Here is a 57,671-nt window from a genome sequence, read left to right as displayed (position 1 = left end):
CAAATCCCAGGATGCCCTGGCGGTACGCTTGAGTGCAGTGGGTGACGGCTGGCAAGTGACACAGAGCCAGAGCCTCAGCGTAGCCAGCGGCGACACCCCGCTGAGCCTGCCGGCGGACGCCAGCGATATTCGCCTGCGCCTCGACGACAGCCCGCAAGCGCTGTTCCGCGCCAACCTCGATGATCTGCTCAGCTACCCCTACGGCGGTGTTGAACAGACTGCCAGCCAACTGCTGCCGTTGAGCATCGCCTACCCGGCGCTGTCGGCCAACGCCCAGGTGCGCGACCGTCTGCGTCTGATCATGCAGAACAGCCGCCTGCGTCTGGTTTCGATGGCCGGGCCGGATGCCTGGTTTACCTGGTGGGGTGAAGATGTCACCCCGGACGCCTTCCTCACCGGTTACGCCTATTACGCCGACTGGCATGCCAGCAAGGCGCTGGGTATCAGCTTGCCGCCGGACCACTGGCAGCGGGTGCTGGATGTCTACGGCAAACAGGCCGCCGTCACGCCATTGCTGCAACGGGCGCTGGTGCTGTCGTTCGCCAAGGATATGCAGCTGCCGGTGAACACGCTGTTGACTGGGCTGATGAACGAACTGGCGAAAGCCGGCGAGGGCGCCGACGCCAACCTGATGGACGACGGCCAGGACAGCGTGATCATGAGCGCACCGGATTCGGCCTTGGGCCTGGCCAGTGCGCGGGTACTGACCGCCGCCCTGGCCCGTCAGAGCAAAGTTGCCTTGCCGGATGCCTTCAGCAAACAACTGCCCGCGGCCGAACAGCGCCTAGGGGCCAGTTCGCAGCCGTTCGCCAGCGCCTTGAACCTATCGATCAAACCGTTCAACGCCGACCTGGCCCAGGACCTGTTGCAACGTCTGTTGCCGCAGCAATCGACCCTGGAACGTGCGCTGGCCCTGACCTGGCTGCAACGCAGTGTCGAGCAGGCCCCGAAAACGGTCACCCTGACCCCGGGCGAAGGCTGGCAAGCGCGGCAGGGCGGGACGGGTGAAAACTACTGGCAATGGCAGGGCCCGGGTGTGCCGAGCGTGCTGACCGTGAGCGGTGCACAGGAACGTCCATTGCGGGCCAAACTGAGCTACCTCAGCCAGCAGAAAGTCCCGGACGACCTGCCGGTGCAGATCAAGCGTCGCCTGCTGGAACTGGTGCCGGGTGATGACGCCTACACCTTCAGCCTCAAGGCCGTGGGTGACAAACCGTTGTCCAGCGACAGCCTCTACCTGGACGAAGTGATCCTCAGCACCAAGAGCCCCAAACCGTTGCGCTACGGCATGCTCGAAGTGCCGTTGCCGCCGGGTGCGGACGTTGAGCGCACCACCTGGGGCGTCAACCTTGCCGGGTTGGCCGGTGCCGAAGCCACGCCGCTGGAGAAGGCGCACTTCGAACCTGGGCAGATGGCTTACGGTGTACCGGTCAACAGCCTCAACGGTGAGGTGCGCTTGCGCCATCTGATCCGCTTCTCGCAGAAGGGCCAGTTCAAGTTGCCGCCGGCGCGTTTCAGCCAGATCTATGCGCCAGAGCATCAGGCTCAGGAGCAGAAACCTGCGCTTGGGCAGATTACGGTCGAATAACATGACCCGCCGACTGGCCTGGCTACTGTTGTGCCTCATTCCTCTGCTGGCGACGGCAGAGGAAGCGCCCTTGCGCCTGGCTTGGAAAACCTCCGACGGTTATGAGCTGGTGCAGTTGAACACCACCCAGGTGCTCAACCGCGAGCCGTTGCCGGCGGATCTGCAAACGCCGTTGGGCAGCCTGTGGAAACTCTTCGTCTATGCCTGGTTGGTGGACACCGACCAGAAAGAGCCTGCCTACGATTGTCATGGGCAGGATCACGAGGAAGTCTATTGCTGCACCCCGGGCGGCAGTATTGCCCGGGATGCTGCCTTGGTCCGTTCCTGTGGTTTGTACTTTGATCCCAAGCGTTTGAAGATCGATGACGGTCAATGGCGCGCTTACTGGCAGGCACGGCAGGCGCCCGCTTGGCTACTGAGTTTCAACCAACTGCAACCGCAAACCCGTGTCCCGGTGGTGCAATTGTTGGAAGCGCTGCGCACGCTGCCCGCTCAGGACACGGCGCGTAAACTGCTGCTGGACGTGGTACTCAATGCCGCCGATGGTCAGGCGGTGGGGCTGCTCGGCGGGCGCGTGCGGGTCAAGACCTGGAGCTGGCTCGGCGACCGGGACGCGAAGTCACGGCAGGGTGGTTTTGCCGGTTGGCTGGAGGACGGCACACCACTTTGGGTGGGGGGACGCGGTACCAGCCAGATGGTGCTGCGGCACTACTCGGATGTGCTGGGTAGCTTCTTGCCGTCGCCGTCATCCGAGGATGCCGGGCGCTGCGTGCAGGTCGATCTGTTTTCCCGTTATCCGCTGAAAGGTGTTACCCGTGCTGATGGCCAAGCCGCTCCCAACGGTGCCTTGCAAGGCCACTATCGGGTCGACTTCGCCAATGGCAACCAATTGGATATCGAAAGTGCGGGCGAACTCTTTCTGTTGCAGAACGCCGGTCAGCCACAACTGGTGGCGCGGCTGGACCGCGAGGAATATGTCGCCCGTGTTCTGCAACGCGAAGCCAAGACTGAACCGGTCGAAGCCGCCAAGGCCCTGGCCGTGGCGATCCGCACCTACCTGTTGCAGAACGCTGGCCGTAGCGGCGACTGCCTGAGTATCGATGACAGCAGCGGCCGTCAGCGCGTTGCTCCACGTCCGGCCACTGCCGAAGCTCGGGGTATCGCGGCCTGGACCAGCGACCTGGTGTTGGCGGGCAGTCCGGTGACCTACCACTCGGATCAAGCCGGCCCGGACAAGCTGTCCTGGCAACAGGCGGTGGAACAGGCCAGTGGTGGCGAGCGTTACGACCAGATCCTCCAGCACGCCTATCCGCGTGCGAGCCTGAGCCGCTGGGACAACCCGGTGGCTTCGTGTGAGCCGTTGCCGGCAGCGCAGGAATGGCTGCTGAAACAGCGTCGCGTGTGGCGTCAGCGTCTGGACCAGGAAGTCGGCTATAACGAATTGAGCCAGTTTGCTGTTTGTCGGGTGTCTTACGGTCGGCCTTACGTCGACCGCGAGCGCCAACGCATCTATGTGCGCGGCGTGCTGACCCAGCAGGACCGCCTCGACCTGACCCATGAATACCTGCACCTGGCGTTCGAGGCCCATCCGAATGGCCAGGACGAAGATTACGTCGAAGGGCTTGCCCGTCACCTGTTACTGGAATAGGCCATGAAATTGCGCATCTCCACCGTTGTCCTGTTCCTCGGCGCCCTGGTTGTGCTGAACGCGGCCCATGCCGACAGCGGCATCCAGCTGGACACGCCCAAGGGCGGCTGGCATGCCGGCTCGCCGGACGGCGAACACTTCCGCCAGACCGTCAACTACCCGGCCTCGTCGGTTAACACCCCGGCGGGCCAGGCGGATACGGCGCGGATCTGGGGCATGATCAAGGGCGCACCGAAGAGCGCCAGGATGCCGGGGAATCTGATCGTCAATGGCGTGAGCATGCCGTTGAAGATCGATGAGTCGGGGAATTTTGATCGACCGTTTTCGTTTCCCACTGGCAGTAATAGCGTTGAAGTGCGCAGCCCGGATGGGCAGCAGCGCAAGCGGGTGCAGTTTCTCAATGTGGGCGGCGGGGCGACCCCGGCCAAGTTGCGGATTCTGTTGTCGTGGGATACGGACGGCACTGACCTGGATTTGCATGTGGTGACGCCGGATGGTGCGCATATCTGGTACGGCGACCGGGTCGCTCCGAATGGTGCGGCGTTGGATGTGGATGTGACCACCGGCTACGGTCCGGAGATTTTCTCCATGCCCGCACCGATCAAGGGCCAGTACCTGATCTATGTGAACTACTTCGGTGGCGGTTATCGCAGTGACGATGACGAGAGCGGCGGGCAGGAGAATGCCGTGCAGCCTCTGACCACGGCGAAGGTCACGGTGATCACGGAAGAGGGGACGGTGAACGAGAAGATGGAGTCGTTCATTGTGCCGATGCGGGCACCGGGGGAGCTGACGTTGGCTAGGCGGTTTAGTTACCCATAGGTGTGAGGGAATTTTTATACGTCCTGACGAGCGTACGAGGAGTTCTACCCACTCTGGTTTATACTGAAAGCCGGTGATCACTGTCTGTTTGATAAATATTATATTAAACAAATAGTTAGCTTGTTTTTATGGCTAGGTGATACCTCGGGAGTAAGCCATGCTTATCGAAGACCGTCTGAAAAGATCCATCGCCCTGCGAAAGGACGAGGTTTTTTTGCGCTCCGAGTTTTCCGACTTCGGTAGCCCAGCGCAGTTGTCTCGTGCCTTGCGTCATCTGATCTCCAATGGCGTATTGGTCAAACTGGGTGTGGGCGTCTTTGCAAAGGCAAAGCCCAGTGTTCTGACGGGTAAGCCGATCCCGATTCGTCCGCTTGAGGTGCTGGCACCACTGGTTTTACAGAAGCTCGGTGTGAAGACCCAAGCCGGGCGTGCGGTACGTGAATACAACGCGGGCGATACCTTGCAACTGCCAGCAGGCATCGTATTGGACACGGGTTCTCGTCGTATCAACCGCAAGCTTGGTTTTGGTGGGCGTTACGTGACTTATGAAAACCATTGCGCCTGAGCAGGCCGAGCTGATTGATGCGGTGCTGGCCGAGGTTGATGTTGGCTTGCTCACAGCCAGCATCCTTGAAAAAGACATCCATGTGACTGACGCTTTGCAAGCCTTGATGGGCTTGAAGTTTCCTGGCGTTCGGCTGGTGTTTTGCGGTGGCACGAGTCTGTCGAAGGCTTATCGACTGATCGAACGTATGTCCGAAGACGTTGATTTGAAGATGGTCCTGGATGAGCCCAATACCTGGGGCACGTCAGCGCAGAGGCGACATCTTGGTCAACTGAGGGATGAGGTTTCAGCGTCTCTCACTGGAGTTGGCTTCGTCGAAATTGCGGAGGGGCGCACCGCTCGAAACGAGAACAAGTATCTAGCCAGCCGTTGGCAATACTCACCGCAGTATCCACATGATGCCAGTTTGCGCCCCTACTTGAGTCTTGAGTTGACGGCACGCGCCCCGCAATTTGAATTGGCTCAGCAACCGTTGGAATATCTGGTAAATCGTCTTGCCGGGCGGTCCGAGCCGCTGGGTGATATTCCTTGTGTAGCCGTGGAGGAGACACTGGCGGAGAAGGTCATTTCTTTTCTGCGCCGTTATTCCCAGCATCGTGCAGGCGCAATGCTTCAGGCCTGGGATGAAACGTTGGTCAGGCATCTTTACGATGTGTATTGCATTGGTCTTGCAGATCCTGCCGTTGGCGAGCGGGCGGCTGCTGGCTTCAAGAGTCTGGTGCAGTTTGATGGGATTGAGTTCGGTCGGCAGTATCCTGCGTTTGCAGACGATCCGAAGGGCGTCATGCAACGTGCACTCAACCAGATTGCGTCGGACGATATAGTTCGTGGTCAATACGACTCAAGGTTGATTCCGCTGATATTTGGGTCGGTGCGTCCAGGCTTTGATGAGGTTTACGCTGCGTTCCGCCGTTATGCTGAACATTTGATTTGCACGCTCTGAGTTTTTCTTTTGTGATTTTTATTTGGTCAGCAACCAGCTGACCAAATGCTCAGCTCTCGGAAGCTGGCATGGTGACGGGCTCCGCTGGTATGTCGCTGGCGACGACATGAAAGAAGAACGTGTCGCTGGAATCGAATTTCAGCGACACGTAGGAGATTTCTTTCTTGATCCAAAATGCTGACGCTCAGCGAGGGCGTCGGGCGACAGACGGTCTCGGTGTGATAGTTAACGATCTTGCCCAAGGCTGGAGGTGTTCAGTCGACCTCGTTGGATCAGCCCTTTCCTGTAACAGATGACGTTTCGGTCAATGCCGCTATCCTGCACTCTAAAGGTAAAACACCACCCTGCCTGCGAGACTCGGACCTGTAGGAGCAGGCTTTACGATGAGCTTAAAAGAGTACGAGCGGAGTAATGATCATGGAATACGACGATAAACTGATTGAAGAAGCAGTGCTTGCCCTATTGGCAACCTTCAGTGCTGATAACGGCAATGCTTGGAAAGGATTCGATTTCGAGACCATGAACCGATTACATGAACGCGGTTTCATCAGCAATCCGGTGAGCAAGAGCAAATCGATTTGGTTGACGGCTGAAGGGCTGGAGCGAGGCCGGCAGATAGCCGATCGGTTATTTGGGATAAGAACTCAAGTGGAGCAATCCGACTCGGATACCTGACTTCATACCACGGCCATACGGTGGGTGGGGTTTATGGATCGCATACAAAGTCTTGGCCGATTTGCCCGTGATTCGGGACTGTCCGTGGAGCATCTGCTCGTTCATTCTGCGACAGAGGCGATCCTGATTTGAGCACCGTGCTGGCGGTGATGAAGGTACTGGACATACTCCTGACCACCCGAGTGAAGGACGAGCGGGAGGACGACTGATTTTTTGATACGTGCCTGCGTCAGTCACCACTAAAGTGGCTAGGTGGTTTGCCGCCCCAAGGCGTCCAGGTACAGCGTGTCAGCCCCGATCTGAATATCCAGTTCTGTCCATTCAACGGTCCAGCCATCGTCGCCAATGGCAGCGCCAGCGAATGCCTTGGAATCGTGCAATGACTTCAAGCCCGGGTAGTGCTTGATATCGTCGTTCAGATCCAGGTCGAAAACTTGCCCGTTCACAAAGGTCAGCTTCAGCGTGAAATCCGGGTGTGCCTGCACAGCCTGCAGGCGAGGGCGTTTCATGGATGTCATTTTTCCACTCAGCTAACAGCTCTGTCCGGTTATGCACTCACCGCTATCATTCATTTGTGGATAAGGTCGCCTGACAGAGGCCTTGGATTCAGTGCAGGTTACTGGCGGCCAATCGTTTCAACGCAATTTCAAGCGATTGATCGTCGAACAGCTTGTCTTTACGAGCGGCCGCATTTGCTCCACCTTCCCAATCTTGTAAAGCCTTGCGCACCGCAGGAATAGTCGGCTCCACGTTTTCGCGATACAACAACCAGTCCACCGTGGCCAACAGTTCCATACCAAATGGCGATTCGAAACCATCAATCAGCTGTGTGGTGCTTTCCAAGACGTTTGTGAACTCTTTGGCTTCAGTCTTCAGGTAGGCCTGCAAAAAGGACTTTCGTTCCTGATCGAACCAGATCACATCGTTGATGCCCGCATCACTGATGCGTTTATCGCAGTGCAGGTAGCTACCGTCGAGGTTGTCGAGCAGGTGATCCAGGCGGTTGGCATAAGGTCCATATTTGTGGGCGACGAACTGCAGATTTAAAGGATTCTCCGTGCCTGGGAGTTTTTCGATGGCGCGCTCGAGAAACCAAGCCAGCTTTTGGATTTCAAGCAGGCTACATTCCATCCCTAGAACCCAGTAGCGACGAACCAGCTCGGCGATGAGGGCTCGTGCCGGTGTCAATTTTTTCATTGCATCGGTGCCGCACATGATGCCAAGACGTCCTTTGATCAGTAGGTGATGGTGGGTTAGCGTTTCGGCTTGATAGCGCCCCATTTTGCATGAGTACTCATCGTCGTCATCAACTGCGGTCGCCCATCAGGCCCCGAGTAGTCGGGGCCTGATGGGCGACCGCGGAAGTCACCGCGGAAGTCGTCCACCACTCAGGGCGTTCACCCCGGTGATCTTCGAATGTGCTGATGCTGTGCCGCAATCAAGTGGTGCTGCAACCGTCTTAAAAATCCCGCCTCGAAAGCATTGCGCCGATCCCCTTCCGGATGGTTGATACGCGCCTGCGTCAGTTGCCACCACAACGGCTGGGTGTTTTGTCGCTCCAGCCAGCGCTCCGCGCAACGGGTTCCACTGGCGATTTCCTGAGCAAACTGATCATCCCAGGGTGTAAGTGGCACAGAAGGGGAATCGGTTGAGGCATTGACGCGAACCATGGCCGGTGAATCGGATAACGGCGGAGGATGCCGCCGCTGCAAGGCCAGATCGTAAAGCGCGAGGGCATCCTCGATCAGTTTGTCAGCTAAATCCTTTTGTTGTTGATCCTCAAAGGCGAGCGAGCGGGCACCGTCCAGGCAGAGCCGGGCGGCATGACGTAGCCGATCAACCGCTTCGTCGTGGCTCAGGGCGGCGAGTTTGATCAGAGCGGGGATGGGCAAACGGGAGAGTAATGAGCGATCAATCATGGAGGTGTTCTCCGTGATCGAGCCATGTCGACGCCAGACGGAGTGGGCGGTGCCCGTGCGTAAAAGGAGGGTAGGTCATTTTCCTTATGGTCCCTGGTTGGATTAAGGAACCGCCATCCGCCGTTCTGACACGGTTAGGGTGGCGGACCGCACGAGGGTCAGAAACCGGCAACCAAGGAAACCGGCCAGGCCGAAGCCTGCCTCGCGCGGTCCACCATAGATGCAGCAGCCAGACGCCCCAAAGCGCTGACTACGGGTAGCTATGGCGCGTGCCGCGCCCTGGTTGTTCGAGTTCTGACACTCGGTCACGGGAACGCCCGTGACTCAACCAGACTAATCGAAGGGGGTAGAGCTGTTTAAGTTCCAGTGGGACTTAAATTTCGTGCGAAGTATCCGATAGAGGCGGGGAAATGTCTTGCTGTTCGTGTCGCGGTCGGTTGGTCGGGTAGTGGCTTCTGGCCGCGAAAAATCTAGACTCCACAGGCACTTGCGCCTATATTTTCACCAGTGCTAACACTGTTGTCATTTCCGCTGTCCGCCACGATTCCGAGGGTAGGAAGCTCACTCAATCGTCAGGTACATTTTTATGCCAAGGCCAATTGCTCTGGATTTGTTCTGTGGGTCCGGCGCCGTTTCCCTGGGGCTTCAAAAAGCGGGGTTTCGGGTCGTCGGAGCCGTTGACTTTGATATTGGTGCTTGCCGCACCTATCGCGAGAATCACCCAGATGTCCGTCTCATAGAGAAGGATATTAGAGCTGTAAAACCTGACGAGTTCTCTGACCTGATCCCTGGACAGTTGGATCTCTTGGTGGTATGTGCCCCCTGCCAGCCCTTCAGTAGTCAGAATCGTCACAAGAGCAACAACGACTCCCGCAGGGATTTGGTTGGTCAGTCTAAGAAGTTCATCACTCGTTTCGAGCCTTCGTTGGTGTTTCTTGAGAACGTTCCAGGGCTCGCGTCTACGACCATTTTTGGTGGCTTCAGAAAGTGGTTGAAAAAAGCAGGATACTCCGTGGCTGAGCCGAAGCGGGTCGATGCCGCCGATCTCGGAGTGCCGCAGCGTCGTACTCGAATGATCTTGGTCGCTGCTAAGGGGGTTCCTTTATCGGTGGCCACTCGGCTCGTTCAGCGACGTAGGAGAACTGTTCAAGGCGCGATCCAGGGTTTACCCGTCCCAGGTATCGGGAAACCTCAACCTGGGGAAGACCCGCTGCACTATGCTCGCAAGCATACGGATCTCAATATACGTCGTTTACAGTACATACCCCACGATGGCGGTGGTCGAGAGTCTTTGCCTTTAGAACTGCAGCTCGATTGCCATAAGAGGGCAGAGAGGGCTTCGTCATTCTCAGACACCTACGGTCGTATGAGATGGAATGACGTTGCGCCAACGCTCACCACTGGCTGCACCGACATAACTCGGGGGCGCTATGCTCACCCTGAACAAAATAGGGCTATTACCCTACGTGAGGCTGCGCGTCTTCAGTCCTTTCCAGACAACTACATTTTTCACGGCAATGCCGGGCAGGTGGCCACACAAATTGGCAATGCTGTCCCTCCGGCGATGATGCGCACTATTGCCCGTAGCCTGCTCGCAGCTATCCGAGCTTGACCCTTCAATGAGTAGCGGCTCTTCCTCTCGGCCGATGCCATCCTCTGAGTTGGCGTCGGCCGTGATGAAGCGCGTGCGCTCCAAAGATACGGCACCTGAGATGGCCCTGCGGAAACTGCTCTTTGCCGCAGGCCTGCGTTACCGTATCCACTACAAGCCGAAAACGGTTTCCTTGGGGCGCTCGAATATCGACATTGCCTTCCCTGGAAAAAAGCTAGCTGTTTTCGTTGATGGATGTTTTTGGCACGGATGTCCGGTTCACGGTACGATCCCCAAAGCTAACAGAGATTGGTGGGCTGAAAAGCTCCAAAGCAATCGTACCCGGGATGATCGGGTCACCGCATTACTGACGGCTGCAAGATGGGATGTGCTGCGTTTTTGGACTCACCAATCTCCTGAATCTATGATAGCAATCGTCATCGATAGACTAAAAAACATGCAAAATCAATAACTCCTTAAAGACCTAGGAGTCTTTATGACACAGCTCAAGGTTAGAGCTAGAGCCGTCGACATGCTTGGTCGACAGCAAATCGCAGGTATCCCAACTGCGGTTCACGAGCTTTTCAAAAATGCACATGACGCTTACGCAGAGCGTGTCGAAGTAGACTTCTTTCGACGTTCCCGGGTTCTCGTTTTACGAGACGATGGCTACGGTATGACCCGCAATGATTTAGAAAATAGGTGGCTTACCCTCGGTACGGAATCCAGGGTTAATGCTAATGAAATAGAAAGATCGGGGATGTCAGAGGAGTCAGAGGAAAAACGGAAATGGCGGAATTGGAGAGGGCCAAAAGAACTTCCAAAACGAATAATTATGGGGGAAAAAGGAATAGGCCGTCTCGCTATTGCTGTTATTGCTCCGATAACGATTTTAATGACTCGTGCAAGTCGGCCCGATGGGCTACATAATCTCGTCGTCGCTTTAGTCCATTGGGGGGTGTTTGAACAGCCAGGGATAGATATCGGTGCTATAGATATTCCTATTGAAGAGTTTGCAGGAGGGACGCTTCCGAAAAATAGTGATATAGGAAGATTGGTCGAGAAGGTTTCAGAGAATTTAAAGTCTCTGAAACCTAGTATTGATCCCAAGGCTTATTTGCAACTGCAGAAGGATCTTGAGCTGGCAAGAAATATAAGTCCAGATAAGCTTGATGCAACCCTTAATCAAAATCGGGAAGAACCTCTGACACTGTCTGGTGACGGTTACGGCACACAGTTCATCGTTTTGCCCGTTGCTCCAGAGCTGGATGATGATATTGATGGGGGGGCTGATAAAGAGGCTTCAAAGCTACAGAGAAATTTACTCGGCTTCTCAAATTTTATGAGTGGTGTTAATCCTGTTATTAAGACGGAGTTCCGAGATCATCACCTTTCTGATGTTGAGGAGCTAATTGGGCCGTCGTCTTTTTTGACACAGGATGATTTTGTAAAAACCGATCATTTGTTTGATGGGGAATTTGATGACAGTGGCCAGTTTATCGGTACGGTCTTAATATACGGAAAGCCTCGAAAATTTGTCTGTAATTGGGCGGATGGAAGAGGGCGTCAGCCTCGGTGCGGTAAGTTTTCAATTAGATATGGTTATGTGCAAGGTAATGCAAAAGACTCAAGTTTGAACTCTCAAGATTGGACTGAAATGAGCGGTAAGCTTGATCGGCTTGGTGGCGTATATATCTACCGGGATGGTATTAGGGTATTGCCATATGGTAATACGGATTACGACTTTCTGGAAATAGAGAAGAGAAGAACGAAATCTGCTGGTGATTGGTTTTTTTCATATCGTCGGGGATTTGGTTATATATCTATTGGCCATGAACACAACTCGTCTTTGACGGAAAAGGCGGGGCGGGAAGGTTTTAGAGAAAACCAAGCTTATCGTGATTTTAGATCGGTGTTGATCAATTTTTTTCAACAGTTGGCGCTTGAGTTTTTTAGAGAAAGCTCTCCGCAAGGAGATTATTGGGAGGTAAAGAGGTCTATAAACGCTCAGGCGGAGATCCTAAAAAAACAGAAAAAGAAAGCAGACGCCAGAAGATCCGTTTTTGAGGAGGAGTTAGATACTTTTTCTAAGGATTATGAGCGTAATTTCTACGAGATAGAATCAGGTCGAATTTCTAGAGATTTAGACGAGCGCTTGAGCCTGCTGTTGGATGAGCAAGATAAAGGACAGCTTGCCTCAAAGTTAAGGCTGCTAGAAATTGATGTACGGAATCAGTTTAGAACATTGAATAATAGGCCTGTAGTAATGCGCCCTCGAGGGCTGGCCTTGTCTAAAAAGCTAGAAAGGGACTGGGCAGCTTATGAACGTATGTATTCAAATATTAAAGTCTCAGTCTTAGACCTGCTTCGATTAGATATTGATGAAAAACTTAGAAATGCAACAAGTGGACATATTGCGAATGCTCAACTGCGAGAAAATGCTATTCAAAGCATCGAGAGAGAGCGGGACTTTACAGTCAAAGAACTTGTAGGGTTACGTCGCGAGGCGTTTCAAGCCTCTGATGTAATGCAAAAAACATTGAAACAGGTTTTACAGACCGAGTTTTCGGTGCTTCGAGCGAATGTTGAGTTGCTTGTCGATGAATTTACTAAGCGCTCGGCAGAAAAACCCGAAGAAATTGATAATGTGCGTCATGAAATCGAAAAGAAAATCGAAGACCTCAGAAAGCAAGAAGGGGAACTTTTCGACTCATTCAAGAGGCAGATGATAGAGCTCTCTGAGGGGATTAATGAACGAGAAACTTTAGATGATCGTTTTGCAGCTCTTGAAAGTCGTAATCTGTTATTGGAAGAGCAGTTAGATTTTTATTCAGATTTTGCTCAGATGGGGATGTCGGTAGGTATTCTTCAGCATGAATTCGAACGTGCGGCTAGGGGGATTAGAGTTGCTATGGCGGAGTTCAAGCCATGGGCAGATCGTAATCCTCCGTTGTCCGTGATTTATAAAAATCTTCGAGAGCATATAGAGCATCTTGATGGATATCTGAAGGTTCTGGATCCTTTAGGTCGAAGAATGAACCGATCAACAGTTGAGGTTTCGGGAGAGGAAATACTCAGCGTTCTTCGCAGGGTCTTCGATGAGTCTCTGGAAAATGACAATGTTGAGTTAATAGCTACAGATGTTTTTCGAGAAAGTAGAGTTAAGTGCAAGTCTTCGGCGCTATTGGGTGCGTTTATCAATATTGTTGATAATGCTATATTTTGGGTTGCAGCTCGTGCAGAGAATCAGCGGAAAATAACTTTAGATGCGGACTCGAATGGTTTTTTGATTACCAATACTGGGCCGGGAATTGAAGAAAGATTACGTAACCAGATTTTTGAATTCGGTATGAGTAAGAAGCCTGGTGGGCGAGGCATGGGGCTTGCCATCAGTAGAGAGACCCTTCTTCGAGAAGGTTTTACGATTGAGCTTGAAGAGGCAGGCTTAGATATTGATCCGGCTTTCCGGATTAAGTCGATTAATGAACAGGGAGATGAGTGATGCAGGCCGAAGTCTTTGAAGGGGAAGCTTCAGAAGTTAACTCGCATGATAGTTGGCTTGAGCACTGTTTAACTGCCGCAAAGAAATTTTTAAAAAATGCAGTTGTAATCGATAATGAACCGTTTGTGGAAGGGCCGAGAAAGGTCTCAGATGTGTCCAGCGTGATTGCGCCATTTGATGATGGAATGGGTACCTTAGAAATTGTAGGGAGTGAGTCTGCATCGATAGTTGAACCTGGTGACTCATTCCTTGAGAGCGTTGCTGAGCATCAGTTAGATATCAGAAAGGTCTCAGATGCGTTTGCGGAAAAAGGCTTGAACTGCGCATTTGTTTTGCCTGATGATAGTAATTTTGACGAAGAGTTAGTGGTTCGGCGGGTACTGAACTCTGCTCTGATTTCGGATATTGTGGTTATCGATTGGTATCTTTACAAGAACTCCTCCGCTCTAACTAGAAGGATTTTGAAAGAAATAGCATTAAGTGACGTTGCAGAGAATGGTCGACTTCGATTTATTTGTGTCTACACTGGGCAAACTATTGCTGAACAGGTATATGAAGATATCAAGGAGTCTCTTAAAGGAGGGGGCGTTCATGTCGATTCTGTTGATGAGGGGGTTTTTTCTCAAAAGAACAAAGCTACCTTGTGACCGTATTGAATAAAGCTTCTGTTCTTCCGGCGGATTTGCCGGGTCACTTGGTTTTCGAGTTTTCTAGATTTGCAGATGGTCTGATGCCGTCTTTTGCACTAGCAGCAGTGGGTGCCATTAGGAAGAATATCCATCATATGGTAACCCGTTTCGATAAAAAGCTCGACTCTGCATATGTGGCTAATCGCTTAATTACGAATCCGCCGGAGGATGTCGCCGAACTTGTGCGGGAACTTCTGGTTTCAGAGTGCGATAATGCCATAGGGCTTGAATCTGTGGCGGATCAGTATCTTGATAAGGTTGCGGTTGGTAAGTGGCTAAGTAAAAGTACGGATGTGATTAAACCTCAGGCATATGGTAAAAAAATCGTTGATATGCCGTTGCTTTTTCTATTGCTAAAAAATGGCATTAATGACAGAGGTGTTCGCACAGATGCAGGAGAGCTAATTGGCTTTCCAGGAGAGCAGAGAAATAAAGTCTCGATAGCACTTGCTGGCGATGAGGGGAAGTCCAAAGAAGCGGAGCTTGGATTTTCTCGGCTTGTAGTTTTCAAACGAGAGGCTTTCGGGGATACAAAGCTTTTAGGGGCCGAAGGTTGGCTGCCATCACTTACGACGGGCACGTTGCTTCGTTTGAGGGAGGGAGAGGCTAATAGGTATTTTATATGTTTGACTCCCGCGTGCGATACGTTGCGCCTTCTAAAGGAAACGCCGTTTGTTTTTTTGGAGGCCGTAATCGACGATAATTGCTATAGCCTCATTCTAAAAGAAGAGGATGGTAATAGTCGAGGGTTGTATTTCAGAGAAAAGCATCCAACTTTGATGACCTACTCCTTCTTACCGTCTGACAATCATCAGCGGGTTAGAGGTGAACGACAAAGTCCAGAAGGAGGAAGACCATTCTTTACGTTTTTGACAACGAATAGTAATCAGAGATTTACTTGGTTAGGTGAGGTTAGATACGCAAGAGCTGCGAGCGAAATGGCAAAGCTAGCAGGAAACTGGATGCGAATAGGGATTAATGACTCCGAATATTTGAGGCTTATGGAGAACGGGAAGTTTAAGGTTTAGGGCTGTAATATTACTTTGAATTTATGGGCGTTTGAGTAGGATGTGAAAGCATTTGATTTGTGGGGAAGGGGGGCTCTTTCCCTTCAGTTACTTTAAGACTGTCAGCTTATTACCGCTGTCAGGCCCTCATCTAATACTGAAACTGAAGACTAACCATCAAAATTGACAAGCACAAGCGATCAGGATTTTCTGGGGAGCTTCAGTCAAGGGGAAGTGAGCTGTCTTGCTGGCACTGCGAGATCATTGGAAAAGTGTAGATGATTTACACGGGTTAAAAAGGTGCTGGGCGCTGAGTTCGGTAAGGGTTTGACGTCACAAGTTTTTGCCCTATGCGTGTTTTTCCTGGCTTTTCCAAAATACGACGCACTGCGTCGCGAATTGAGCTGGACGCATCTGGACTGAGAATATTTAGCCAGCGAAAAGGGGAGCAAGCTCCCCTTTATGCCGAGCTACTTTTTATCAGCTTGTTGCCCCAGCAGGCTGCTCCTCAATCACTGAATCCACCTGCCGTTGAGCCAGCTCGATCAGATGCACGACACCCATCGCGACCTTGCGGTTCGCACCCGTGAGGTTGTCGGCATTTTCGTAGGCGGTGGCGGCAGCGGAGTCCAGTATTGAACTGGCGTTGACGAGGGCTTCTTCGCGGCTTTGCGGGACAGGGGGCTTGCCTTGTGTTCCTGCGATACCAGGGCGTTTTGGACCGCCGCCCTGAGGCAGTATGTAGTACGCCAAGGCGCGATCAGCGGCTTGCGGGTCAATGCTTTCGATACCGGAGGTTCCCGGTGGGTTGGGTGTGACTTTGTACATGGCAAATCTCCAATCTCACGGATGGAGCCGTCACCAGTATCGCTACCAAACGATTTGAGGGTGGCGGCTGTACACAGGTTGGTAGACCGGAAGATTGGAGAAACCGGCGCGCCCGAAGGTGCCCTGCGCACAGCCACCATAAAATGCAGGCAATAAAAAACGCCTGATTCCAAGGGGGCGCTGTGCGCCAATCTATACCGGGCTACCAAACCCGATCACTGATATGCAGTGACGGACTGAAGACTAGCCAGCGAAATTGGCAGGCACAAGCGCTCAGGATTTTCTAGGAAACTTCACTCAAAGGAAAGCGAGTTGTCTTGCTGGCACTGCAAGGTCACTGAAAAAGCGCCGCTGATTTAACGGTGTTAAAAAGCTGAAAGGGCTGTTGGCCGGGAGCGCGAATTCTCCTGCGGGGTCCTCGATTTTCCAGTTGCTTAGGACTGATACGACTCAGTGGGAATGTGGATTTCCACTACCTGTCAAATACCGGGCCCAGTCACGTGGGCCGGCAATCTGGCCAAGCGATCCCATCCTTCTGCGCTGATCCCCGAGCTGTTCGGCAACCACAATTTTTGTAGTGGCAACTGCTCCAACACGGACACCACGGCTGAAGTGAGCTGCGATTCCCCCGGACCCGCCGCGAGTGTCAGATCTCGCAGTGGCAAATGCGCCAGGTGGGCGACTCCGGTGTCAGTGAGCCAAGGACTTTCATACAACCCGAGGCGCCGCAGCGGCAGATCGCGCAGGCAGGCCAAGTCGGCATCGCGTAGATCCAGACCGCTTATCTCAAGTTGCTCCAACGGCAATCCCAATTCGACGAGCATTCGCAAAGCCTTGCCGTCAATGCCGTGACAAAAACTGAGATTAAGCCGCTTCAGCGGCAGACCGGCCAGTTGTTTCAGTTCCTTCCCGGTGATGTCGTTCAATGAAAGGTCCAGCGATTCCAGCTCCAGACCACGCAGATCGGACAATGTATGCGCGTCGATGCCTTGCACATCGGAGAGCCCCAGGCGCTTCAGTGGAAACGCGTGCAGCACATCGAGCCGCTCGATCATTTGCTGTGAAGACTTGAGATCCAGATCGGCGAGTGGCATGCCCTCCAGTTCGGCAATGTCGTCCTCGCCGATATATGAAGATTGCAGCGAAAGCCGTTCAATCGGCAGGCCCTGGATGGCGTGGAGCATGGCGTCGGTTGCGTAACAGTAATCGAGGCTCAGCGAGCGCAATGCGGTCAGGCTGTGGAGCCAGGAAGGCTCCTTCAGGATTGCGCCATTCCAGCCGAGCGATAGCTGTTCGAGTGGATGATGCCCCAAGTGCTGCATTCCATGTGAGGTGAGTTCCCCTGCGCGTTCGAATGTGAGTGAGCGCAACTTGAGTCGTGACAGTCCGAGCAGGCCGTCGTCGGTGACCTCATCACAACGGTTCAACGACAGCTCCTGCAGCGCGCCACTGCCGAGTTGCTGGAGGAAACGGTCGTCGAAGTCCTCGCCGTAGGTTTCCAACTTCAGCCGGCGCAACCGTTCGAGTGACGGGAGGCTGCTGGCGTTGTCATCGCGCGAAAAGCCACTGATTTTCAATGTCTCGAGGGCAACGGCTGGCAAACGTTGCCATACAGTCTGATCGAAGCTGAATTTCGGGCTGTTGAGTACCAGCGTACGCAGTGGCAGCCCAGCCAGGGCATCAAGCCAGTCAGGCTCGGCATTCTCCAACTCGACATGGTCTACGGGCAGTCCACGAAGCTGCGACAACAATGCCTTGGGGCGATTGGTATGCGCGGTGGCGCTCAACTGCGCAACTGCGGCGATAGCGGCCGGATCGCACAGGCCGGCGGCTACTCGTAGGCCATCCAGGGAAGCCTCTCCGCTGTTGAGCAAATCGCGATAGAGCGAAGCGCGCGCTGCAATGTCATCGGGTGTGGCAGAGAGTTGGGCCATCAGGGCGTTGCGGTTCAGCACTATTGACGAGTCCGAAGTGAGTGAGCCGAAAGGATTGAAGGAAGTATTAGCCAGTGAAGTCAGCCAAGTGTCCAGAGGCCTGCGTGAAAAAGGGGGAGCAACAGCTTCCCTTCATGTCATGCCTTTTCGTCAGCTTGCTGCCCCTGTGGGCAGCTCCTCAATCGCCGAAGATTTCAGTCTCCGGAGAGTGATGCTCATGGGCTACATTTTCAAGGGTTTATGCTTTTTTTGAGTCCCCTGGGCTACAGTTTGCCGCTCAGTCTTGATGTCCAATTAAAACGGCCAGAGCCACTATGAGCATTGCGAGTTTGTGCCTCCAGGGCTACAGTAATTGAATATTACGTACTTCTTGATGCTTGAGGGCTACAAATGAGCACCTTGTTCGATGTGGCGCATATGCTGAAGGAAGCTCGTCGTGAGGCTCATCTGAGCCAGGAGGCGATTGCGAACCGTGCAGGCGTGGCGCGTTCGACCGTCGCTCGCATGGAAACCTTGGCTAAAGGCGATATGAGTGTTTCGGCTTTGGTGCGCTTGCTGGAGGCGGCAGGTTATGACTTGAAGCTGGTGAAGGCCGGCCATCAGCGCACGGTCGAAGATATTCTCGCTGAGCAGAAACAGGGAGTGTTTGAACGATGATCCTGGATGTCCATGTCAGTGGGAGAGCGGTAGCCAAGCTGTACCGTGAGCGGGACGAATACGTGTTGAAGTATTTTCCCGGTACAGACGCGGCAGACTTTGTCAGTTTGGCCCTGCCTGTGCGCGAAGAGGCTTGGCATTGGCCGCGTGACCTCTTTCCGTTCTTCCGGCAAAACTTGCCTGAGGGCTATTTGCTGGGTGTTATCCGCGAAGAGTTCGGGCCGCTGCTCGACGGTACCGATTTGTCTCTGCTGGCGGTCATCGGTGGTGCGGGTATCGGTCGGGTTGCGGTGACACCTGAAGGGGTAAAGCCAGGGCTGGAGACGGATCCGCTGGATATCGGCCACCTTTTGACGGCTGAAAATACCTCCGAGCACTTCGCCAAACTGGTCCGACGCTATGCCCGGGCGGCGATCTCGGGAGTGGTGCCAAAGTTCATCGCACAACAGGCCGAGGCAAGCGATCTACCTTTGGGTAAACCCACGTTGCGCACCGGATTTCACATCATCAAAGGATCGGATGACAACACGCCTTATCTGGGCTTCAACGAGTTTTACACCATGCGGGTACTGGAGCGCCTGAATGTCGTTTCGGTTGCCAAATGCCGTATGTCAGATGACGGCCGCGTGCTGGTCGTGGATCGCTTCGATGTCGATGAAAACGGTGTGCCGCGATGCGGATTGGAAGACGCTTGCGGGCTGCTGGGCTTGCCGCCCCACGAGAAGTACGCGACCACGATGGAAAGAGTCTGGAATGCGACCCGGGCCTATGTTGATGCACAACACTTGCGTGAGCAGCGAGAACATTTCGGTTGGCAATTGCTGAGCAACTACGTGGTGCGCAACGCCGACTGCCACTCCAAGAACATTGCGCTTTATTACACTTCACGAACCGATGTGGCCTTTACGCCGGTCTATGACCTGGTCACGACTCAGGCCTATCCGCGTTTCGCGGATAATGCGCCCGGGCTATCTGTCGGTGGGCGTCAGACCTGGACCCCAGGGCGAACACTGGAGATGTTCTTCAATGCTCGCCTGGGCATCGCCCCGCGCCGTTACGCGGAAATGGTCGAGCAGCTATGTGAGTCAGCTGTCGCGGTAGGGGCCGAGGTTATCGAGGCTGCGAAGAACGAGCCCGCGTGGCGAGATGTTGCCAAGCATATGGTGCATGCCTGGAACGATGGCATGGAATCATTACGTAGCCAGAAATCAGCTCTGCACTTGCGAGGGTTGGAGGCCGCCATTACGGGCGCGGGATTCTCAGGCCCTCGGCTGCCAGAGCGACACCGGGAACAAATTGGCCGTTCTGAGTTGTTGGCGCCGAAAAAACGCTAGGAATATCGGGCCTCACTGGTAGCGCTCGCCGAATGAGCACCCAGCGGACATTATAGGGAGTTGACTCTATGTCTCCCTATCGCCCCGCCTCCACCCACTTCAAGCCTGAACTGTCATCACTCAGACCTTGATTTGCTTCAGCCACCGGTTGGCGAGCCCCAGGTCAAAAGCCGCCGGGTTGAAGAGCTCCCCATACCATTCCAGCACCGATTCGTGCTCCGGATGCTTGGGGTCTTCCATCGCTTCAACGAATTCGTCATAGCCCGGCACACTGCCCACATCTTCCGGCGGGCAGGCATTGGCGCCGTCGACGCAGTAGGGCACCTGAGGGCAGGCGGCGGCGGGGAGGTTTTTTTCAACCTTGATCGTGTGCTCCCAACTGTCGCCAAAGTCATAGAGGTAGCTGAACGTCTTTTTCCCGTTCAAGGCCTTGATCAGGGTTTTTCGAGCCTCCGGGTTCACGGGCGGTCCCCAGCCTTCGGAATCGGGAATACCGTACTTCTCGCCGGCAATCTCAAACTCGTGCATATGGCAATCTTCCCAGCCCATCACCGCCTGGAACACTCGGTGCAATCTGCCCAGGGTGATGTTTTCGGGCACCGCCACGCGCCTCCAGATGGCCGGTTCGATCCATTTCAACTCAATGTGCAGTAACAGCAGATCAGGCTCGGGTTTTGGCGAGCGGACAGGTTTGACCATGGATCAGGTTGCCTCGTCATGTTTGATGGGTGTGAGCGCGTTGTTTTTCGGGGGTGATCCTGTCTTGCAACACGTTGCGATTACTTCGGGCGCGTGCGGCTCTATGGTAACGATGTTCTCGTGAGAGGGAAAAGGGGAGCGCCGCTCCCCTTCACACCACACTCGTTTACGTCAGGTCGCCACCGCTGACGACTGTCCGTCTATCACTGAATCCACCTGCCGTTGAGCCAACTCGATCAGATGCACCACACCCATCGCCACTTTACGATTGGCGCCCGTGAGGTTGTCCGCATTCTCATAGGCGGTGGCGGCAGCGGAGTCCAGGATTGAGCTGGCGCTGACGAGAGCGTCTTCTCGGCTTTGCGGGGCAGGGGCTTGGTTCTGTGTTCCTGTGACATCAGGGCGTTTTGGACCGCCGCCTTGAGGCAGTATGTAGTACGCCAAAGCGCGATCAGCGGCTTGTGGGTCGATGCTATCGATACCGGATGTTCCCGGGGGGTTGGGAGTGATTTTGAACATGCTGCGTGACTCCTAGTCGGTCAGTACGGAGCCGCTACCATCGCTACTAAACGATTCAAGGGTGGCGGCCGAACGCAGGTTAGTAGACCGGTGACTAGGCCCGGCGCACCCGAAGGCGCCCTGCGCACGGCCACCATAAAGCGCAGGTCGAAAGACATCGCCTTGCTGAAGGGGGCACTTTGCGCCTAGTCAAACGGCGGGCTACTAAACCCGATCACTGATGTGCAGTGACGACTGAAGACTAGCCACCGAAATTGGCAGGCACAAGCGCTCAGGATTTTCTAGGAAACTTCATTCAAAGGAAAGCGAGTTGTCTTGCTGGCGCCGCAAGATCACTGAAAATGAATTTTCTCATCGCCATTCAGCGCGCCATAGCCACATGTGAAGTCACTGGACTGGATGCTGTCGATCATTTCCGTGACGTCACGAAAATGATCGAAGCCGCTACATCCGCCGATGCTCCGTCATCGCCGACAGCACCACCGAAGTCGCCGCCGTCCTCGTCTCCACCCCCAGCTTGATATACACATGCTCCAGATGCTTGTTCACCGTACGCGGGCTCAAATCGAGGATGGTGCCGATGTCGCGATTGGTTTTTCCACAGGCTACCCAGCGCAACACTTCCACCTCACGGCCCGTCAGTTGAAAGCGCGCCGATAGCACCTGGCTGGCCGGTTCATCATTCAAACTCAAGGCCGCCACTGGCTGCGACGCCGCACGCGCCGAATGCAAAATACGTGAAGTCCGCAGATGCGCCGCCACCCGAGCCAGCACCTCATCGATCTGAATCGGCTTGGTCACGTAATCGCTACCACCCACCTCAAACCCCTGAACCACATGCCGACTCTCCGTCAGCGCCGTCATGAACAGCACCGGAATATCAGCACTCTCCGGCTGCGCCTTGATCCGCCGACAGGTCTCAAACCCATCCAGCCCCGGCATCATCGCATCCAGCAGAATCAGGTCCGGGCGCCGGCGCTCGATCCGGTTCAACGCACTCAACCCATCCAGCGCCACCAGCACCATATAACCGGCATCGTTAAGCGCATCGGAGAGCAGGGCAAGATTGTCCGGGGTGTCATCGACAATCAGCACGACACCGGGTTCAGCGACTGTGGTCAGTGCATTCATCTTCTGCCTCCTTGAGGGTGCGGTTGATTTCGTCCAGGCGAAAGTTCTTCAGCAGTTTGCGGATCGACCCGATAAACGCCGCCGTGTCGGGTGTCTCGGCCTGGATGCTGTCGAGCTTTTCCTGCAAGCCACGGACATAGCCGATGGCGCTGAGTTCGCCGAGAGCGACTAGGTCAGGGTGTGAGGGTAAGACCCTGGGGGCGGGGAGTGCCGCAGGTGCCGGCTTTTCACGCCGTACCCAATGCAGATCAAGTTGCTTCTGAATCCGCTCCAGCAACTCCGGGGTACGCACCGGCTTGGCCAGGTAGTCATTGCAGGCACTCGCCAGGTTGCGTTCGTCGCTGAAGGCATTGGCCGAGATCACGATGATCGGCACCGTGGACAGCGCATTGCGGCGGATCAGGCGGCTGGTTTCCCAGCCATCCATGGTCGGCATCGACAGGTCCATCAGAATCAGGTCCGGCCCCAGCAACGCCACCTGACGAATCGCTTCCTGCCCATTGCTGGCCTGCACCACCTCGAAGCCCAGCGGCGTGAGCATGCCATTGAGCACCTTGCGATGGTCGACATGATCGTCCACCACCAGCACCCGGCGCCGGGGCCCCTGGTAGCCGATGATGTCGTGCTCGACATGGACCACGGCCTGGGGCGCGCGCACCTGGGACAGAAACAGCCGCACCTGGAAGCAGGTGCCCTTGTCCTGCTGACTCTTGACCTGCAACTCGCCGCCCATCAACGAAGTAAGCATGCGGGTGATGGTCAGACCGAGGCCGACGCCCTTGTCCTGGCGCATCAGGTCGCCACGTTCGAACGGCTGGAAGATCCGCTCGATATGTTCGGGGTCGATGCCGATACCGGTGTCGATGATCTCGAAGTTCGCGGTTTCGCGCATGTAACTGACCCGCAGGCAAACCTCGCCGCTGTCGGTGAAATTCACCGCATTGCCCAGCAGATTGATCAGGATCTGCCTCACACGTTTCTCATCGCCGCGCACCACCGCCGGCATCTTGCCGATCAGTTCCAGGCGAAAGCGCAGACCTTTCTCCTGGGCCTGCGGAGTGAACATCAGTTCCAGGTCGTGGATCAGTTCCGGGAACGGAATCTCCGTCAGTTCCAGGCGCAGTTTGCCGGCCTCGATCTTGGCCACGTCGAGCAGGCCGTCGATCAGCGACAGCAAGTGCGAGCCACTGCGCAGGATGGTCGCCAGGGCATCCTGGTGCTGCTCCGGCATGGCCGCGTCGCGCTGCAGGTTCTGGGTAAAACCGAGAATGCTGTTGAGCGGCGTGCGCAGTTCGTGGGACAGCCCGGTGATATAGCGACTCTTCGCCGCGTTGGCCGCCTCGGAGGCTTCCTTGGCATCCTGCAACGCCTGGTCGGTCAGACGGTGGGCGGCGATTTCCTGCATCAGCAACTGGGTCTGGCGGGTCGACTCTTCCTGGGCCACATGGCGACTTTCGCGGGTCAGGACGATCCACCAGGCGAGGATCGCCGCCAACATCGAGAGGGTCAGGAAGGCCTTGAAAAACGCCTGGTACAAGGTCGCCGAATGGGGCAAACCCTGGGACGCCTGGCCGTAGATCAGCGCCAGGGCGCCGCTGAGCATCAGGATCAGCACCAGCAGCAGACCGAGGTAATGCATCAGCCGGGTGTGCAGGCGCGGGACCAGGGTGCTGGGCAGCAGCCAGCGCAACAGCGATTCGAACTGCGCGGACAGGCGCCCCTGGGGTTTGCAACGGTCGCCGCAACGCGCATCCAGCGAACAGCACAGCGAGCAGATGGGCGTGCTGTAGGCCGGACAGAATGCCATGTCCGCGCTTTCGAACGGGTTGCTGCACAGGCCGCAGGTGATCTGTGTGCTCGGCTCTACCGGGCGCAGCAGCAACGGGTCGCTGCTGCGGGCGATGTAGTAGCGGCTGCCGGTAGCCCAGGCCAGCAGCGGGACCATGATCAGCGCGGTACCGAGAGCGACAAAGGGCGGCGCGGCCTGGGCCAGGGCGCCGAACAGGCCGAAGTGGGCGAGGATCGACAGCAGCGAGGCAATCAGCATCGAGCCGACACCCACCGGGTTGATGTCGTAGAGGTGCGCGCGCTTGAACTCGATGTGTTTCGGCGACAGCCCCAGCGGCTTGTTGATCACCAGGTCAGCGACCACGCAGCCGATCCAGGCGGTGGCGATATTGGCGTAGAGGCCGAGCACCTGGTCGATGACATCGAACACCCCCAGCTCCATCAGCATCAGCGCAATCGCCACATTGAACACCAGCCAGACCACGCGGCCGGGATGGCTGTGGGTGACCCGGGCGAAGAAGTTCGACCAGGCCAGCGAGCCGGCGTAGGCATTGGTCAGGTTGATCTTCATCTGCGAGACGAACACGAACAGGACCATGGCGCCCAGGGCCCATTCCGGCGAGGAGAACACATAACTGAAGGCCACCAGGTACATCTGCGTCGGCTCGGCGGCACGCTCCATGGGGATTTCGTGTTGCAGGGCGAGAAAGGCCAGGAAGGCGCCGCCGGCCATCTTCAGGGCGCCGGGGATGATCCAGCCGGGGCCGGCGCAGAGCAGCGCGGCCCACCAGCGTTTGCGGTTGGCCGCGGTTTTCTCCGGCAGGAAGCGCAGGTAGTCGACCTGTTCGCCGATCTGCGTCACCAGCGACAGGGCCACGGTGCAGGCCGCACAAAATTCCAGCAGGTTGAAGTCGCCGCCGCTGGTACTGCGGCCGAGGAAGCTGGTCCAGTCGCTGAAAGCCTGGGGATTTTTCACCAGCACGAACAGATAGGGCAGTACCAGCAACACCAGCCACAACGGTTGGGTCCAGAGCTGCAGGCGACTGATCAGCGTCACCCCATAGGCCACCAGCGGGATCACCAGTACGGAGCAGATCACATAGGCGAAGGCCAGCGGGATATGGAAATACAGCTCCAGGGCCAGGGCCATGATCGCCGCTTCCAGGGCGAAGAACAGGAAGGTGAAGCTGGCGTAGATCAGCGAGGTGATGGTCGAGCCGATATAGCCGAAGCCGGCGCCGCGGGTCAGCAGGTCCATGTCGACGCCGTAGCGGGCGGCGTAGTAGCTGATGGGCAGGCCGGTGAAGAAGATCACCAGGCTCACCGCGAGAATCGCCCAGAAGGTGTTGGTGAACCCATAACTCAGGGCCAGCACCCCGCCGATTGCCTCCAGGGCGAGGAACGACACCGCGCCTAAAGCGGTGTTGGCGATACGCAACTCCGACCACTTGCGAAAGGACTTCGGCGTATAGCGCAGGGCGTAGTCCTCCATGGTCTCGTCGGCGACCCAGCTGTTGTAGTCGCGACGGATCTTGGCGATGCGCTGGGTGCCGGGTGGTAGCACGGTGAAGGACTCCTGCGGTCAAGGCGCTCCGTGCCTGGCGTTGTAGTGGTGAAAAATTGAGCAATTTTCATGCCCCAGGCTGCCGGGCCGCACCAGCGGTTACCCGTGCGCGTGCCTGCGCGTAAGGCGGTCGGGTGGCTCGGGCCTGAGGCGCTAGCCTGCGCCAGCTTGGTGCGAATTTCCCTACGTCAAATGACGTATGCCTTTACGTCAGGCTGCGTATACCGGCCACTGCTCCTCGCCGCCATGCTGATGCCATCACCGTTGCTGGCCGCCCCCGAGGCGAACCCGCAGCGCCACCGCAGAGGAGTAGCAGCATGGAACCACGATTGATCCGCACCCAAGGTCTGTTGCCGCGCCGTCTGGCGCTGGGAGCGGCGGCCCTGTCGTTACTGGCCGCCAGTGTGTTCAGCCAGGGGGTCATGGCGGACGAGGCCAATAGCACCGGCCTGGCCGTGACCCCGACCGAAGTCACCGTCGGCCAGTTGCACTCGGCCACCGGCACCATGGCGATTTCCGAAACCGGTTCGATCCAGGCCGAACGTCTGGCCATCGAACAGATCAACGCTTCGGGCGGCATCCTCGGTCGGCAGATCAAGGTGATCCAGGAAGACGGCGCCTCCGACTGGCCGACCTTCGCCGAGAAGGCCAAGAAGCTGCTGGTCAACGACAAGGTGGCAACGGTGTTCGGCTGCTGGACCTCGGCCTCGCGCAAGGCCGTGCTGCCGATCTTCGAGAAGGAAAACGGCCTGCTCTACTACCCGACTTTCTATGAAGGGCTGGAGCAGTCGAAGAACGTGATCTACACCGGCCAGGAAGCCACCCAGCAAATCCTCGCCAGCCTTGACTGGATCGCCAAGACCAAGGGCGCCAAGACTTTCTACCTGGTGGGTTCGGATTACATCTGGCCACGCACCTCGATGAAGATCGCCCGCAAGCATATTGAAAACGTGCTGCACGGCACCGTGGTCGGGGAGGACTACTACCCGCTGGGCAACACCCAGTTCGGCTCGCTGATCAACAAGGTCAAGCTGAAGAAACCTGATGTGGTGTTTGCCGCCGTGGTCGGTGGTTCCAACGTGGCGTTCTACAAGCAACTGAATGCGGCGGGCGTCAATTCCTCCAAGCAGACCTTGCTCACCTTGTCGGTGACCGAAGACGAACTGCTGGGTATCGGCGGCGAGAACATGGCCGGTTTCTATGCCTCGATGAAGTACTTCCAGAGCCTGGACAACCCGAACAACAAAGCCTTCGTCGAAGCCTTCAAGGCCAAGTACGGCAAGGACGCGGTGATCGGCGACGTGACCCAGGCGGCTTACCTCGGCCCGTGGTTGTGGAAGGCGGCGGTGGAGAAGGCGGGTAGCTTCGATGTCGACAAGGTGGTCGCGGCCTCGCCAGGCATCGAGTTGAAAACCGCGCCTGAAGGCTACGTGAAAGTGCACGAAAACCATCACCTGTGGAGCAAGACCCGCATCGGTGAAGTGCAGCCAAATGGTCAGTTCAAGGTGGTCTACGAGTCCGGTCTGATCGAACCGAATCCGTTCCCTAAAGGTTACCAATAACGCTCGACCGCTATCGCCAGCAAGCCGGCTCCTACAGAGGCCGGGTACGACGAAACCTTTGTTGTGGAGCACCTATCTGTAGGGGCTGGCTTGCCGGCAATGCGGTTTTTTATTTCTACCTCCCAACAGGAGACCATCATCATGGAATGGCTATCGGAATTTGGTGCCATCGCGGCCATGCAGGGGTTCAACGGCTTGTCCGTGTTCTGTGTGCTGCTGTTGATGGCACTGGGGCTGGCGATCATCTTCGGGCAAATGGGGGTCATCAATATGGCCCACGGCGAGTTCCTTACCATCGGTGCCTACACCACCTATGTCTGTTCGAGCCTGACCAGCCATTTCGCTCCGGCGTTCCAGCCCTACTATTTTTTCTTCGCCATCGCCCTGTCGTTCCTGGTCGCCGGCGCCATCGGCTGGCTGGTGGAGTGGGCGATGATCAGCCGCCTCTACAAGCGCCCGCTGGACACGCTGCTGGCGACCTGGGGTTTGTCCCTGGTCATGCAGCAGACCTTCCGTTCGGTGTTCGGCGCCCGTGAAGTCAGCGCCACGCCACCGGAGTGGCTGATGGGTTCGTTCAACCTCACCGATGCCATCGAGATCCCGCGTAATGGCCTGTTCATGATGGCCCTGACCCTGCTGCTGACGGCGGGGATTTTTGTCCTGCTCTACCGTTCGCGCTGGGGCCTGCATGTGCGTGCCACGGTGCAGAACCGGTTGATGAGCCGGGCCGTGGGCATCAATACGCGCAAGGTCGACCGCATGACCTTCGCCCTGGGTTGCGGTGTGGCGGGAGTGGCCGGCGCGGCCTTCACCACCATCGGTTCCACCGGGCCCACCGCCGGCTCGCAGTACATCGTCGACACCTTCCTGGTGGTGGTCTTCGGCGGTGCGCAAAGCCTGTTCGGCACCATCGCGTCGGCCTTCGTGATTGCCCAGACCCAATCGATCTCGGAGTTTTTCCTCAGCGGCTCGATGGCCAAGGTGCTGACCCTGTCCGGGGTCATCCTGATCCTGATGCTGCGCCCCCAAGGGCTGTTCTCCATCAAAGTGCGCAAGTAGAGGCGAGCCGATGAACGTTCTAGACAAGATGCTGGCGGGCAAGCCGAACCTGCTCGGCGTGGCGCTGTTGGCGCTGCTGATTTTCGTGGTGTTCCCACTGACCCTGGATGCCTTCCGCCTGAACATGGTCGGCAAGTACCTGACCTACGCGTTTGTCGCCGTCGGCCTGGTGTTGTGCTGGGGCTATGGCGGCATTCTCAGCCTCGGGCAGGGAGTGTTCTTCGGTGTCGGCGGCTACTGCATGGCGATGTTTCTCAAGCTGGAAGCCTCTGATCCGCTCAGCACCAGGATCCAGACCACGCCGGGCATTCCGGACTTCATGGACTGGAACCAGATCACCGAACTGCCCTGGCTCTGGGTGCCGTTCCACAGTTTCAGCTTCACGTTGCTGGCGGTGATCCTGGTGCCGGTGCTGCTGGCTTTTATCATCGGCATGGCGCTGTTCAAGCGGCGGGTCGGGGATGTGTATTTCTCCATCGTCACCCAGGCCATCGCGCTGATTCTCACGGTGCTGATTGTCGGCCAGCAGGGCTTGAGCGGCGGGGTCAATGGCATCACCGATCTCAAGACCCTGCTCGGTTGGGACCTGCGCAGCGACAGTGCCAAGCTGCTGCTGTACTTCATCAATGCGGGATTGCTGTTCGGCTGCATTTTCATCGGTCGTTTTGTCCTCGCCTCCAAGCTGGGCCGCTTGCTGATGGCGATGCGCGACAAGGAGGAGCGGGTGCGCTTCTCCGGTTATGACGTGGCGACCTTCAAGATCTTCGTGTTCTGCATTGCCGCCGGTTTCTCGGCGATTGGCGGCGCGATGTTCGCCTTGCAGGTGGGCTTCATGTCACCGTCGTTCGTCGGCATCGTGCCGTCCATCGAGATGGTGATCTTTACCGCGGTCGGCGGGCGCATGTCGTTGCTCGGCGCGGTGTATGGCGCCTTGCTGGTGAACTACGGCAAGACCTATTTCTCCGAGTCCTTTCCCGAGCTGTGGCTGTACCTGATGGGCGGCTTGTTCATCGCCGTGGTCATGTACTTCCCCAATGGGTTGGCCGGGCTCTGGGACAGTCACGGTCGTCAGGCTCTTGCTCGATTGTTGCGGCGTTCTCCTCGCTCACAACCAGTGGCCGCAACCCTGCCGCAGGCCACGCGTACCGAGCCGAAAGCCCCGGCCCCTGAACGTCCTTCCCTGGAGACACAGCCATGACCGCCATCGGTTTTCAGATGAACAAACCGGTGCTGGCCATCGAGGGGCTGACGGTGTCCTTCGATGGTTTCAAGGCGGTGGACAACCTCAATCTTTACATCGACCGCAATGAAGTGCGGGTGGTGATCGGTCCCAACGGCGCCGGCAAGACCACGGTGCTCGACCTGATTTGCGGCAAGACCCGCGCCACCAGCGGCAGCATCCAGTTCGACGGGAAAGAGCTGACCAAGATGCACGAGTACAACATCGTCCGCGCCGGGGTCGGGCGCAAATTCCAGAACCCGTCGATCTACGAAAACCTCACGGTGTTCGAGAACCTGGAGATGTCCTACCCGGCCGGGCGCAAGGTGTTCAGCGCCTTGTTCTTCAAGCGCAGCGCGGCGGTGATTGCCCGGGTGGAGGAGGTGGCCCGGGAGATCTTTCTCGGCGACTTGCTGGAGCAACAGGCCGACCTGCTTTCCCACGGCCAGAAGCAGTGGCTGGAGATCGGCATGCTGCTGATGCAGAACCCCGACCTGCTGATGCTCGACGAACCGGTCGCCGGGATGAGCGTCAACGAGCGGGTGCAGACCGCCGAGTTGCTCAAGCGCATCAGCCAGGGCCGTTCGGTGCTGGTGATCGAGCACGACATGGAGTTCGTCAAGAGCATCGCCCACAAGGTCACGGTGCTGCACCAGGGCAAGGTGCTGGCCGAGGGCAGCATGGAGTCGGTGCAGAACAATCCGAAAGTCATCGAAGTCTATCTGGGCCACTGAGGAAGCAGGCATGTTCAACGTCAACAAGCTGTCCTGTGGCTACGGCCAGAGCCAGATCCTCCACGACCTCGACCTGGCCGTGGCCAAGCAGGAAATCGTCGCCGTGATGGGGCGCAACGGCATGGGCAAGACCACGCTGTTCAAGAGCCTGATGGGCATTCTCCCGCAGTGGGGCGGGCAGGTCAGTGTCGATGGGTGCGAGGTCTCCAGCCTTGAGACCCACGAGCGGGTCGAGCACGGCATCGCCTATGTGCCCCAGGGACGGATGATCTTTCCCAGCATGACGGTGCTGGAAAATATCCAGACCGGCTTGCCGGCTTCGGCCCGGGGCCAGGTGCCGGAGGACCTCTATGCGTTGTTCCCGGTGCTCCACGACATGCGCTCGCGCAAGGGCGGCAACCTCTCGGGCGGGCAACAGCAGCAACTGGCGATTGCCCGGGCGCTGGCGACCAATCCCAAGGTGCTGTTGCTGGACGAGCCCACCGAGGGCATCCAGCCGTCGATCATCAAGGACATCGCCCGGACCCTGAAGGAGATCCGCAATTTGCGGGATTTGACCATCGTGGTTTCGGAACAGGTGCTGTCCTTCACCCTGGAAATCGCCGACCGCTTCCTGGTGATCGAGAAGGGTCGTTTCGTCATCGAGGAAACCCGCGACAAGGTCGACGAAGCGACCATCAGCCGCTACCTCTCTGTATAGACACCGCCGTCCTGTGGGAGCCCGGCTTGCAGCAATACCCTTCAGTCAAGGCCGAACCCGGTCCCTGTGGGAGCAGAGCTTGCTCGCGAAGAGGCCCTTGAGGCCGCCAAAAGCTTCGCGGCGGTGCGGCGATCCGACAAGCACCGCTCCCACAGATTTCAGGCGCATGCCGGCTCTCGGCTCGACACAAACATTGTGGGGACCGGCAAGCCGGGCTTCTGCAAAAGGGAGCTACGTCATCCGACGTATTGGCCGATTCGCGCCGCCATTCGAGACTGCCAGCAACGCTGTACATCCCTACTGTCCAGGAGCTTTGCCATGACCGATACCTTGATCAAAGTCGACCTCAACCAGCCCGCCACCGAGAACGAGCAGATCCACAACCGCTGGCATCCGGATATCCCGATGGCCTGCTGGGTCAAGCCGGGGGATGACTTCATCCTCGAAACCTACGACTGGACCGCCGGGGCGATCAAGAACAACGATGACGCTTCCGACGTGCGCGATATCGACCTCTCCACCGTCCACTACCTCTCCGGCCCGGTGGGCGTACACGGCGCCGAACCCGGTGACCTGCTGGTAGTCGACCTGCTGGACATCGGTGCCAAGGCCGACTCGCAGTGGGGCTTCAACGGTTTCTTCTCGCGGCAGAACGGCGGCGGCTTTCTCACCGAGCATTTCCCCAGCGCGCAGAAAGCCATCTGGGATTTCAAAGGCATGTTCACCAGCTCGCGGCATATCCCCGGGGTCAACTTCGCCGGCTTGATCCACCCCGGCCTGATCGGTTGCCTGCCTGACCCGGTGATGCTCGCCGACTGGAACCGTCGCGAGCAGGAACTGATCGACACCAACCCGACCCGCGTACCGCCCCTGGCCAACGCGCCACTGGCGGCCACCGCGCATATGGGCAAACTCAAGGGCCAGGCCCGTGATGATGCCGCCGCCACCGGCGCCCGCACCGTGCCGCCGCGCGAGCATGGCGGTAACTGCGATATCAAGGATCTGTCCCGCGGTTCGAAGATTTTCTTCCCGGTCTACGTCAATGGCGCCGGCCTGTCGGTGGGCGATCTGCACTTCAGCCAGGGCGACGGCGAGATCACCTTTTGCGGCGCCATCGAGATGGCCGGCTGGGTGCACATGAAAGTCGAGCTGATCAAGGGCGGCATGGCCAAGTACGGGATCAAGAACCCGGTGTTCAAGCCCAGCCCGATCACCCCGAATTACAAGAACTACCTGATCTTCGAAGGCATCTCGGTGGACGAGAGTGGCCAGCAACACTACCTGGACGTCAACGTCGCCTACCGCCAGGCCTGTCTCAACGCGATCAACTACCTGACCAAGTTCGGCTACTCCCCGGCCCAGGGGTATGCCTTGCTGGGCTCGGCGCCGGTGCAGGGCCATATCAGCGGCGTGGTGGATATCCCCAACGCCTGTGCGACCTTGTGGCTACCGACCGAGATCTTCGACTTCGATATCAACCCCAACGCCAGCGGTCCGATCAAACACCTGGACGGCCGCATCGACCTGCCCATCGCCCACGATCTGTAAGGCGCCCTCAACACGCCGGGAGGACGGACCATGCCAACTTACGAATACCAATGCCAGGCCTGCGGCACCTTCAGCATGCTGCGGCCGATGAACCAGCGCCATGATCCCTGCCAGTGTCCCTATTGCGGCGGCACGGGTGGTGGCTTGCAGCTGTCGGCACCGGCCTTGAACTGCCTGTCGGGCAGCCAGCGCCAGGCCATCGCCACCAACGAGCGCAGCGCCCACGCGCCGCAGACCGTCGCCGAGTACCAGCAGCGCCGCCATCCCAAGGGCTGCGGTTGCTGCGCGCCGAGCAAGCCGGTGGTGCCGAGCAAGGCCAATCCACTGGGACTCAAGAGCAAGACCGGGCCACGGCCCTGGATGATCAGTCACTGACCGAGGTTTTCCCCATGCGCCATGGCGATATTTCCAGCAGCCCGGATACCGTCGGTGTTGCTGTCGTGAACTACAAGATGCCGCGCCTGCACAGCAAGGCCGAGGTCATCGACAATGCCCGCAAGATCGCCGAGGTGATCAAGGGCATGAAACAGGGGCTGCCGGGCATGGACCTGGTGGTGTTCCCCGAGTACAGCACCATGGGCATCCTCTATGACCATGACGAGATGATGGCCACCGCCGCGACGATTCCCGGCGAAGAAACCGCGATCTTTTCCGCGGCCTGCCGCGAGGCCAATACCTGGGGCGTGTTTTCCCTGACCGGCGAGCGCCACGAGGAGCATCCGCACAAGGCGCCCTACAACACCCTGGTGCTGATCGACAATCAGGGGCAGATCGTCCAGCGCTATCGCAAGTGCATTCCCTGGTGTCCCATCGAGGGTTGGTACCCAGGCGATCGCACCTATGTCTGCGACGGCCCCAAGGGCATGAAGATCAGCCTGATCATCTGCGATGACGGCAACTACCCGGAGATCTGGCGCGACTGTGCGATGAAGGGCGCGGAACTGATCGTCCGCTGCCAGGGCTATATGTACCCGGCCAAAGAGCAGCAGGTGCAGATGTCCAAGAGCATGGCCTGGGCCAATAACTGCTACGTTGCGGTGGCCAATGCTGCCGGTTTCGACGGGGTGTATTCATACTTCGGGCATTCGGCGATCATCGGTTTCGATGGCCGGACCCTGGGCGAATGTGGCGAGGAGGAAATGGGCATCCAGTACGCGCAACTATCGATCTCGCAGATCCGCGATGCGCGGGCCAACGATCAGTCGCAGAACCATCTGTTCAAGCTGCTGCACCGTGGCTACAGCGGGATCTACGACTCCGGCGATGGCGACAAGGGCATCGCCGACTGTCCGTTCGAGTTCTACCGCACCTGGGTCCTGGATGCGCAGAAGGCCCGGGAAAATGTGGAGAACATCACCCGGCGCGCGGTGGGCGTGGCGGATTGCCCGGTGGGGCAATTGCCCCATGGTGGTAAAGAAAAGACCGCGGGCTGAAGCATGTCATCGATCCAGCAGGTCTGCGCGTTGGAACAGCCCGAACTGGAATCGGCGATTGCCGATTGCCTGCTGGCCGGCACTGGGGGTGGGCAGATGATGGTTACGCTGCGGGATCGGTGGCTGCGGGTATCTCCGTAGGGACGCACGTCCGGCTAGCAAGCCACCTCCACCCGATTGCGGCCTTTTCCCTTGGCCTCATAAAGCGCTGTATCCGCCACCGACAGCAACCGCGAAAGCTCGTACCCCGATTCCCCGGTGCTCACCAGTCCGATACTCACACTGAGAAACCCGGGCTCCAGCAGCGTCAGTGCGGCAAACGCGGCGCGAATCCGCTCCGCTACTGCCAATGCGCTGGCCTCGTCGCTGTCGCCCAGCACACAGGCAAACTCTTCGCCGCCAATGCGCCCGAACACATCCCCCGGGCGCAGGGTCTGTGTCGTTACCCGGCCGAAGGCGATCAGCGCCTGGTCGCCCACCGCATGGCCGAAGGTATCGTTCAGGCGCTTGAAGTGATCCAGGTCGCAGAGCAGCAACGCCGCCGCCGTCTTGCGCCGTTTGCAGTCGGCCAGCAGTTTTTCACTCTTGAGCATGAACGACCGCCGGTTGCCGATGCCGGTCAGGGGGTCGCTATAGGCCGCCGCCTTGAGCTGGCGTTCGGCGCGCTCCTTGACCATGGCCAGGGTCACGTAGCCGATCCCGACTATGTAGAGCATGGATTCGAACAACATGAAGGAGAAGAACGGCACACCTTTGCCGCTGCCCGCGTTGGCCTGCTCCAGGCCGATGCCGGTATCGGTAAAGATCCGCACGCAGTAGAACAGGGTATTCAGCGCTGTCAGGGTCAGCGCGGGCAGATAGGACGCTTCGAGGCTGTGCCGGCTCCGCCAGAACTCCAGCAGGGTCAGCCCGCCATAGCCGGCTGCCAGCGCCGAGTAGGCGGCGACCCGCAATGGCAGCGATTCGAAGAAGCTTGGCAGCAGGCACAGCGCCAGCCAGGTCGCCGCGCCCGCGAGCATGCCCGGCACTGAAGGCGGGCGTCCGGCGAACACGCGCATGGCGGTCCAGTTCATGGCGGCGCTGAGCAACAGCACCACGTTGCCGACCACCAGCGGCACAAAGTCGACGCCCAGGCCACGCAAGCTCACCAGCAGGATGCCGAGGGACGCCAGCAACATCATGCTGCCCAGGTAGGCGAGGCAACGTTCACGGGTTTCGCGCAGCCAGGCGTGCAGGCTCAGCAACCCCATCAGGCAGAAGATGAAGACCGAGACCAGCAGCAGGGTGGGGATGTGCAGCAGTGTCATGTTCAGGCAATCCAGTTCAGCCGGTGACCGGGGATCGCCCGGGACGGCGGCGGTGGGTGCCAGGGCACACCGCGAGTTGGAAAGCGGGATTTGGCACGTGAGCGAGCATCTTGGCATCTTTCCGAGCCGATGGAGCAGACGTTCAATGGTCTTGTGGTCGCAGTCAATACGACCACAGAAATCATTAAGCCTGCAGACTTCGAAAGAGTGCCAGAAACCTATGTCTTGGCGATTGAAGCATTCGATAGTGGCGAGTGGCTGGCCGATCTCAAAGACGCATCCACGCTGCGCAGCAGCGCGCAACGCTGGTGGTGAAGCGTGAGCTGGTTCTGCCCTATTGGCAGATCGGTCACGATATCGAAGCCTGCCGCTGGTATGCCGCCAAGGCCCTTGGGCACAACTGGTCGCGCATTTTTCCAACGCGGCGGAAGCGTTGAGACTATGCTCAGCGCTAATGTAAACACCGCACTTTTTCCAATTGTCGGCCATCCAGGAAGGAGTCCGTATGTATTGGGCGTTTCTATACCCCATTGCCTTTATTGATCGCTCCTCCCGGGATCCGGCCAGCATGTGCGCTAAATCGATCGACAAAATCTTGCACCGCTTCGTCGGCAGCCTGATCGCGCTGGCAATGGTTGCCGCCATTACGGCCCAGGCTGCTGACGGCGGCATCGCCAATGGCCCCACCGCCGGCAAGCGCATCGCCTTCAGCAACTCTTACGCGGGCAGCGATTTCCGCAAGGTGATGGTGCGCAACTGGCAGGAGGTTGCGGCCCAGGCGCAAAAGGATGGCTTGATCCAGGAGGCACCGGTGGTCAGCGCCAACAACTCGGCGTCGGAACAGGCGGCGCATATCCAGGATCTGATCGTCCAGGGCGTCAACGCCATCGTCATCCTGGCCGCGTCCGACACGGCCCTCAACGGAGTGATCCAGGATGCCTGTAATGCTGGCATCGTGGTGGTGGTCATGGCCAGTCTGGTGACCGAGCGCTGTGCCTATACGGTGGACTACGACTGGTCCGCGATGGGCCGCGTGGAAATGGACTATATCGCCAAGCGCCTCAAGGGAAGCGGTACGCTGCTGGAGATCCGCGGCATTGCCGGCGATGCTACCGATCAAAACATCAGCGACGGTATTCACAAGGCTGCTGGTGACTACCCGGGCCTGAAGTTCGCCAAGACCGTGTACGGGAACTGGACGGCTTCCGTCGCGCGCAAGGAGGTGGCGCTGGCGCTGCCGTCGTTGCCCGGCATCGATGCCGTCGCTACCCAGGGTGGGGATGGTTATGGCGCGGCCATGGCGTTCAAGGCGGCGGGACGCCCCTTGCCGATCATTGTGATGGGTAACCGTCAGGACGAACTCGCCCTGTGGAAACAGGAACGCGATGCCAACGGCTATGAGACCGTCTCGGTTTCTGCCTCCCCGAGCGTCTCCCAGGTGGGTTTCTGGGTGGCTCAGCAGATTCTGGCGGGCAAGCAGGTGCCGAAGTTCGTCGAGGTGCCGCTGGTACGCATCGATGCAAAAGACCTGGATACCTGGCTTGCCAGCATGCCGCTGGGCGCCGCCGCCAATCCCTCCTACAGCCAAGCCTCCGTCGTGGCGATGATCGACGCCGCCATCAACCCTACGCCGACGCCTCTGCCGAAGGCCGCGAAGCCGTAGTCGGGAGCGAGGCGCCATGTTGGCATTCAAACCCGCCAGGGACAGGCCTATTGCCGTCAGGATCGGGCTGGCGGTCGCCGCACTGGTGTTCCTGATGCTGACCGTCTCGCTGGTGGACCTCTACGGGTTGCGGGGCATGGAGCGTGCGGTGGATTCCGCCAGCCATTCCGCGGAGATCCTGGCCTCGGTCAACGCGGCCACCGGGCGGGTGGAAAACTTTATCGCCACCCGCGACCAGGAAAGCCTGTCCCAGGCCGAAGCCATGGTGGCGACCGCCATCGCCGGCCTCACCACGATTCCGGCGGCGGAGGCGGAATCGCTCAAGGGTAGTCTGGAGAGACTTGCCGAGGCGATCGCCACCTTGCGGGCGGCGACCCTGAGCATGGATGGCGAAACGGAGAATATGACTGTCCATTATGGCCGGATGCGAGAGGCGACGATCCTTGTCGAACAGGGCATCGCCGATGGGCTGAAGGGGCTTGACTCCCGCATCGCCGACCACCAGGCGCAGGTGAGCAATATTGAAAGCGCCCATCGCATCCTGGATATCCTGCGCAATGGCGAACGGATCGTCATCGCCAATGTGGCCAAGGTGTTGGCAACCGGTGATGAGGGCGCCGCCAGCGTGGCGCGCAACGCCTGCGCGGCGCTCCCGCCCGTGGTCGAGCAATTGCGCGAGGTGATGGACGCGTCGCAGGCGGGCGAGACCCTGGACCAGATGGCCGCTGCGGTCGCCGCGGCCAAGCTGGCGGTCGAGCACCTTGGCGAGGCGCCCAAGCTCCGGGGAAGCGAGGCCTTGCAGCATCTCGCCGCCGTCGGGGATGCGGCCGAGCGTCTCGAGGCAATGGTGGGCGAAGTGAGTGAGCACGTGGCCCATGACGAAAACGACATTCAGGCAGCAACCGGTTTGCTGCACAATGCATCGGCGCTGTCCAAGCGTTTCGCCGAGCGCGTCGCCACCCTGGAGGCACAGACCCTGTCGTTCCGCCTGTCGCCATCGGCCGAGGTCGCCAGCTCCGTCGGCAACCTCCTTGATGAGCTCTCCCGTCTCTCCCGCGTTCTCCCCTCACCCGGAGGACTGCAAACCCAAGCTGCGCCCCTCTCGGTCTACGACCAGATTGCCGGCTACCGGGCGGCATTCGTCAAGTTCCATCAGGCGAGCAACTCTTTGAGCGTCGCGCGCGATCAGGTGCGTAACGAGGCACGAAGTGCCGGCCAACTGGTCGCGCGCTTCGCTGGCGAAGCTCGTTCCGACGCCGTGGTCCACAATGATCGCGGCATGTTGGCGACGGTGATCGCCGGCACCGTCGCTATCCTGCTGGCCGGTGCCATTGCCTGGAGCACCTCGCGGTTTGTCGCACGGCCCATCGTGGTCCTGGCCTCGGTCATGCGCCGGCTTGCGGCCGGCGACCTGAACGCCAAGATCACCAGCGCCGAACGCGGCGACGAGATTGGGATCATGACCCGCGCCGTCCGGGTGTTCCAGGAGAATGCCTTGCGTATCCGGGAGCTGGAGGCCGAAGCCGAGGCCGAACGACAGCAGGTCCAGGCCTCTTTGGAGAGAATGGTCGCCGAACGGACCGACACGCTGCACCAGCAGACCGAGGTACTGGAGGCGCAGGCCGTCGAACTCATTCAGGCGCGCAACCAGGCCGAGGCGGCGAACCAGGCAAAGAGCGATTTCGTTGCCACGGTCAGCCACGAACTTCGTACCCCCCTGACCCTTATTCTTGCCCCCCTGGAGCAGCTAACGGCAGCGAGCGCCCCGCCGGCGGACTGGCATGGGCAACTCGACCGCGTCCAGCGTAACGCGTTGCGCTTGCTGAACCGAGTGAACGACATTCTCGACTTCTCCAAGGCCGAAGCGGGCAAGGTTGAACTGTTTCCTGCACCAGTTGACTTGAACAAGACGGTTGGCGTGCTGGCCGACGATGCCGCCATGGTGGCCGAGGGCAAAGGCTGCACCTTGACCTGGCACGTCGATCCCGCGCTCGGCACGGTGTTCCTGGACCCCCGGCACTTCGAGAAGATTCTTCTCAATCTGCTGAGCAATGCCATCAAGTTCACGCCTGCTGGCGGCACCGTGCACCTGACAGCGACTCCGCTCGATGGCGAGCGCTTTGAACTTGCGGTGCAGGACTCGGGCATTGGCATTGCGCCTGACCAACTGCCGCTGCTGTTCCAGCGGTTTTCCCAGATCGACAACTCCGCCACGCGCCACTACAGCGGCACAGGCATCGGTCTCGCCCTGGTCAAGGATCTGGTTGAATTGATGGGCGGTGAAGTCGGCGTCAACAGCGAGCCCGGTCGGGGTTCGCACTTCTTTGTTCGACTTCCGCTGGGGGCGGAGCAAAACAGCGTGCCGGGCGAAGCCAGCAATGTGCACGAGCGATCGTCAGCGCGCACCACAGGCGCTACCGAGCAACGTCACCTGCGTTTCGATGATGGCCACCCTGGCAGTAGCAACGACCGACCTTCGACGGACGCTGCGGGCGACGAGCAGCCTGCGGAACAGGCCTTGCGATCCAGAGTACTGCTGGTAGACGACAGTCCGGAAATGCTCAGCTACCTCAGTGAGCTCTTGCACAACGACTACGTCGTCGCCACCGCGGCGGATGGAGAGCAGGCCTGGGCAGTCCTGCAGCGTCGCCCCATCGATGTCGTTGTCTCGGATGTGATGATGCCGGAGCTCGACGGCTTTGGCCTGACAGCCAGAATCAAGTCCAACGCCGGTTTCGCCCATTTACCCGTGATCCTGTTGACCGCCCGCGGCGGCAGCGAGGCCAGCGTCTCCGGGCTGGAGAGCGGCGCCGACGACTATATCGCCAAACCCTTCTCGCCGCTGGAGCTCAAGGCTCGTGTACGCGCGGCGATACGCATGAGCCAGATACAAACCGAACTGCATGCAAAATCCCGTCAGGCTGGCATGGCCGAAATCGCCACTAATGTGCTGCACAACATCGGCAATGTGCTCAACAGCGTGAATGTCTCGGCCGATGTGATCAGTAGCCAGATGCGCGCCTCCAAGATGCTGGGACTGACCAAGGTGGCTCATCTGATGAACGAACACGTCCATGATCTGAGCGATTTTCTCACCAGCGACCAGAAAGGAAAGATGCTGCCCGAATACCTGCTCAGACTGGCAGTGGTGGTGGCGGCGGAGCAGCAGGGCATCATCGAAGAGCTGGGGCAGCTTACCAAGGGCATCGACCATATCAAGAGCATCGTCGCTGCCCAGCAGTCCCATGCCGGTAACGTCAATGTCGTCGAGACAGTGCCGGTCGAGGAATTAATCGATGATGCCTTGCGCATGAATGCCGGATCACTGGCGCGCCCTGAGGTGACGGTGGTCAAGGACGTTGCCGACTTGCCCCTGCTGTCGCTGGACCGGCACCGGATACTGCAGATTCTGGTGAATCTGATCGGCAACGCCAAGCAGGCATTGGACGGCGTGGTTGATCGCAGCCCGAGTATCACGCTCGGCGCCGTCCTCGCCGACGGGCCAGTATTGCGTATCACGGTGGCAGACAACGGCGACGGGATTACTCCGGAGAACCTGGCTTGCGTTTTCTTGCATGGTTTCACCACGCGCAAGAACGGACACGGTTTCGGCTTGCACAGCTGTGCGCTGGCCGCGCATGAAATGGGCGGCAGCTTGACTGTGCACAGCGCCGGGGTTGGACAGGGGGCGACCTTCACCCTCGATATTCCCGTTGATGCCGCGCAGGATGGGTGATGAGCGCGCCAACGGCGGCGTTTGATGTACGTGCGTGCGTTTGCCGAGTATCGAGCAGATTGAGCGCGAACTGGCAGGTGATGACGCCTCCGCGGCGGCTTTCAGAAGATAAGAATACCTTTCAAACAGGCATTAAAAAGCCGGCTTGTGGTTAGCTTTTTATTGATTTAAGCATTTGAATATCAATAAGTTATGGTTCTTATAAAATGTCCAGTTCCTCCATTTTTTTTCCCACATTTTTGGTGATTTTCATTTGATTTTTTCCGGCAAAGACCGGCTTTTTTCGCTCTTGTTTCCCCCCCCCCGTTTTTGGATTGAGCGGTCGGCGGAAACAAATGAGGAGACCCTGCTCTTTGAAAGTATGTCGCATGTTCTCCCATGCAGGTAGAACGGTAGATCTAGTTCGACACTAGGTACTTTGGTTTTCAATTGCTCAAATTCTTCGTCAGATTGGCTGGTTCAGCGATGAGGTGATGGTCAATTTAGTCAGCAGCCTGTTGACCACTTTACCCTCGATAGAGCTTCTCCCCTCATTCATTCATCGTCGAAGTAATGAGGATCGTAATGCCTGAAGCCTTACAGTTCGCAAGGTCATACTGACCTTTGACACAACACTGGATGCAATGCGCTGACTTGCGGAAGGGGGGCGTTTTGCTTGTTATTAGGTGATCAAAATGATCACCACTGTGTAGGTAAAATACAAGCATGGACGGATTTTTTAACATGCCATAAACTTTGCAAGACTATTAGTATCAGGCCTCGCTAACTCGTATGACGACTTTGAACCCACTTGCAGAGTTAGCTCAGCCACAGCGTGATCGCCTGGCCTTTATTGAGCTGCGTGTGCGCTTCCTAGGGGAGATTCGTCGGCAGGATCTGGTGGAGCGCTTTGCCATCCAGTCTGCTGCGGCCACGCGGGATCTTGCGCTCTACCGGGAGCTGGCCCCAGGCAACATCGACTATGACTCCAGGGGCAAGTCCTATGTCCTGGGTGCTGATTTCCGTTCGCTATTCGACTATCCGGCGGAAAGAGTCATGTCCTGGCTGACCCAGGCTTTCGGCGACGGCGAACCACTGCACCTCAAAATCTGGGTGCCCAGTGAGATTTCTTCACTGCTGACGAATCCCGATCTGGATGTGTTGGCAAGCGTGACCCGCGCCATCCACCAGGCCTGCCCCCTGGCTATCGAATATCACTCGATTTCCAGCGGTAAATCGAAGCGGGAGATTGTGCCCTTTGCCCTCATCGATACCGGCCTGCGCTGGCATGTGCGCGCCTTTGACCGCAAAAGCCGCGAGTTTCGCGACTTTGTGATCACGCGGATCAAACGACCGCGTTTGCTCAAAGGTGACTCGCCTACTCCTCATGAGCAGAGCGATCAGGACATTCAGTGGACGCGGATCGTAGAGCTTGAGTTGGTGCCGCACCCGGATCAGCCGCACCCGGAAATCTCCGAGATGGATTATTGCATGCAGGGCGGCGTGCTACGCATGAAGCTGCGGGCAGCCACAGTTGGATATGTGCTGCGCAAATGGAGCGTGGACTGTTCCCCCGATCACAGCCTACGCGGGCACGAGTACCGGTTGTGGCTGAGGGATCCCTTAGCCATCTACGGCGTGAAAAATGCGGTAATTGCGCCTGGCTACCGCGTCGGCTGATGGCGCTACAGACTGAAATGGAACCGAGATGCGCGGCAGTTGAACAAGTCTGTCGCACCTCCTGGAAACTGCAATACATAGAGTGAACATTTTGAGCATGATTAACGATAAGGAAGCGGAGCGCACCGAACTGCACAAGACTATTTGGCGCATTGCCAATGACTTGCGTGGTAGCGTGGACGGCTGGGACTTCAAGAGCTACGTTCTTGGTATGTTGTTCTACCGCTTCATCTCAGAGAACCTCACCGCATACCTCAACGTACAAGAACACAGGGCGGGTCATGCGGATTTTGACTATGCCACGCTCAGCGACTCGGATGCCGGGTTTGGGCTCATCGAAACAGTGAGGGAAAAGGGCTTCTACATCCTGCCCTCTCACCTTTTCGCTAACGTGCGAAAGAAGGCTCGTGATGACCAGAACTTGAACGAAACATTGGCCCGGGTGTTCAAGGGTATCGAGGCATCTGCCATCGGCGCCGATAGCGAGGACGACTTCAAGGGGCTATTCGACGATCTCGATGTGAATAGCGGCAAGCTTGGGCCAACCGTACCCAGGCGCAATGAGAAACTGGTAAAGCTGCTAGATGCCATTGGTGACCTCCCGCTGGGCAGCTTCTCAGACAACACTATCGATCTGTTTGGCGACGCCTACGAATATCTGATGCAGATGTATGCTTCCACCGCCGGCAAGTCCGGTGGCGAGTATTACACTCCGCAGGAGGTCTCCGAGCTGCTGGCGCGCATTACCGTTGTGGGCAAGACCGAGGTCAACAAGGTCTATGACCCGGCTTGCGGTTCCGGCTCGTTGTTGCTCAAGTTCGCCAAAGTGCTGGGGCCGGACAAGGTACGCCAGGGCTTCTATGGGCAGGAGGTTAATCTCACCACGTACAACTTGTGCCGGATCAATATGTTCCTGCACGACATCAACTACGAGAAATTCAACGTTGCACATGGCGACACTCTGACCGATCCAGCACACTGGGATGACGAACCCTTCGAGGCCATCGTTTCCAACCCTCCTTACTCAATCAAGTGGGACGGCGACTCTAACCCGTTGCTAATCAATGATCCGCGTTTCGCCCCCGCCGGTGTGCTGGCCCCCAAAAGTAAGGCTGACCTCGCCTTCACCCTGCACATTCTCAGCTGGCTAGCGGTCAATGGCACGGCGGCCATCGTTGAGTTCCCAGGCGTGCTCTATCGGAGCGGTGCGGAGCGGAAAATTCGCCAGTACCTGATCGACAACAACTACGTCGATGCCGTCATCCAGCTTCCACCAGACCTGTTCTTCGGCACTACTATCGCGACCTGCATCATTGTGCTGAAGAAGTCCAAGCGCGACAACGCCACTCTATTTATCGATGCGTCGGCCGAGTTCGTGCGCAGTGGCAACAAGAACAAGCTGCTGAGCGCACATCAACAGAAGATCCTCGACGCTTTCACCGCCCGCGAGAGCATTGATCACTTCGCCAGGCTAGTCAGCAACGCCGACATCGCTGTTAATGGGTACAACATCGCCGTTTCCTCCTATGTTGAGGAGCGAGATATGCGTGAAGGGGTAGACATTCAGAGACTCAATGCTGAGATCGCCCGCATTGTGGCTCGACAGGAGGAACTGCGTACCGCGATAGATGCGATTGTGACTGATCTGGAAGGGGGACTGTATGAGTCGGCTTGATAAGCTGATTGCCGAGTTGTGTCCGGAGGGGGTCGAGTTTAATTCGCTTGGGTGTGTTGCTGCCTACTCAGATACGCGTGTCGATGCCAGTTCACTTGATGAGACGACATTCGTTGGCGTTGACAATCTACTGTCAAATACGGCTGGCAAAACCGACGCGAGCTATCAACCCAATACTGCGCGTCTTTCAGAGTATAAGGTCGGCGATATCCTTTTGGGGAACATTCGGCCTTATCTGAAGAAGATCTGGCTTGCAAACAATAGTGGCGGCTGCAGCGGCGATGTACTGGTCGTCCGTATCCTCGAGGAGCATCGACAGCACCTTTTACCAGAGTTTCTTTATCGCCTGCTCTCTTCTGACGACTTCTTTACCTACAGCATGCAGCATGCCAAGGGAGCAAAGATGCCGCGTGGAAGTAAAGAAGCCATTTTGAAGTACCGCATTCCTGTCCCACCGCTCGAAGTACAGCGCGAGATTGTGGAGATCCTTGTCACCTTCACTAAGTTGGAGGCGGAGCTGTCGCTGGAGCTGGAAGCAGAGCTAGAGGCGCGGCGCCGGCAGTACGATTACTACCGCAACGCGTTGCTCGCGTTCGGTGATCAGGATGTTCGCTGGGCCGTGATGGCTGAGGTCGGGGAGTTCTTTCGTGGACGGCGTTTCACGAAGAATGACTTCGATGTTACGGGTGTTGCCTGTATCCACTATGGGGACATCTATAAAGATTACGGCACTGCGACAACGACAACGGTCTCGTATGTGCGTACCGATATGGTAACTGCCTTACGTTTCGCACAACCTGGTGATCTTGTAATCGCCGGAGTTGGGGAGACGGTCGAGGATGTCGGTAAAGCTGTTGCATGGCTTGGTAAGGGTGAGGTGGCCATTCACGACGACTGTTTCGCATTCCGTCATTCGTTGAATCCGAAGTTTGTCGCTCATTATTTCCAGACCGCGGCTTTCCATACGGAGAAGAACAAGTTTGTGGCCCGGGCAAAGGTCAAACGGCTTTCCAAGGAAGGCCTTGGCAAGCTATCTATCCCCGTCCCGCCACCCGAGGAGCAGGCGCGCATCGTCGCTATCCTCGATAAGTTTGAAGCGCTGGTAAGCGATCTGTCTATTGGCTTGCCAGCCGAACTTAAGACCCGTCGCCAGCAGTACGTCCACTACCGTGACCGGTTGCTGACTTTCAGGGAGGTTGCATGAGCGAAGACCACAAGCCTTACCGATACGCGCCGATTGTTCTGTCCAGTGAAAGCACTGTTGTTGCCGAGTTCGTACCTGACTTCCAGGGTGTAGGGGAGTCGGGTTACCAAAGCGAGGCCGGGCTGGAAAAGTCTTTCATCGAGCAACTGCAGGTGCAGGCTTACGAGTATCTGCCACTCACCAGCGAGGCCATGCTGATCGCGAACCTGCGTCTACAATTGGAGAGACTCAACAAGATCGAGTTTAGCGATGGCGAGTGGGAGCACTTCTTTAGCACCTGCATTGCTAGCACCAACGATGGCATCATAGAGAAGACCGCACGTATTCAAGAGGATCATGTGCAGGTACTCAAGCGCGAAGATGGCAGCAGCAAGAATATTTACTTGGTCGACAAGCAGAACATCCACAACAACAGTCTGCAAGTCACCAATCAGTACGAAGTGCCTCAAGCTAATGGCACCAACAAAGGCGGCGCTCACGCTAATCGTTATGATGTGACTGTGTTGGTCAACGGCCTACCGATGGTGCATGTAGAACTCAAGCGCCGGGGTGTGGATATCCGTGAGGCCTTCAATCAGATCAATCGCTACCAACGCGACAGCTTCTGGGCCGGTTGCGGGTTGTTTGAATATGTGCAGTTGTTCGTAATCAGCAATGGCACGTTGACCAAGTACTACAGCAACACGGTGCGCGACGGCCACCTGGCGGAACAGAAAGGCAAGCGTTCGCGGCAAAAGACCTCCAATAGCTTTGCTTTTACCAGTTGGTGGGCTGATGCGAAAAACCAACCCATCACCGAGTTGGCTGGGTTCACTAAGACCTTTTTCGCTCGGCACTCGCTGCTAAATATCCTGACCCGCTATTGCGTGTTTGATGTGGATCGCAAGCTGCTGGTGATGCGCCCGTACCAGATCGTTGCAACAGAGTGCATCCTACTGCGCATTGCCACGTCTACCAATCAACGGCAGCTGGGCACTGCCGCAGCCGGGGGCTACATCTGGCACACCACAGGCAGCGGCAAGACGCTTACCAGCTTCAAGGCGGCACAACTGGCGCGCAACCTACCTGACATAGACAAGGTGTTGTTCGTGGTGGACCGTAAGGACCTGGATTACCAGACTATGCGCGAGTACGAGCGCTTCGAGAAAGGTGCCGCCAACTCCAATACCTCGACGGCGGTACTGCAGAAGCAGTTGGAAGACCCCAGCGCTCGCATCATCATCACTACCATCCAGAAGCTCAGCCGCTTCGTGGTAAAGAATAAGAAGCACCTAGTCTATGACGCGCAGGTGGTCGTGATTTTCGATGAATGTCATCGAAGTCAGTTCGGTGACATGCATGCCGATATCATCCGGGTATTCAAGCGCTACCATCTGTTTGGCTTCACTGGTACACCGATCTTTGCCGACAATGCGGGCAGCAGTGGCAACCCGCTGCGCCGTACTACAGAGCAGGCTTTTGGCGATAAGCTGCACACCTACACCATTGTCGATGCTATCAGCGACAAGAACGTGCTGCCGTTTCGTGTCGATTACATCAATACCATCAAGGCATCGTCCGGCATTAAGGACAAGAAGGTATCAGCTATCGATACCGAGCAGGCGCTGCTGGCGCCGGAGCGGATTGCGCAGATCGTGGGCTACATTCACGAGCATTTTGATCAAAAGACCAAGCGTAATGCCAGCTACCGTCACGCAGGCAAACGTCTAGCTGGATTCAACTCGCTATTCGCGACAGCCTCCATCGATGCCGCTAAACGCTACTACTCCACATTCACGAAGCTGCAGCAAGATTTACTGCCAGCGCGACGGCTTAAGATTGGCCTGATTTATAGCTTTGCCGCTAACGAGGAAGCGGCCGACGGGCTGTTGGGCGAAGAGGGGTTTGAAACTGAGGGGCTGGATCAGAGCTCGCGCGACTTTTTGGATGCTGCCATTGTCGACTACAACGCTATGTTCGGCACCAGCTTCGATACCTCTGCCGATAAGTTCCAGAACTACTACAAGGATCTGTCGCAGCGTCTAAAAACGCGTGAGTTGGATCTGGTGATTGTGGTCAATATGTTCTTGACCGGCTTCGATGCCACCACACTCAACACCCTGTGGGTGGACAAAAACTTAAAAGCGCATGGGCTGATTCAAGCCTATTCGCGTACCAACCGCATCCTGAATTCGGTCAAAACCTACGGCAACATCGTTTCCTTTCGCAATCTAGAACAAGAAACTAATGATGCCCTCGCCCTATTTGGCAACAAGGATGCCAAAGGCATTGTGCTGCTTAAGCCCTATTCGGAGTACTATGCGGAATATCAGGAAAAAGTTGCGGAACTGGCTGAGTTGTTTCCGCTTGGTAAGGCAATCATTGGTGAGGCGGCGCAAAAAGCGTTTATCAAGTTGTTTGGCGCCATCCTGCGGCTCAAGAACATCCTCACTGCCTTCGACGATTTCGCGGGCGACGAGATTCTCAGTGAGCGAGACTTCCAAGACTACCAGAGCGTATACCTGAATCTGTATGCCGAGTTCCGCAGCACGTCCGAAGCGGAGAAGGAAAGCATCAATGACGACGTGGTATTTGAGATTGAGCTCATCAAGCAGGTTGAGATCAACGTCGACTACATCCTGATGCTGGTCGAGAAGTACCTGAAAGCGAAAGGAACTGGTGCGGACAAGGAAATCCGCGCGACTATAGAGCGTGCGATCAACGCCAGTCCGTCCCTGCGGAACAAGAAAGACCTCATCGTGCAGTTTGTTGATTCCATTTCAACTAAGGTCAAGGTGGATGAGGAATGGCTATCGTTCGTTGCTGCACGTAAGGCCGAGGAGTTGGAGCAGATCATCATCGATGAAAATTTGAACGCCGACGAAACCCAAACATTCATCGACAATGCCTTCCGCGACGGTGCGATACCAACCACTGGCACTGCCATCACGAAGATTCTTCCGCCCGCGTCAAGGTTCTCTAAAAACAACAACCATTCGATGAAGAAGCAGACGGTGCTGGACAAGTTCGCTGCGTTTTTCGAGCGATACTTCGGGTTGGCTTGATCGTTATCGGCGTCTGACAAAAGGAAAAGACCGGGCCGCCAGTGTGAGTATTAACTGCTCACGCTGGTCGATGCGATCGTGTCCCAGGAAGTGGTGTAACTCATCATGGCTCTGGCCACTGAGTTTGCCGTTTAGTTGATCACGGCCGACAGCTTGGCCTGCGGATTATCGCTGACCGCCTCGAAAGCCTCCAACTGCATATAGCGCCGTTGCAGGCACCACTCGTCGTTCTGCTCCAGCAGCATCGCCCCGACCAGCCGGGTGATCGCCGGGTCGTTTGGGAAGATCCCTACGACTTCGGTTCGGCGCTTGATCTCGGCGTTGAGCCGTTCCAGCGGGTTGGTGCTGTGCAGCTGCTGCCGGTGTGCCTTGGGGAAAGCCATGTGGGCCAGCACTTCATCCTCGCAGCCGTCCATGAGCACGGCGATCTTGGGGTACTTTTCCCGTAACTGATCCGCTACCAGGCGCCATTGCTGATGGCATTCTGTTCGGCTGTCCTGGGCGAACACCGTGCGCAGCAAGGCCGCCACCATCGTGCGCTGGCCCTTGCCGACATGGGCCATGGCGTTGCGCATGAAGTGTACCCGGCAGCGTTGCCAGGTCGCGTGGAAGACTTTGGAAACGGCAGCCTTGAGCCCTTCGTGGGCATCAGAGATCACCAGCTTTACACCACGCAAGCCGCGTCGCATCAGGCTTCGCAGGAAGTCCGTCCAGAACGGCTCTGCTTCCGAGGGACCGACGCGCATGCCGAGGATTTCCCGGCCACCATTGGTGTTCACCGCCACGGCGATTATGACGGCGACCGACACAATACGCCCGGCCTCCCGTACTTTGACGTAGGTGGCATCTATCCAGAGGTAGGGCCAGTCACCTTCAAGCGGGCGATCCAGGAACGCGTTGACACGCTCGTCGATCTCGCCGGCCAGTCGCGAGACCTGGCTCTTGGAGATGCCGGTCATGCCCATGGCCTTGACCAACTCGTCTACGGAGCGAGTTGAAACACCCTGGATATAGGCTTCCTGAATCACTGCGGCCATGGCTTTCTCGGCGGTGCGCCGAGGTTCAAGGAAGCCAGGGAAATAGCTGCCTTGGCGCAGCTTGGGGATCTTCAGGTCGACGTCTCCGGCGCGGGTTTGCCACAGGCGATCCCGGTAGCCGTTGCGGCTGTTCACCCGGTCTGGGCTTTTGACGTCGAAGCCGGCGCCGCAGAGGCCTTCGACATCGAGTTCCATCATGCGTTGGGCAACGAACTGAATCATTTGCTTGAGCAGATCGGCGTCTGCCCCTTTCTCAACCAGCTCGGTCAATGCGATAGTGGACTTGGTCATCGTGGTTTTCCTGGTGTTCGTTAGGTCTTCGCAAACTCAACGTTAGCCAAAAACCACGATGACCAACCTCTTTCGCCCGCAGGGCGCCTTCGGTTGGTTCAGTTACACCACTTCCCGGGACACGATCGTCGATGCCGCTCAGTGGGATGGTTTTCTTTGGTAAGCGTCCGGCCAGCACACCTTTCCGATCCCAATGCTTAGGGCGATGCTGTCCACCTTTTTGAAGTGGGCCCTGGCCTTAGCCGCTTCGGCTGAGCCTGTCACATCGCTGGCATTGCGGAACCAAAACAGCGCTCTCAGGAACAAAAAAGACACTTGCGATAAACGCTGAGCGCCAGATTTTTATAGCTTACTTGTGGGGCTGTGGAGGGCGTCTAGTCTGCATAATGCAAGGGCTGCAGAGTCTAGTTTCCTCAGCCAGCCCTTGCGCCATTTCTCCGACCAGCTTGATCCATGGGCGTCTCGGTAGTCAGCGGCCAGCTTCTCGAAGGTAATCAGCTGCGCCAGCTCCCGGCGTGCGGCTTCCCGCTGAGCGGCTTGTTCAGCCTGTCGTTTTGCGAGTGGGTCAGTGCCATTGAGAATCTGGACTTTATTTTCATAGGCGGCTGCGCGGGCCTTTTTCAGGTCGAGCTGAGGGTAGCTCCCCAGACCCATCTCCCTGCGTTTGCCGTTCAATTGGAAGCGGAGTACCCAGGTTTTTCGTCCTGAGGGTTTCACCAAAAGACGAAGCCCTTCACCGTCTTCGTACGTCCCAGCCTCAACCAGATTTTTGACTTGATTGGCGGTCAGTTTGCCCATTTTTTCGCCCTCTGTTCCCCCACTTGTTCCCCCACTTGCGCGTGGAACACCTCGGATCAAAACGGAAGTCACAGGAGAGAAAGTAGGCTGAAACCCTTGATCTATAAAGTCTCTCGCGATTTTCAGTAGAAGAGGGTGGTTTTCAAAAAGGCATTAAAAAGCCGGCTTGTGGCCGGCTTCTCGGGGACGGGTTTGACTTATTTTTGGTAAGCCTCACTCGCCTTCAAAACGTACATCCAGAACAAATCTGGTTGTGGGATACCGCGCAGTTGTCTCGCGCCGCATCGTGGGCAATCTGACCTGCTGCAAGCAGGACGCTGCCCAAATGTGCCGCGCAGGATACCGGCATTTACGACAGATTCCCAGCGAAAACCACACGCCAGAGCTGTCGTTTTCAGGCAAGAGGGGATTTTGTCCTCTATTTCGAGGGCACCGGCGGTCGTCGCTTGTTCAACGTCGACCACCAGAACACCCAACCCAGTATCCGGATGTTCTGTGCGTCGATCTGCTCCGCAGTGAACACTTCGTCCGGGTACTCGGCACTGTTGTGGCTGCGTAGCCGCAAGGCCCCCGCCGGCAGGCGATAGACATACTTCACCCGCAACATGCCATCGTGTTCCAGTGCGTACATCTCGCCGTCCACCACCTGGGTCAGGCTGCGGTCGACGGCGATGGTGGAGCCGTCCTGGATCTTTTCCGCCATGCTGTTGCCAGTCATGGGCGCGCAGATGGCCTGCTCCGGCTCGACGCCCATGGCCTGCAGGATGCGATAGGGCAGGCGCACCTTGCGCCCAGGGATGATCGCGACCCGGGTCAGGTTCGATCCGGGAGCCGCTGGAGTCTCCTTGTACAGTGGCACTTGTACGTCGTTGCGTTCAGTTGCTGCCAGTTCGTCGCGGGCCGAGTAGGGCTCCTTGCCATGGAGGGGCAGCGCTTCGTGTTCATCCTGTGCCTCGTTGGCCGAGCTTCCGGGGTGCTTGGGGCCGTCGCCGGTGCGCAGCCAGCGGCTATTGACGCACAACAGCTCGGCTATCTCGTCCAATCGCGCCATGGGTATGCCGCGCTTGAACCAGTTGTTGACGTGCTGCGGTGTCACTTGCCGGTTGGCAGCGAAGTCCGAAGCAGATAGGTGGCACTCCCGCAGGAGGGCCCTTAAGCGATCGCCTGATGTATTCATGAACACAGAGTTTACTGGCGTGCTACATCTGTTTAAATAAACGAGGTGTTCAAAAATTCTCCTTGCCAGCACACGAAACGATTGGATTCGTTCAGAATTCCTACACTCAAATAGCTGAGCCTGAGTCGTCGTGTTTATTCATTAAAACTCTTGTTTGTTTATTGATAAACGGGCACAAAAAACCCCGGCAAGCCGGGGTTCTTCAATTCGCGCCAGGGCGCGGCGGATCAGCCCTTGTAAGCGGCGACCGACTTCATGATTTCGGTACGGGCGGCTTCGGCGTCGCCCCAACCTTCGATCTTCACCCATTTGCCTTTTTCGAGATCCTTGTAGTTCTCGAAGAAGTGCTTGATCTGCTCCAGCAGCAGCGCTGGCAGGTCGGTGTATTCCTTCACGTCGACGTACAGCTGGGACAGCTTGTCGTGCGGCACAGCGAGGACCTTGGCGTCGCCGCCGCCGTCGTCGGTCATGTGCAGGATGCCGACCGGACGGGCACGGATGACCGAGCCTGGCGCAACCGGGTACGGGGTCACGACCAGCACGTCGAGGGGGTCGCCGTCGTCAGCCAGAGTGTTGGGGATGAAACCGTAGTTGGCCGGGTAGAACATCGGGGTGGCCATGAAACGGTCAACGAACAGGCAATCGCTGTCTTTGTCGATTTCGTATTTGATCGGCGCGTGGTTGGCCGGAATCTCGATCGCGACGTAGATGTCGTTCGGCAGGTCTTTGCCAGCCGGAATCTTGCTGTAGCTCATTGGGCGATGCCCCCGTTGGTTGATCAGAAAACTTGGCCGGTTTGACCAAAAAGTGGCGGGGATTATAGGCATATTCCCGGGGCGTTGCCACGGGTCACGGGACGTGCGGAGGCGCCTCGGAATCCTGGGAAACGAGCCTGTACGCGATGGTAATGACTGCGGAGCATGTGGGAGCGGAGCTTGCCCGCGAAGCTTTTAGCGGTCTTGAGGGCCCTTTCGCGGGCAAGCTTCGCTCCCACAAGGGCAAGGCTGCGGCCGGGATTTCGGCGTTAGTCTTTAGTCTGATACCGCGGGTCGTGGGCTTGCAGATGCTGCAGCCGGGCCAGCGGGTCCTGGCGGTAGAACGCGCGCAATTGTTCGTACACCTGTGGGTAGGCCGTGGCCAGGATATCCGGGGCACTGAAGAAATATTCGCTGGTCACCGCGAAGAATTCCGCCGGGTTTTGCGCCGCATAAGGATCGATCGCGGTGTCGGCATCGGGGTTGCGGTCCAGCTGGCGATTGAGGTCGTCGTAGGCGTGTTGCATGACCTTGGCCCAGTCGCCCACGCGCATGTCGCCGTGCAAGGGTGGCAGGCCGTTGGCGCTGCCGCTGAGCATGTCGAGCTTGTGCGCCAGTTCGTGGATCACCAGGTTGTAGCCTTCCCAGCCGCCGCTGGCTTGGACCCCGGGCCACGCGAGGATGATCGGGCCCTGTTGCCAGGCTTCGCCACTGTGCTCGGCGTCCCACTCGTGTTCCACGCCGCTGGCGTCGCGATGGCGCTGGGGGCTGAGGAAGTCGTCCGGGTAAAGGACGATTTCATGGAAACCCTGGTACCAGTTCAAGTCCCCCAGGTGCAGCAGCGGCAGTTGCGCCTGGGCCGCCAGCAGCAGGCGGCATTCCTGGTCCAGTTCCACGCCCGGCAAGGCGCTCAGGTGCTTGTCATCGAGAAACAGCACGCTGTGTTCGCGCAGCCAAAGGTCCTCGGCGGCGCTCAGGCCGTCGAGGAAACTCAGGTGCTCGCGGACCCGTCGCCAGGTTTCATCGGCAATCGGATGGCGGGCCAGGGTTCGCCGGCGCCGCCAGGCACTCAGCGACCACACGGGATCAGTGGGTGCCGGCTTTGGACGCGGCGTTGCCGAAGCGGCTGCGGACCACGCCGATGATCATCGGTAGCAGCGACAGCAGGATGATGCCGACCACCAGCAGCGACAGGTTTTTCTTGATGAACGGTACGTTGCCGAAGAAATAACCCAGGGTGACCAGGCCGCCGACCCAGAGCACGGTGCCGAGGAGGCTGAACAGGAAGAAGCGCGGATAAGGCATTTTGCCAACGCCGGCGACGAACGGTGCGAAAGTCCGCAGGATCGGCAGGAAACGCGCCAGGGTCACAGTCTTGCCGCCATGGCGATCGTAGAAGTCGTGGGTCTTTTGCAGGTAGTCGCGGCGGAAGATCTTCGAATTCGGATTGCTGAAGAGTTTCTCACCCGCCGTTCGTCCGATGATGTAGTTGGTGCTGTCGCCGAGAATCGCTGCCAGCATCAGCAGGCCGGCCAGTAGTACCGGGTCCATGCCGCCGCCCGCGGCCACCGCGCCGGCGATGAACAGCAGCGAATCGCCCGGCAGGAAGGGCATCACCACCAGGCCGGTTTCGCAGAAGATCACCAGGAACAGGATGGCGTAGATCCAGGGCCCGTAGTTGTTCACCAGCATGTCGAGGTAGACGTCGAGATGCAGGACTATGTCGATCGGGTTGAAATCCATGGGTGGCACCTGTGTGGACGGTCCGACTCGGCGGACCCGTGCAAGGGAAATAGATATGCGCAGTTAACTACAGAGAATGTAGTTTTTTCGTACATTCCGTGGGAAAGCGGGATTATAAGAGTTGGGAAGATTTCTGCCTGCTGAGTTTGTAGCGGGGGATGTCGAGCGAAGGCTGTGCGCAAATCTGCGAGAGCGCTGGTCGATGCTCGATTGCCAGCGATCGCGATGTGATGTTCACCACCGCTATCGCTGCGGTGCGGCGTCCCGACAAGCCTGCGCCTACAGGGCGCGTGTGGCTGTTATTTGTCGTCGATCGGCAACACGTAGTTCTTGAATTCGCTGTCTTCGCGAAAACCAATGGATTCGTAGGTTTTCTGTGCCACCAGATTGTGGCTGCTGGTGGACACGCGCAGACGAACGGCGTGGGTCTCACGGGCCATTTTCTTCGCCGTGCGCATCAGGTTGTCGGCCACCAGCTGGCGCCGGGCGTCCTCGGCAACGTAGATGTCGTTGAGGATCCACACCCGCTTGAGCGAGAGCGAAGAAAAGCTTGGGTACAACTGGCAGAAACCGAGCAGTTTCTTGTCGTCATCGTCCGCCAGGGCCAGGTAAATCACCGACTCTTTGCGCCGTAGGCGTTTTTCCAGAAAGTTGCGGGATGAATCAGGGAAGGGCAAGGCGCCGTAGAATTCACGGTATTTGACGAACAGGGGCGTCAGCAGGTCCAGATGTTCCAGGGTCGCTTGAGTAATCCGCATAGATCAGGCCTCAACTTCGTGGATATGACGGCAAACGGTTCACTCGGGCAGCCGCAGCGTCGATGCTGCCCAAAGCGCGGGAAAAGCGCAATCCGGATGACGGTCAATCTTGGGGCGGGCCCAGTAGGAAGTTGCCGTTCGAATGGACATCCGATTCACTCTCCAGCGTTTGCACTTGAGCCTCGTCCTTGAGATTGACCCCCGATAATTGTCGGCGGCAGGCTTCTTTCATCAGGTACAGCAGTTTGTGCGCGGCCATGCCGTAGCTCATGCCCTCCAGGCGCACGTTGGAGATGCAGTTGCGGTAGGCGTCGGTCAGGCCGACTTTTGGATTATAGGTGAAATACAAACCCAGGCTGTCCGGCGAACTCAGGCCGGGGCGTTCGCCGATCAGGATCACGGTCATTTTTGCCCCGAGCAATTCGCCGATTTCGTCGGCCACCGCGACTCGCCCCTGTTCTACCAGGATCACTGGTGAGGTCGACCAGCCTTCGGCCTGGATCTGTTCCTCCAGGCGGGTGAGGAAGGGCAGGGTATGCCGATGCACCGCCAGCGCCGACAGGCCGTCGGCGACGATAATGGCCAGGTCGACTCCGCCCGGGTGGGCAGCCGCATGCTCCTTGAGTAATTGCGCCGAGGCGGCGTTGAGCTTGCGGCCCAGGTCCGGGCGCTGCAGGTAGCTGTGGCGGTCATCGGCGGCGCTGTGCAACAGCAGCGTTTCCCGTCCGCGCTCGGCGAGTTGGGTACTCAAGCCGGCGTGGTCGAACGGCAGGTGCACGGCGTCACGGGCCTGGGCGTGGGCGAACTGGAAATCCAGTTGCGCGCTGGTGGGCAGGCTGGTGCCGGTGCGACCCAAGGCGATACGCGCCGGGGTCAGGCGGCGCAGTTGCAGCCAGGGATTGTCGTTGTCGATTTCTTTGGCCATGTCGTTCATCCGAGCTGCGCCAGCGCCTGGCGAAACGCCGGGGGCAAGCTGTTGCCGAAATGCACCTTGCCGTCGGCCTGGGTAAAGATGCCCATCTTCGCCAACCATTGTTCGAACTCCGGCGCGGGCTTCAGGCCCAGGGTCTGGCGGGCATACAGGGCATCGTGGAACGAGGTGGTCTGGTAGTTGAGCATAATATCGTCGGAGCCTGGAATGCCCATGATGAAGTTGATCCCGGCCACCCCCAGCAGGGTCAGCAGGGTGTCCATATCGTCCTGGTCGGCTTCGGCGTGGTTGGTGTAACAGATGTCGCAGCCCATGGGCACGCCCAGCAGCTTGCCGCAGAAGTGGTCTTCGAGGCCGGCGCGGATGATCTGCTTGCCGTTGTAGAGGTATTCCGGGCCGATAAAGCCGACCACGGTATTGACCAGGAAGGGTTTGAAATGCCGGGCCACGGCGTAGGCGCGGGTTTCGCAGGTCTGTTGGTCGACGCCGAAGTGGGCGTTGGCCGACAGGGCGCTGCCCTGGCCGGTTTCGAAATACATCAGGTTTTGCCCGAGGGTGCCGCGATTCAGGCTCAGGCCGGCGTCGTAGCCTTCCTGCAGGACGCTCAGGTTGATGCCGAAACTGGCGTTGGCCGCTTCGGTGCCGGCAATCGACTGGAATACCAGGTCCAGCGGCACGCCGCGGTTGATCGCCTCGATGGAGGTGGTGACGTGGGTCAGCACGCAGGCCTGGGTGGGGATTTCGTAACGCTTGATCACCGCGTCGAGCATGTTCAGCAGGTCGCAGATCGACGACAGGCTGTCGGTGGCCGGGTTGATGCCGATCATCGCGTCGCCGTTGCCGTAGAGCAGGCCGTCGAGAACGCTGGCGGCAATGCCGGCCGGATCGTCGGTGGGGTGGTTGGGTTGCAGGCGGGTCGACAGGCGGCCGCGCAGGCCCAGGGTGCCGCGGAATTTGGTCACCACGCGGATTTTTTGCGCCACCAGCACCAGGTCCTGGACGCGCATGATCTTCGACACGGCGGCGGCCATTTCCGGGGTCAGGCCCGGGGCCAGGGCGCGCAGGCTCTGTTCGTCGGCGGCGTCGCTGAGCAGCCAGTCGCGCAGGCCGCCGACGGTCAGGTGGCTGACAACGGCGAAAGCCTGTTTGTCGTGGGTGTCGACGATCAGCCGGGTGACTTCGTCGGATTCGTAGGGGATCAGCATTTCCTCGAGGAAATGTTTGAGGGGAATATTGGCCAGGGCCATCTGCGCCGCGACCCGTTCGCCGTCGTTGAGGGCGGCGACCCCCGCCAGGAAGTCGCCGGAGCGGGCCGGGCTGGCCTTGGCCATGACGTCCTTGAGGCTGTCGAAGCGATAGGTCTGGGCGCCGACGGAATGGGCGAATGTGGCCATGGGGCGGTGTCCTCCTGAGTCTGAACGGTCTCTGTGGCAGCAGACAACCAATGTGGCGAGCGGGTTTGTCGGAACGCCGCACCGCCACGCTCGGCTGCGTAGCAGCCGTAAACGCTGAGTGTTCGTTCTGCCTGATGCAGCGCAGTCGCTGGTTTCAGGGCCGCTTCGCGGCCCAACGGGGGCAAGCCCCCTCGCCACAGGGGTGGCGTCGTAATTTTGCAGGGCGGAGCGCCCGGATTGACGCCCCGCGCTGGTGCAATCAGTTACCCGTGAGCATAGCGTCCGCCGGCGCGTCCGAGCGCTGGCTGGCGGTCAACTGGAAGTAGATGAAGCCCACCGCCATGAAACCGAGGAAAATCAGGCCGATCAGGGTGTTGAACCAGGCCATCGCAATCAGGCACACCACCGCCAGCACCAGCGCGATCCCCGGGATGATCGGGTAGCCCGGCGCGCGGAAGCTGCGTTCCAGGTTCGGTTCGGTTTTACGCAGTTTGAACAGGCTCAGCATACTGATGATGTACATCACAATGGCGCCGAATACCGACATGGTGATCATTGCCGCCGTCAGGCTCATGCCTTGCAGGTTGACCAGGCCGTCGCTGTAGATCGCCGCGATGCCGACCACGCCGCCGGCCAGGATCGCTCGGTGCGGGGTCTGGAAACGCGACAGTTTGGCCAGCGAGCGTGGCAGATAACCGGCCCGGGCCAGGGCGAAGAACTGCCGCGAGTAGCCCAGAATGATGCCGTGGAAGCTCGCCACCAGGCCGAACAGGCCGATCCACACCAGCATGTGCATCCAGCTGGAGTTATTGCCGACCACGGCTTTCATCGCCTGGGGCAG

At 57.9% G+C, this 57,671-nt stretch carries 48 protein-coding genes and 1 pseudogene (1 of these 49 running past the window's edge); 29 read left to right on the top strand and 20 right to left on the bottom strand.

The genetic code is table 11. The features are described from left to right. From M5B99_RS19295 to M5B99_RS19270, 6 genes are all read left to right on the top strand, one after another. Positions 1-1,588: the end of an alpha-2-macroglobulin family protein gene (locus M5B99_RS19295; RefSeq protein ID WP_248805528.1), read on the top strand. It extends 2,984 nt beyond the left edge of the window; the window shows 1,588 of its 4,572 coding nt (coding positions 2,985-4,572); its start codon lies off the left edge, out of view; the stop codon is at positions 1,586-1,588. A 1-nt stretch (position 1,589) separates the two neighbouring features. Beyond that, complete coding sequence (locus tag M5B99_RS19290) at positions 1,590-3,236, top strand: DUF2300 domain-containing protein (RefSeq protein WP_248805527.1); 1,647 nt, start codon at positions 1,590-1,592, stop codon at positions 3,234-3,236. A gap of 3 nt (positions 3,237-3,239) precedes the next feature. Further along, positions 3,240-4,058: a YfaP family protein gene (locus M5B99_RS19285; RefSeq protein ID WP_248805526.1), complete on the top strand. Its 819-nt coding sequence runs from the start codon at positions 3,240-3,242 to the stop codon at positions 4,056-4,058. Positions 4,059-4,215: 157 nt separating this feature from the next. Then, positions 4,216-4,623, top strand: coding sequence for an S-adenosylhomocysteine hydrolase (locus M5B99_RS19280; RefSeq protein ID WP_248805525.1), 408 nt, complete (start codon positions 4,216-4,218; stop codon positions 4,621-4,623). Further along, on the top strand, positions 4,604-5,566 hold the full coding sequence (locus M5B99_RS19275) for a nucleotidyl transferase AbiEii/AbiGii toxin family protein (RefSeq protein WP_248805524.1): 963 nt from the start codon (positions 4,604-4,606) through the stop codon (positions 5,564-5,566). Before M5B99_RS19280 ends, M5B99_RS19275 begins: the two co-directional genes overlap by 20 nt. 417 nt (positions 5,567-5,983) lie before the next feature. Next, positions 5,984-6,241: a DUF6429 family protein gene (locus M5B99_RS19270; protein ID WP_248805523.1), complete on the top strand. Its 258-nt coding sequence runs from the start codon at positions 5,984-5,986 to the stop codon at positions 6,239-6,241. Positions 6,242-6,489: 248 nt separating this feature from the next. Here M5B99_RS19270 and M5B99_RS19265 read toward each other — a convergent pair whose 3' ends face one another. The 3 genes and pseudogenes from M5B99_RS19265 to M5B99_RS19255 all read right to left on the bottom strand — a co-directional run bounded on the left by M5B99_RS19265 (position 6,490) and on the right by M5B99_RS19255 (position 8,160). Further along, the gene (locus tag M5B99_RS19265) at positions 6,490-6,750 is read right to left on the bottom strand and encodes a DUF2442 domain-containing protein (RefSeq protein ID WP_371917167.1); all 261 of its coding nucleotides are present in this window, start codon (positions 6,748-6,750) and stop codon (positions 6,490-6,492) included. A 97-nt stretch (positions 6,751-6,847) separates the two neighbouring features. Beyond that, positions 6,848-7,438: pseudogene (locus M5B99_RS19260) on the bottom strand (Appr-1-p processing protein); the annotation flags it as partial. Positions 7,439-7,638: 200 nt separating this feature from the next. After that, the gene (locus M5B99_RS19255) at positions 7,639-8,160 is read right to left on the bottom strand and encodes a LasR-specific antiactivator QslA (protein ID WP_248805522.1); all 522 of its coding nucleotides are present in this window, start codon (positions 8,158-8,160) and stop codon (positions 7,639-7,641) included. A 586-nt stretch (positions 8,161-8,746) separates the two neighbouring features. Here M5B99_RS19255 and M5B99_RS19250 point away from each other — a divergent pair. The 5 genes from M5B99_RS19250 to M5B99_RS19230 are packed head-to-tail and all read left to right on the top strand — an operon-like array spanning position 8,747 to position 14,970. Continuing rightward, on the top strand, positions 8,747-9,772 hold the full coding sequence (locus tag M5B99_RS19250; RefSeq protein ID WP_248805521.1) for a DNA cytosine methyltransferase: 1,026 nt from the start codon (positions 8,747-8,749) through the stop codon (positions 9,770-9,772). A 7-nt stretch (positions 9,773-9,779) separates the two neighbouring features. After that, on the top strand, positions 9,780-10,223 hold the full coding sequence (locus M5B99_RS19245; RefSeq protein WP_318654577.1) for a very short patch repair endonuclease: 444 nt from the start codon (positions 9,780-9,782) through the stop codon (positions 10,221-10,223). 24 nt (positions 10,224-10,247) lie between these two features. After that, positions 10,248-13,253, top strand: a complete 3,006-nt coding sequence (locus M5B99_RS19240) for an ATP-binding protein (protein ID WP_248805519.1) — start codon at positions 10,248-10,250, stop codon at positions 13,251-13,253. After that, positions 13,253-13,900: a response regulator receiver domain gene (locus M5B99_RS19235; RefSeq protein WP_248805518.1), complete on the top strand. Its 648-nt coding sequence runs from the start codon at positions 13,253-13,255 to the stop codon at positions 13,898-13,900. Before M5B99_RS19240 ends, M5B99_RS19235 begins: the two co-directional genes overlap by 1 nt. Continuing rightward, positions 13,897-14,970 (top strand): hypothetical protein, encoded by a 1,074-nt coding sequence (locus M5B99_RS19230; protein ID WP_248805517.1) that lies wholly within the window; start codon positions 13,897-13,899, stop codon positions 14,968-14,970. The genes M5B99_RS19235 and M5B99_RS19230 overlap by 4 nt, the downstream gene beginning before the upstream one ends. A gap of 459 nt (positions 14,971-15,429) precedes the next feature. Here M5B99_RS19230 and M5B99_RS19225 read toward each other — a convergent pair whose 3' ends face one another. Continuing rightward, positions 15,430-15,777 carry a DUF6124 family protein gene (locus tag M5B99_RS19225; RefSeq protein ID WP_248805516.1) on the bottom strand — a complete coding sequence of 116 codons (348 nt, stop codon included), beginning with the start codon at positions 15,775-15,777 and terminating at the stop codon, positions 15,430-15,432. Positions 15,778-16,256: 479 nt separating this feature from the next. After that, positions 16,257-17,711, bottom strand: coding sequence for a leucine-rich repeat domain-containing protein (locus M5B99_RS19220; RefSeq protein ID WP_248805551.1), 1,455 nt, complete (start codon positions 17,709-17,711; stop codon positions 16,257-16,259). Between the two features lie 37 nt (positions 17,712-17,748). On the opposite strand from M5B99_RS19220, the gene M5B99_RS19215 reads away from it, so the two are divergent. The 3 genes from M5B99_RS19215 to M5B99_RS19205 all read left to right on the top strand — a co-directional run bounded on the left by M5B99_RS19215 (position 17,749) and on the right by M5B99_RS19205 (position 19,702). Next, on the top strand, positions 17,749-17,964 hold the full coding sequence (locus tag M5B99_RS19215; RefSeq protein ID WP_248805515.1) for a hypothetical protein: 216 nt from the start codon (positions 17,749-17,751) through the stop codon (positions 17,962-17,964). 137 nt (positions 17,965-18,101) lie between these two features. After that, positions 18,102-18,368, top strand: a complete 267-nt coding sequence (locus M5B99_RS19210) for a helix-turn-helix domain-containing protein (protein WP_177124405.1) — start codon at positions 18,102-18,104, stop codon at positions 18,366-18,368. Beyond that, complete coding sequence (locus M5B99_RS19205) at positions 18,365-19,702, top strand: type II toxin-antitoxin system HipA family toxin (protein ID WP_248805514.1); 1,338 nt, start codon at positions 18,365-18,367, stop codon at positions 19,700-19,702. Before M5B99_RS19210 ends, M5B99_RS19205 begins: the two co-directional genes overlap by 4 nt. A gap of 120 nt (positions 19,703-19,822) precedes the next feature. Here the strand turns inward: M5B99_RS19205 and M5B99_RS19200 are convergent, their stop codons facing one another. From M5B99_RS19200 to M5B99_RS19185, 4 genes are all read right to left on the bottom strand, one after another. Further along, entirely contained in the window at positions 19,823-20,401 is a 579-nt protein-coding gene (locus tag M5B99_RS19200; protein ID WP_248805513.1) for a plasmid pRiA4b ORF-3 family protein, read from the bottom strand. Between the two features lie 171 nt (positions 20,402-20,572). Continuing rightward, positions 20,573-20,920, bottom strand: coding sequence for a DUF6124 family protein (locus M5B99_RS19195; RefSeq protein WP_248805512.1), 348 nt, complete (start codon positions 20,918-20,920; stop codon positions 20,573-20,575). A 444-nt stretch (positions 20,921-21,364) separates the two neighbouring features. Next, on the bottom strand, positions 21,365-22,051 hold the full coding sequence (locus tag M5B99_RS19190) for a response regulator transcription factor (protein ID WP_191486392.1): 687 nt from the start codon (positions 22,049-22,051) through the stop codon (positions 21,365-21,367). After that, positions 22,026-25,403: an ATP-binding protein gene (locus tag M5B99_RS19185; protein WP_248805511.1), complete on the bottom strand. Its 3,378-nt coding sequence runs from the start codon at positions 25,401-25,403 to the stop codon at positions 22,026-22,028. The genes M5B99_RS19190 and M5B99_RS19185 overlap by 26 nt, the downstream gene beginning before the upstream one ends. Before the next feature lie 317 nt (positions 25,404-25,720). Here M5B99_RS19185 and urtA point away from each other — a divergent pair, with 317 nt between their 5' ends. The 8 genes from urtA to M5B99_RS19145 all read left to right on the top strand — a co-directional run bounded on the left by urtA (position 25,721) and on the right by M5B99_RS19145 (position 33,658). Beyond that, complete coding sequence (gene urtA / locus M5B99_RS19180) at positions 25,721-26,965, top strand: urea ABC transporter substrate-binding protein (protein WP_191486390.1); 1,245 nt, start codon at positions 25,721-25,723, stop codon at positions 26,963-26,965. A 141-nt stretch (positions 26,966-27,106) separates the two neighbouring features. Further along, on the top strand, positions 27,107-28,024 hold the full coding sequence (urtB, locus tag M5B99_RS19175) for an urea ABC transporter permease subunit UrtB (protein ID WP_191486389.1): 918 nt from the start codon (positions 27,107-27,109) through the stop codon (positions 28,022-28,024). Positions 28,025-28,034: 10 nt separating this feature from the next. Then, positions 28,035-29,222 (top strand): urea ABC transporter permease subunit UrtC, encoded by a 1,188-nt coding sequence (gene urtC, locus M5B99_RS19170; RefSeq protein ID WP_248805510.1) that lies wholly within the window; start codon positions 28,035-28,037, stop codon positions 29,220-29,222. After that, the gene (gene urtD / locus M5B99_RS19165; RefSeq protein WP_248800085.1) at positions 29,219-29,977 is read left to right on the top strand and encodes an urea ABC transporter ATP-binding protein UrtD; all 759 of its coding nucleotides are present in this window, start codon (positions 29,219-29,221) and stop codon (positions 29,975-29,977) included. Before urtC ends, urtD begins: the two co-directional genes overlap by 4 nt. A 10-nt stretch (positions 29,978-29,987) precedes the next feature. Next, on the top strand, positions 29,988-30,677 hold the full coding sequence (urtE, locus tag M5B99_RS19160; protein WP_248805509.1) for an urea ABC transporter ATP-binding subunit UrtE: 690 nt from the start codon (positions 29,988-29,990) through the stop codon (positions 30,675-30,677). A gap of 318 nt (positions 30,678-30,995) precedes the next feature. Then, positions 30,996-32,225, top strand: a complete 1,230-nt coding sequence (fmdA, locus tag M5B99_RS19155) for a formamidase (RefSeq protein ID WP_248805508.1) — start codon at positions 30,996-30,998, stop codon at positions 32,223-32,225. Positions 32,226-32,255: 30 nt separating this feature from the next. After that, a complete protein-coding gene (locus tag M5B99_RS19150; RefSeq protein ID WP_248805507.1) occupies positions 32,256-32,600 on the top strand; it encodes an FmdB family zinc ribbon protein in 345 nt (114 codons plus the stop codon). A gap of 14 nt (positions 32,601-32,614) precedes the next feature. After that, positions 32,615-33,658, top strand: a complete 1,044-nt coding sequence (locus tag M5B99_RS19145; RefSeq protein WP_248805506.1) for an aliphatic amidase — start codon at positions 32,615-32,617, stop codon at positions 33,656-33,658. A gap of 155 nt (positions 33,659-33,813) precedes the next feature. Here M5B99_RS19145 and M5B99_RS19140 read toward each other — a convergent pair whose 3' ends face one another. Next, complete coding sequence (locus tag M5B99_RS19140) at positions 33,814-34,965, bottom strand: GGDEF domain-containing protein (protein WP_248805505.1); 1,152 nt, start codon at positions 34,963-34,965, stop codon at positions 33,814-33,816. Positions 34,966-35,055: 90 nt separating this feature from the next. Between M5B99_RS19140 and M5B99_RS19135 the strand changes: the two genes are divergently transcribed. The 7 genes from M5B99_RS19135 to M5B99_RS19105 all read left to right on the top strand — a co-directional run bounded on the left by M5B99_RS19135 (position 35,056) and on the right by M5B99_RS19105 (position 47,946). Continuing rightward, positions 35,056-35,280 carry a hypothetical protein gene (locus M5B99_RS19135; protein WP_248805552.1) on the top strand — a complete coding sequence of 75 codons (225 nt, stop codon included), beginning with the start codon at positions 35,056-35,058 and terminating at the stop codon, positions 35,278-35,280. Positions 35,281-35,533: 253 nt separating this feature from the next. Then, positions 35,534-36,628, top strand: a complete 1,095-nt coding sequence (locus M5B99_RS19130) for an ABC transporter substrate-binding protein (protein ID WP_248805550.1) — start codon at positions 35,534-35,536, stop codon at positions 36,626-36,628. A gap of 16 nt (positions 36,629-36,644) precedes the next feature. Further along, positions 36,645-40,364 carry an ATP-binding protein gene (locus M5B99_RS19125; RefSeq protein ID WP_248805504.1) on the top strand — a complete coding sequence of 1,240 codons (3,720 nt, stop codon included), beginning with the start codon at positions 36,645-36,647 and terminating at the stop codon, positions 40,362-40,364. Positions 40,365-41,135: 771 nt separating this feature from the next. Beyond that, entirely contained in the window at positions 41,136-42,023 is an 888-nt protein-coding gene (locus M5B99_RS19120; protein ID WP_248805503.1) for a WYL domain-containing protein, read from the top strand. A 97-nt stretch (positions 42,024-42,120) separates the two neighbouring features. After that, on the top strand, positions 42,121-43,698 hold the full coding sequence (locus M5B99_RS19115; protein WP_248805502.1) for a type I restriction-modification system subunit M: 1,578 nt from the start codon (positions 42,121-42,123) through the stop codon (positions 43,696-43,698). Further along, entirely contained in the window at positions 43,685-44,902 is a 1,218-nt protein-coding gene (locus M5B99_RS19110) for a restriction endonuclease subunit S (protein WP_248805501.1), read from the top strand. The genes M5B99_RS19115 and M5B99_RS19110 overlap by 14 nt, the downstream gene beginning before the upstream one ends. Beyond that, positions 44,899-47,946 (top strand): type I restriction endonuclease subunit R, encoded by a 3,048-nt coding sequence (locus M5B99_RS19105; protein WP_248805500.1) that lies wholly within the window; start codon positions 44,899-44,901, stop codon positions 47,944-47,946. The genes M5B99_RS19110 and M5B99_RS19105 overlap by 4 nt, the downstream gene beginning before the upstream one ends. Before the next feature lie 131 nt (positions 47,947-48,077). On the opposite strand, the gene M5B99_RS19100 is transcribed toward M5B99_RS19105, so the two are convergent. The 10 genes from M5B99_RS19100 to M5B99_RS19055 all read right to left on the bottom strand — a co-directional run. Further along, the gene (locus M5B99_RS19100; RefSeq protein WP_248805499.1) at positions 48,078-49,274 is read right to left on the bottom strand and encodes an IS256 family transposase; all 1,197 of its coding nucleotides are present in this window, start codon (positions 49,272-49,274) and stop codon (positions 48,078-48,080) included. A gap of 342 nt (positions 49,275-49,616) precedes the next feature. Then, on the bottom strand, positions 49,617-50,072 hold the full coding sequence (locus tag M5B99_RS19095) for an Arm DNA-binding domain-containing protein (RefSeq protein ID WP_248805498.1): 456 nt from the start codon (positions 50,070-50,072) through the stop codon (positions 49,617-49,619). 418 nt (positions 50,073-50,490) lie between these two features. Continuing rightward, positions 50,491-51,249 (bottom strand): helix-turn-helix transcriptional regulator, encoded by a 759-nt coding sequence (locus M5B99_RS19090; RefSeq protein WP_248805497.1) that lies wholly within the window; start codon positions 51,247-51,249, stop codon positions 50,491-50,493. Between the two features lie 227 nt (positions 51,250-51,476). Next, positions 51,477-52,004, bottom strand: a complete 528-nt coding sequence (ppa, locus tag M5B99_RS19085) for an inorganic diphosphatase (RefSeq protein WP_248805496.1) — start codon at positions 52,002-52,004, stop codon at positions 51,477-51,479. A gap of 269 nt (positions 52,005-52,273) precedes the next feature. Further along, the gene (locus M5B99_RS19080; RefSeq protein WP_248805495.1) at positions 52,274-53,086 is read right to left on the bottom strand and encodes a zinc-dependent peptidase; all 813 of its coding nucleotides are present in this window, start codon (positions 53,084-53,086) and stop codon (positions 52,274-52,276) included. A 4-nt stretch (positions 53,087-53,090) separates the two neighbouring features. Next, positions 53,091-53,747, bottom strand: coding sequence for a DedA family protein (locus tag M5B99_RS19075; protein WP_248805494.1), 657 nt, complete (start codon positions 53,745-53,747; stop codon positions 53,091-53,093). A gap of 299 nt (positions 53,748-54,046) precedes the next feature. Then, complete coding sequence (locus M5B99_RS19070; RefSeq protein ID WP_248805493.1) at positions 54,047-54,505, bottom strand: GNAT family N-acetyltransferase; 459 nt, start codon at positions 54,503-54,505, stop codon at positions 54,047-54,049. Positions 54,506-54,608: 103 nt separating this feature from the next. Beyond that, positions 54,609-55,439: an ethanolamine ammonia-lyase subunit EutC gene (gene eutC / locus M5B99_RS19065; RefSeq protein ID WP_248805492.1), complete on the bottom strand. Its 831-nt coding sequence runs from the start codon at positions 55,437-55,439 to the stop codon at positions 54,609-54,611. Continuing rightward, complete coding sequence (locus tag M5B99_RS19060) at positions 55,436-56,830, bottom strand: ethanolamine ammonia-lyase subunit EutB (protein ID WP_248805491.1); 1,395 nt, start codon at positions 56,828-56,830, stop codon at positions 55,436-55,438. Before M5B99_RS19060 ends, eutC begins: the two co-directional genes overlap by 4 nt. Before the next feature lie 259 nt (positions 56,831-57,089). Then, positions 57,090-57,671: amino acid permease (locus tag M5B99_RS19055; protein ID WP_248805490.1), on the bottom strand; the 582-nt coding region annotated here is incomplete at its 5' end.

Source organism: Pseudomonas sp. MWU13-2100 (assembly GCF_023242365.1).
Classification (GTDB): domain Bacteria; phylum Pseudomonadota; class Gammaproteobacteria; order Pseudomonadales; family Pseudomonadaceae; genus Aquipseudomonas.
Note: the sequence above shows the minus strand (reverse complement) of the source record. Positions and strands in the feature narration are given on the sequence as shown.

Excerpts from the sequence above, each read along its gene's own strand:
- M5B99_RS19125 (WP_248805504.1), top strand. The coding sequence starts at position 36,645 with ATGTTGGCATTCAAACCCGCCAGGGACAGGCCTATTGCCGTCAGGATC.
- M5B99_RS19225 (WP_248805516.1), bottom strand. The coding sequence starts at position 15,777 with ATGTACAAAGTCACACCCAACCCACCGGGAACCTCCGGTATCGAAAGC.
- M5B99_RS19220 (WP_248805551.1), bottom strand. The coding sequence starts at position 17,711 with ATGGCCCAACTCTCTGCCACACCCGATGACATTGCAGCGCGCGCTTCG.
- urtC (WP_248805510.1), top strand. The coding sequence starts at position 28,035 with ATGAACGTTCTAGACAAGATGCTGGCGGGCAAGCCGAACCTGCTCGGC.
- M5B99_RS19195 (WP_248805512.1), bottom strand. The coding sequence starts at position 20,920 with ATGTTCAAAATCACTCCCAACCCCCCGGGAACATCCGGTATCGATAGC.
- M5B99_RS19090 (WP_248805497.1), bottom strand. The coding sequence starts at position 51,249 with ATGAATACATCAGGCGATCGCTTAAGGGCCCTCCTGCGGGAGTGCCAC.
- M5B99_RS19205 (WP_248805514.1), top strand. The coding sequence starts at position 18,365 with ATGATCCTGGATGTCCATGTCAGTGGGAGAGCGGTAGCCAAGCTGTAC.
- M5B99_RS19275 (WP_248805524.1), top strand. The coding sequence starts at position 4,604 with ATGAAAACCATTGCGCCTGAGCAGGCCGAGCTGATTGATGCGGTGCTG.
- M5B99_RS19290 (WP_248805527.1), top strand. The coding sequence starts at position 1,590 with ATGACCCGCCGACTGGCCTGGCTACTGTTGTGCCTCATTCCTCTGCTG.
- M5B99_RS19100 (WP_248805499.1), bottom strand. The coding sequence starts at position 49,274 with ATGACCAAGTCCACTATCGCATTGACCGAGCTGGTTGAGAAAGGGGCA.
- M5B99_RS19070 (WP_248805493.1), bottom strand. The coding sequence starts at position 54,505 with ATGCGGATTACTCAAGCGACCCTGGAACATCTGGACCTGCTGACGCCC.
- M5B99_RS19240 (WP_248805519.1), top strand. The coding sequence starts at position 10,248 with ATGACACAGCTCAAGGTTAGAGCTAGAGCCGTCGACATGCTTGGTCGA.
- M5B99_RS19145 (WP_248805506.1), top strand. The coding sequence starts at position 32,615 with ATGCGCCATGGCGATATTTCCAGCAGCCCGGATACCGTCGGTGTTGCT.
- fmdA (WP_248805508.1), top strand. The coding sequence starts at position 30,996 with ATGACCGATACCTTGATCAAAGTCGACCTCAACCAGCCCGCCACCGAG.
- M5B99_RS19190 (WP_191486392.1), bottom strand. The coding sequence starts at position 22,051 with ATGAATGCACTGACCACAGTCGCTGAACCCGGTGTCGTGCTGATTGTC.
- M5B99_RS19285 (WP_248805526.1), top strand. The coding sequence starts at position 3,240 with ATGAAATTGCGCATCTCCACCGTTGTCCTGTTCCTCGGCGCCCTGGTT.
- M5B99_RS19095 (WP_248805498.1), bottom strand. The coding sequence starts at position 50,072 with ATGGGCAAACTGACCGCCAATCAAGTCAAAAATCTGGTTGAGGCTGGG.
- M5B99_RS19280 (WP_248805525.1), top strand. The coding sequence starts at position 4,216 with ATGCTTATCGAAGACCGTCTGAAAAGATCCATCGCCCTGCGAAAGGAC.
- M5B99_RS19235 (WP_248805518.1), top strand. The coding sequence starts at position 13,253 with ATGCAGGCCGAAGTCTTTGAAGGGGAAGCTTCAGAAGTTAACTCGCAT.
- M5B99_RS19130 (WP_248805550.1), top strand. The coding sequence starts at position 35,534 with ATGTGCGCTAAATCGATCGACAAAATCTTGCACCGCTTCGTCGGCAGC.
- M5B99_RS19140 (WP_248805505.1), bottom strand. The coding sequence starts at position 34,965 with ATGACACTGCTGCACATCCCCACCCTGCTGCTGGTCTCGGTCTTCATC.
- M5B99_RS19270 (WP_248805523.1), top strand. The coding sequence starts at position 5,984 with ATGGAATACGACGATAAACTGATTGAAGAAGCAGTGCTTGCCCTATTG.
- urtB (WP_191486389.1), top strand. The coding sequence starts at position 27,107 with ATGGAATGGCTATCGGAATTTGGTGCCATCGCGGCCATGCAGGGGTTC.
- M5B99_RS19110 (WP_248805501.1), top strand. The coding sequence starts at position 43,685 with ATGAGTCGGCTTGATAAGCTGATTGCCGAGTTGTGTCCGGAGGGGGTC.
- ppa (WP_248805496.1), bottom strand. The coding sequence starts at position 52,004 with ATGAGCTACAGCAAGATTCCGGCTGGCAAAGACCTGCCGAACGACATC.
- urtA (WP_191486390.1), top strand. The coding sequence starts at position 25,721 with ATGGAACCACGATTGATCCGCACCCAAGGTCTGTTGCCGCGCCGTCTG.
- M5B99_RS19200 (WP_248805513.1), bottom strand. The coding sequence starts at position 20,401 with ATGGTCAAACCTGTCCGCTCGCCAAAACCCGAGCCTGATCTGCTGTTA.
- eutC (WP_248805492.1), bottom strand. The coding sequence starts at position 55,439 with ATGAACGACATGGCCAAAGAAATCGACAACGACAATCCCTGGCTGCAA.
- urtD (WP_248800085.1), top strand. The coding sequence starts at position 29,219 with ATGACCGCCATCGGTTTTCAGATGAACAAACCGGTGCTGGCCATCGAG.
- M5B99_RS19210 (WP_177124405.1), top strand. The coding sequence starts at position 18,102 with ATGAGCACCTTGTTCGATGTGGCGCATATGCTGAAGGAAGCTCGTCGT.
- M5B99_RS19105 (WP_248805500.1), top strand. The coding sequence starts at position 44,899 with ATGAGCGAAGACCACAAGCCTTACCGATACGCGCCGATTGTTCTGTCC.
- M5B99_RS19120 (WP_248805503.1), top strand. The coding sequence starts at position 41,136 with ATGACGACTTTGAACCCACTTGCAGAGTTAGCTCAGCCACAGCGTGAT.
- M5B99_RS19075 (WP_248805494.1), bottom strand. The coding sequence starts at position 53,747 with ATGGATTTCAACCCGATCGACATAGTCCTGCATCTCGACGTCTACCTC.
- M5B99_RS19265 (WP_371917167.1), bottom strand. The coding sequence starts at position 6,750 with ATGAAACGCCCTCGCCTGCAGGCTGTGCAGGCACACCCGGATTTCACG.
- M5B99_RS19060 (WP_248805491.1), bottom strand. The coding sequence starts at position 56,830 with ATGGCCACATTCGCCCATTCCGTCGGCGCCCAGACCTATCGCTTCGAC.
- M5B99_RS19255 (WP_248805522.1), bottom strand. The coding sequence starts at position 8,160 with ATGATTGATCGCTCATTACTCTCCCGTTTGCCCATCCCCGCTCTGATC.
- M5B99_RS19150 (WP_248805507.1), top strand. The coding sequence starts at position 32,256 with ATGCCAACTTACGAATACCAATGCCAGGCCTGCGGCACCTTCAGCATG.
- M5B99_RS19250 (WP_248805521.1), top strand. The coding sequence starts at position 8,747 with ATGCCAAGGCCAATTGCTCTGGATTTGTTCTGTGGGTCCGGCGCCGTT.
- urtE (WP_248805509.1), top strand. The coding sequence starts at position 29,988 with ATGTTCAACGTCAACAAGCTGTCCTGTGGCTACGGCCAGAGCCAGATC.
- M5B99_RS19245 (WP_318654577.1), top strand. The coding sequence starts at position 9,780 with ATGAGTAGCGGCTCTTCCTCTCGGCCGATGCCATCCTCTGAGTTGGCG.
- M5B99_RS19115 (WP_248805502.1), top strand. The coding sequence starts at position 42,121 with ATGATTAACGATAAGGAAGCGGAGCGCACCGAACTGCACAAGACTATT.